Origin of the sequence: Mycetohabitans sp. B3, assembly GCF_021498065.1 — a bacterium.
GTDB lineage: Bacteria > Pseudomonadota > Gammaproteobacteria > Burkholderiales > Burkholderiaceae > Mycetohabitans.
Genome location: NZ_JAHLKN010000026.1, coordinates 346029 through 402858, shown reverse-complemented (window position 1 = coordinate 402858; position 56830 = coordinate 346029). Strand labels below are relative to the sequence as shown.

The following is a 56830-nucleotide window of genomic DNA, read 5'->3' as shown; positions in this document are numbered from 1 at the left end:
ACGACAAGGATGGCAGCCTGATCGAAGCCAGACGGATAGAAAGTAGAAGCGGCATGAGCGATATGATGTGGAACAAAGGCTAACTTGCTGCCAAATTGACGATCTAAAAGCGCATCAATTGCACCAGGAACTTGTTTGAGCTTGGCAAGAAAAATTTCCTCTCCTTCCGCACTTCCCCAATCACCTGGTAGGCTGAGCGAATCGAGCTTGAACTCGCGCTTTCTGAGGGCGGGATCAAACGAGTAGGCGACCCCATCCAAATCAGTGGCTTTCAATCCTGCATGGGAAAGGCAAAACTGTATGCTGTTTTTTGGTAGCTCAGCTGGGCCACTGACACAAGCTTCTTTCGCATGCTTGATCCGTGTGAATCGCTCTTCTTCGGCCGCCGCTACGATTTTACCGTCGATGACAATCGAAGCAGAGGATTCATGATAGGCGGAGTTGATGCCAAGGATTTTCATATCAATATTGTTCAGTCAAGGAGTGACAAAAAATAACTTCGCTTATCACGTAAGCAGATCAACCGCGCCGGTGCTTTGGCTCAGTCATCTTTCTCAATTAGGCTTTTGGGGCGCATGTCGGTCCAATGCGTGTTGACATAATCAAGACAAGCTTGGCGTGTATCGGGTCCGTGCACCACTTGCCAGCCCGCAGGCACCTCAGAAAAATTCGGCCACAATGAGTGCTGATTCTCAGAGTTAACCAGCACCACGAAGCTTCCATTTTGGTCATCAAAGGGATTAGTCATACATGAACTCCTTTACTTCCGCCGGTTGATAAGGTGACAGTGCCTAAAAAGAAGGAAAATGAATTCTGACTGCATTGCATACACGCTCAAAACACTCAGATGTTAAAACATTCGGCTTTACAGCATACGGTAAACGCACGTAACTACACCTGAGGAGGGCGACGGATACCTGCCTCAATATGACTTTATAAATAGTTACCGTAGCGAAACTGACGAATACGGATCAAGCTTGCATGTAAAACGTCAACGTAACGGTGACTTGGATGCTACGTGCAGTGTAAACGCCTCGCAATATCTAAATTAAATCCAGCGCCGAAGGGGGAGGAGGAGCGCAGGCAGGATGGATAAGTGTAGCAGGAGGTACTTCGTCATTTCCATTCACTCCAGACTTTACTTTCGTGAAACCAAACCTTTTGTTGAGATGCACTTGTCCTGCTAGCGAATCATCTCATGGCTTCATAAACAGCCGATATGTACAAGGTTTAACGATACCCAGTACCACCGTCATAAAGTGATTCAACTATAGAGGAGCTATTCGAAAAAGCCAAGCGCGCAGACCTAATTAAAACCGACAAATTTCGAACTGATATGCGCAAAGTTGCAATTTATTTGATGTAATGCTGAAATAAATGTTATTTATATTCATTATTGTAAATAATCGCTGCTCATCAAACAGTGATGACATGCGAGAGCGCTGCATTCGAGGGCTAATGTGCGATCAATTGATTCTTCTGGTTGTTGCGCACACAACTTGCATGCGATGCTTAAACGTGCATGAAATGCTAGAATGCGCGTTGCCCGATTATCTTTGATAGACGTGAAAACGGCAAGCACCATGACTCAAAATGTAAGCGCTGCGCACTTTTAACGACGGTAACCACTTATATTTGTTTTTCGACGACACCGTCGACCTGGCGCTCCGCCCACTATTTACGAGCGTTGACCCTGGCCCACAACCGTTTCCTTTCAAACGGGATAGTTCCGGCATGATGTTGATACGACGACCAGGAGGTCATGCCGCGCATGTCGGTCACCCATGCAAGCGTTGCCCTGAAGTCAACGACATGCGGGTATCGCGTGCATTGGTGGTACATCGCCGTGCCGCTACACTCAACGTATCCTGAATCGTGGAGTCGCATGATGCAATTTCTTGCTCTGTCGCGCTTGCGTACGGATCGTTATTCGGATGAGGACTTTGCACCGTTGCTCGAGGACGAGGCCCAGCGTGCCCGCACGCTGTACATCGAGGGCTCAGTGCGCCAGATCTGGTACCGCGGCGACAAGCGTGGGGCCTGCTCGATTCTCGAAGCCGATTCTGAGTCAGCGGCCCGCGCGATGATCGAGTCGTTGCCGTTGGTTAAGGCCGGGATGCTAGAACTCGAGCATCTAGTACCGCTACTGCCGTATCGCGGATTTGGTCCGCGCTGAGCATGAGGGACAGTCGAATGGACGACCCGAAGCTCAAGTCGAACAGTGCGCGCACCGCGATGGGCGCGCACGAGCGCGTATCAGCAGCGGCCTCGCCGGTGCAAGGCACTACGATCCATACCGACGCGCAAGGATTGGTGGTGGGTGAAACGAGCGTTTCGTCGGCCGGCTTTGAGGTTCCGGTCTATTTTGCAAAGCCCGGTTCGGGCGGCGGCTCGCACCCGGTGCTGCTGGTTGTGTCGGAAGTATTCGGTGTGCATGCGCACATCGCGGACGTATGCCGGCGCTTTGCTAAGCTGGGCTATCTGGCGCTCGCACCGGACCTGTTTGCGCGCCGTGGCGATGCTTCAGCGTACCAGACACTGCCTGAATTGATGCGCGAGGTGGTGTCCCGGACTGCCGATACACAGGTGATCGCCGACCTCGACGCAGTCGCAGCGCATGCCGGTGTGCTGGGTGGGGACGTCGGCCGGCTCGGCGTCACGGGTTTTTGCTGGGGTGGCCGCATCACATGGCTCTACGCGGCGCATAACGCGAGCGTCAAGACGGGCGTGGCATGGTACGGTCGGCTCGATGGCGATGTGACGGGCTGCACGCCCGCCCATCCGGTTAGCGTAGCGTCCCGGCTGTACGCGCCCGTGCTGGGCCTGTATGGCGGACAGGACCCGATCGTGCCGGCGGCACATCTGAGCGCGATGCGCGCCGGACTTGAGCAGGGGAGTCCCGCCGCCAGGTCATCGCGTATTGATGTCTATCCGCACGCCGGACATGCGTTTTTTGCCGACTATCGGGCGAGCTACCAACCCGCCGACGCTGCACATGCATGGAATGAGTGCTTGACGTGGTTGCGTTTGCACGGCGTTGCGTGATGTGTTTGGTAAGCTCGGGTTCTGCATGATCGCACGCGGACGGCTGACCTTGTCCGTTCATCGTGTCAGCGCTGTCGTTACGTCGTTCCACGCCAGTTCGCCCGGGCACACGGGCCCAATTATGCGGCCCGTTCGGGTATCGCAGACTGCGCGAGACGTTGGCCGGGGCACGGCGACGTGCTGCCGGCCAGTCGTGCCGATGCGGGCCTATCAAACAGATGTGACGGGCCGGTCCAGCGTAGCGGCCATCGGTGAAAACCCGTGTTCGCGCAACTATCTCAATGACGCGGCAACGGATCGCGAGGATCTGAAGGGCAGCGTTGCCGTCGATTTCCTCGCATGCCGGGTGCGCCTGTTGCGCCATCCACTGCGGCTGGCACGATGAAAACCACTAGCCCTAGCGCTTCTCACGGTACCGCTGGATGACTAAGATGTGCGTCAAACCCCACCGGCATCACGCCGGCCGTCATCGATGAGAGAATGACCTTGTCCACCCCGACGAACACGTTCGGCCAGCCGGTTGGGCGGCCTCTTGCCGATTGGTCTGCGCGCGCTTACCCGCGGCGCGTCACACTGCATGGACGCTATTGCCGGCTTGAACCGTTGCAGCCTGACCGGCATGCGTCAATGCTGCACGCCGCGTACGCAAAGGCGACCGACGGCCGGGACTGGACGTATCTGGCGGTCGGACCGTTCGATGACGAGGTCAGTTATCGGCGCTACGCCGAAAGTGCCGCGGCGAGCACGGATCCGTTGCATTTTGCGGTGATCAATCTAACAAGCGGCCGGGCGGTTGGCACGCTCGCCTTGATGCGCATCGATCCGGCCAACGGCTTCCTGTCGATGCTGACACTCTGAGTAACCAAGCCGGAGAAGGTCGGCGACCTATTGGCTGGGCGGATTCAGACGGCGGATATTACGCCGGACGACGTCATGGTTGACGTGTACTAGAAAGCGTTGATATGGCAGCTAAACAGGCCCAACGCGAGGGTATTGATTTCATTACACGCAGCAATGAACTCGTGGCCGCTCGATATGAGACGCTGTCTAATAATGGACTCATCGTCCAATGGAAAAGGGCCCACACTCACGTGCGAGCCCTTGCCTTGATTTCCTTGGTAGGCCGTACTGGATTCGAACCAGTGACCAACGGATTAAAAGTCCGCTGCTCTACCAGCTGAGCTAACGACCCAAAGAGCCAGAAATTATATCGACAAAAAACCGATTGGTCAAGCGAACGATTCACGGCGAGCCGCCGACCGGTACTCTCCTTATCGGATCTGCGCCAACCGGCTTTGTGCCGCCTGCGCGGCATTCGATCCGCTGTATCGCGCAAGCACTTGTCCCAGTGTTCGCTTCGCGGCTGTCTTCTGCCCTTGCTCCAATTGGTTGTTCGCGATAGCGAGCAATGCCTCCGGCGCGCGCGGGTGCGTGGGGTACTTTGTCACGACACCCTGCAACACTGTCGTCGACGCCTTGTAGTCTCGCTGTGCGTACAACGCATTGCCGAGCCAGTATTGTGCCGTCGGCTGATAGGGGCTGTTTAGATACTTCGACACGAACGCCTTAAATCCCGACGTTGCGCCCTTGAAGTCACCGTTCTTGAACAGTTGCAGCGCTGCGTTGAACGCGTCCGTTTCGCCTGGCTGTACCTCGCCCTGGACGCCATCGATCGTCTGTTGCTGAGGTTCGAACTTCTTCAGTCGGGCATCCAGGTCGGTGTAGTAGTCACGCTGTTGCTTTTGCAGCGCGGCGACTTGATTGGCCAAGTCCTCGTTCTGTCCGCGCAACGTTGCTACCTGCTGGTTCAGCTGGTCAAGGCGGTTCGATTGATCGAGTATCGTGCGCTGCGCCGCGCTCATCTGGTTTGCCAACGAGTCGGCTTTCGCGCGCAGGTCCAGCACCGCCTGCCGTGCCTCGTTATCGTCGAACAGACCGGCGTGCGCAGGCGGCGCGGCAAGCGCGGCGCCTGTCGCAGCCACAGCTGCAGCAACGCGCAGCCTACTGAAACGGACTTTCATGCGTCAGTCACCACTGGTTATTGATAGACGAGATCGGCGCGGCGATTCTGCGCCCACGAGGCTTCGTCGTGGCCCGTCGCAGCCGGTTTTTCCTTACCCAGGCTCACTGCTTCCATCTGACTGTCGTTTACCCCGAGCAGTGCCAGCGCGCGGCGTACCGACTCGGCACGCTTTTGGCCCAATGCCAGGTTATATTCGCTGGTACCGCGCTCGTCGGTGTTGCCTTGGATCAGCACGTGGCGTTGCGGATGGCCCTTCAGGTATTGCGCGTGGGCTTGCAGCAGTGGCTGATATTCATTGTTGACGGCGTAGCTGTCGAAATCGAAGTAGATGCTGCGTTTGGCAAGCGGGCTGTTCGGGTTGTTAAGCTCGTCAACATTGACTTGCTGCACGTCGGTCGACTGCGGTTGCGTGCCCACGGCGCCTGCCTTGGCGTTGGCGCCTTCATCAAGCTTGACACCGGAGTGGCATGCCGCCAATGCGCCCACCATCAGCGCTGCAAAAACGATACGCAATTTGGACATCATTTGAAGCTCTCCTTATGGTTATTGCATGAAAGGGCCCCAGGACGGCTCACGCACGCCGCCGCCCGGGATCGACAACACCTGCCGTATGCTGCCGTCGGTCGAAACCGCGGCCAGCACTTGGCGGCCATTGACATGCGTCGCGTAGAGCAGGTATTGGCCGTTCGCCGCGAAACTCGGTGATTCGTCGTGCGTCGTGTCGGTGAGCGCCGTCGCGGATCCTGTCGACAGGTCCTGCAGATACAGCTTGAATGCACCGCCAACGCGCGAAATATACGCAAGTTCTTTGCCGTTCGGCGAGACGCGCGCACTGGTGTTGTAGCTGCCGTTGAACGTCACACGCTGCGCGGCGCTCACCGATTCGCCTTGTACGGGCATCTTGTAGATTTGAGGCGGGCCGCTGCGGTCGCTGGTGAAGTAGATTGACTGCCCATCCGGTGAGAAGGCCGGCTCGGTATCGATCGAGTTGCCGCGGGTAAGGCGGCGCAAGCCGGAGCCATCGGCGTTGACAATAAAGATCTGCGTATTGCCGGTCAGCGACAGCGCTACCGCGAGCTTCGTGCCGTCCGGCGACCACGCCGGTGCACTGTTGTTGCCCTTTTGGTCAGATACCATCATGCGCCGGCCGGTTGGCAAGTCGTGAATGTACACGATCGGTTTCTTTCTTTCGAAGGATACGTAGGCGAGCTTCGTGCCGTCCGGAGACCACGTTGGAGAGATGATCGGCTCCGGACTCGTCAGCGCGATATGCTCGTTCTGGCCGTCCGAGTCGGAGATCTTGAGTTGATAACGTCCGCCGTGCCGCGTCACATATGACAGCCGCGTGGCGAACATCCCGTGCGAGCCAAGTAGCTTTTGATAGATGTAGTCGGCGGCCTTGTGCGCGCTCATACGCAGCCCGCTTTCCGGGCTTACAAGTGAGAGCCCGCCCAGGCTTTGTTGCTTGACCGTGTCGTACAGACGGAATCGTACTTCGTACTGGCCGTTCGCGAGCCGCGTGACGCTGCCGCCGACGAACGCGCTTGCCCCCTTGGCCTTCCAACCGCCGAGATCGACTGAGTCGGATTCGGACACCGGCGCGCTACCCGCGTCGATGTTGCTGAACTTGCCGCTGCGGGCCAGGTCGGCCCGCACGATCGCCGCGACCTGCTGCGGTGAATTGGCCCCGTTTGCAAAATTTGCCACCGCAATCGGGAACTGGGTCGAACCGACACCTGTGACGAGCACCGTCAGGTCGGCGCGCGCCGATGTGCCGGCGGTGACGAGCAATGACGCAACTAGCGTTTTCAGCCCCAGTTTTTTAATCAAACTCATGGCTTTTCCTACTTTCCCTGACTACATTATTGGCGATTTTGCAACCCAGAACAGACCGTGAAACGGGGCGATCGTTCCCTTAGCGCAATCGCACCGCGGTGCTTTACGAGCGTGCATGGAGATGTGCCTCGGTCAACGACTAATCATCTGCCGGCAGGCCGCATCCGAATATTGAAGCTTGCCGGTGCCTTGCCATGGGTATCCAGCGGCATCGGATCGGAGCGTTGGACCGCACGCAGCGCCGCGTCGTCCCACTGCACGTTACCACTGCTGCGTGCGATGCGCGCGTCGAGCAGCGCACCGTCGGGTGCGCAGCGTACGGCAATCAGCGTGTCTAGCCCTTCAGTGGGCCCGGACCAGATGACATTGGGCCGCACACGGCGCTGCACCTTGTCCGCATAGCCAGCTGACGTTGCGGTTCCGCCGCTTCCCGTGCCTGTGCCGCTCTTGGCCAGTCCGTTACCCCCGGGCGCATCACCGGCCAGGCCCTGCAACTGCGCCAGCCGTGCCCGGCGCGCTTGGTTGAGCTTCTGGCGCGCGGCCTGCTCGGCCGCCTGCTTGGCCTTGGCCGCTTGTTGCTCCTGCTGTTTTTTCGCCTGGGCAAGCTTTTCCTGCTGCTCCTTTTCCTGCTGCGCCTTCAACGCTTCTTGCTTTTTCAGCGCCTCTTGCCGTTGCTGCGCCGCGAGCTGCTGCTCGCGCAATTTTTCTGCTTCTTGCTGCTTCAGTTTCTCGGCCGCTGCTTTTTGCGCGGCGAGTTGCTGGCGGCGCGCCTCGGCTTGCCTGTGCACGCGCTCCTGTTCGGCCACTTGCGCCTGGCGCTCCGCCTCTTGTTGCTTGCGCCGCTTCTCCTGTTGCAACGCGATGTCCGCCTCCTCGCGCTGTGCTGGCGGTGGCGCGAGCTGCGCTGGCGTCGGCGCAGGGGCAGGGGGGGGCGAGGCCGGCGTGCTCGGCACCTGCGTCCAGATTTCTGCTTCAGCGCCGGCAGGGGGGCTGTTTTGCCATTTCATCCCGTGGTACAGAAAGAGTGCGAGCAGCACGTGCATCAACGCGGCGAGCGCGAGTGCGCGCAGCGTGCCACGTTCCCGCGGCGGGTCAAACGGATATCCTGTTTTCGGCTTCATTTCGGCTTGACGAGCAGCCCGACGCGTTTCACGCCGTTTGCTTTCAGCTGCGACATGACGTTCATCACGATCTCGTACTTGACCGCTTTGTCCGCGCCGATCACGACCGGCTGGTCGGGGTGGGCCTGCGCCCGGTCGGCGACAAAGTGGTCCAGGTCTGCCAGCGTCATCGGCAATTCCTGCGTGGTGCCCGACGCGTCGTTCTTGTATTTAACACTCATGGCGCCGTCAGGCTTGATATTGACGATAACGGGTGGCGTCTGTTCCTGCGGAGCAGCATTGCCGACCGTGGGCAAGTTGATGATCGACGGCGCGACAAGCGGAGCGGTCACCATGAAAATGACGAGTAGCACGAGCATCACGTCGATGTACGGAACGACGTTGATGTCGGACATCGCGCGGCGCGAACGGCCACCGCGCAGACTGGAGCGGATCGGAGTGCCGGCCATCGGGTTCCCCGTCAGTGAGCCTGCCGTTGCAGGATGTTCGAAAATTCTTCGATGAAGGTCTCGAAGCGGATCGACAGGCGGTCGATGTCGTGTGCGTAGCGATTATAGGCGACCACCGCCGGGATGGCCGCAAACAGGCCGATGGCGGTGGCGACCAACGCCTCCGCGATGCCAGGGGCGACGCTAGCCAGCGTCGCCTGCTGCACGTTCGCAAGCCCGCGAAACGCGTTCATAATGCCCCAGACAGTGCCGAACAGGCCGATGTACGGGCTCACCGAGCCGACCGACGCAAGAAACGCTAGGTTGGCCTCGAGCGCGTCCATTTCGCGCTGGAACGCGGCGCGCATCGCGCGACGCGCACCATCCAGAATCGCACCGGGTTCGGCGACGCGTTTTTCCTTGGCTTTCAGGAACTCACGCATGCCTGACTCGAAGATCCGCTCGAGGGCGCCAATCGTATGACGATTGGTCGCCGCGCTCTGGTATAGCGTCTGTAGGTCGCCACCCGACCAGAAATCGCGCTCGAACCATTCAGTCTGCGCGCGGGCGCGACGGATCGAGAACCATTTGCGGAAGATGAAAGTCCAGGACATCAGCGACAGCAACAGCAGCAGTGCCATGACGGCTTGCGCCAGCAGGCTTGCGTTCAATACGAGCGAAATGATCGAAAGGTCTTGTGCGTTATTCATGGTGATTCACTGGGTGGAGCGGATCGGCTCACGTTCTGTGCAGTGTCAACGTATGTCAGCGTGCGAGCGTTGACAGCTGCGCATCGCGCGGGCCGCTCAGCAGCGCTTGGCGTACGGTGTCAGGCAATGGCACGGGCCGGATTGTCGTGCGTTGGACGCAGGCCACGCGGATCGTGCCGGTGGATAGCACTTTGCCGTCGCAACTTGCCTGTTGGTAAAAATCAACCGAGGCGGGGCCGAGCCGCTCGATACGACTCTCGATAATTAGCACGTCGTCCAGGCGCGCCGGGGCCCGGTAGTCGACGGCAGTGCTGCGCACGACGAACATGACCTGCTGGGTGTCGGCCAGCTGCCGCTGGTCGATGCCGCCTGCACGCAGCCACTCGGTGCGGGCCCGTTCGAAGAACTTGAGGTAATTGGCGTAGAAGACAATGCCGCCGGCGTCGGTGTCTTCAAAATATACGCGTACCGGCCATATAAAGCCGGGCCGGGCTGCCGGTTCAGGCGAGATCCTATTCATCCGCGGGATTCTACCGGAACGCGTGTGACAGTCCCGAACGATGAACGGTGTCGCGCTGCGTATAAGCAGCCGCGACGTCGCAATGACGGAAAAAAATGAACGGGCGTTTTTAATGCCACGCTCAGTTGCCTATTCAGCCCCCTTCCAATACACTAACGCGCCTAACCCTGCGTAACTGGCGATAGCGACTTTTAAGTCGGAGGTGGAGCAACCACCGTGAAGCGCGGGGTGCATTCTTGCCGTTCGCCTGGGCAGCCGTGATCCGGTCGCAGTCGTTGCGTCACCCGGGCTGTCCTGTCCTTGCGTCATCGGAAGTCTCCTTCCGCTAAGCCGTTCCAGGACCGTATTCCTGCCGTGGGCGCGACAGTGCACCGATTCGGTCAACCGTTTGAACATTGAAGGGAACTGACGCATGTTTGACAAAGCCGAGCAAACCATTGCGAACGTCGATCCGCAAGTCTGGCAGGCGATTCAGAACGAGAACCGCCGGCAAGAAGACCATATCGAGTTGATCGCGTCGGAAAACTATACGAGCCCGGCGGTGATGGCGGCCCAAGGCTCCCAACTGACCAACAAGTACGCCGAAGGGTATCCCGGCAAGCGGTACTACGGCGGCTGCGAATATGTCGATGTGGTCGAGCAGTTGGCGATCGAGCGGGTCAAGCAGCTGTTTGGCGCGGAGGCGGCGAATGTACAACCCAATTCGGGTTCGCAGGCCAATCAGGGGGTGTTCTTCGCGGTCCTCAAGCCGGGCGATACGATCATGGGCATGAGCCTCGCGCATGGCGGCCACCTGACGCACGGCTCGCCGGTCAACCTGTCCGGCAAGTGGTTCAATGTCGTCAGCTACGGGCTGAACGAGAACGAGGACATCGACTACGATGCAGCCGAGCAGCTCGCGCAGCAGCACAAGCCGAAGCTGCTGGTCGCGGGCGCGTCGGCGTTCTCGCTGCGCATCGACTTCGAGCGCCTGGCACGGATCGCGAAGTCGGTCGGTGCCTATTTCATGGTGGACATGGCGCACTATGCGGGGTTGATTGCCGCCGGCGTCTATCCGAACCCTGTGCCGCATGCCGACTTCGTGACGACAACCACGCACAAGAGCTTGCGTGGTCCGCGTGGCGGCGTGATTCTGATGAAGGCCGAGCACGAAAAGGCGGTCAATTCAGCGATTTTTCCGGGCATTCAGGGCGGTCCGTTGATGCACGTGATCGCGGCGAAGGCCGTCGCGTTCAAGGAAGCGCTGGCGCCGGAGTTCAAGTCCTACCAGCAGCAGGTCGTGGACAACGCGCGCGCGCTCGCCGAAACGCTGGTCAGGCGCGGCTTGCGGATCGTATCCGGCCGCACCGAGAGCCATGTGATGTTGGTCGATCTGCGTGCGAAACAGATCACGGGCAAGGCTGCGGAGGCCGCGTTGGGCGCCGCGCACATCACCGTGAACAAGAATGCGATCCCGAATGATCCGGAAAAGCCGTTCGTGACTAGCGGCATCCGGCTCGGCTCGCCGGCGATGACCACGCGTGGTTTCGGTCCCGAGCAGGCCGAGCAGGTCGGCAACCTGATTGCCGATGTGCTGGACAATCCAGAAGATGCGGCAACCATTGAGCGGGTGCGTGGCCAAGTCGCCGAACTCACGCGCCGGTTCCCGGTGTACAAGTAAGCTGCGGGACGAATCGCCATGCGCTGCCCGTTTTGCCGGCACGACGACACCCAGGTGGTGGATTCGCGCGTGTCGGAGGACGGCGCAGCGATCCGCCGCCGCCGCCGCTGCCCGGCTTGCGACAAGCGCTTCACGACATACGAGCGGGTCGAACTCGCGCTGCCAACGGTCGTCAAGAAGGATGGCACGCGAGTCGAATTCGACCGCCGCAAGATTCTGTCCAGTATGCAACTTGCGTTGCGCAAGCGGCCCGTGGCCGCCGAGGCGATCGACGAGGCGGTGGCGCGTGTCGAGTACCAGTTACTGGCATCCGGCGAGCGCGAGGTGCGCAGCGAACGGCTCGGCGAACTGGTGATGGACGAGTTGCGCAAGCTCGACAAGATCGCCTATGTACGTTTCGCATCGGTGTACAAGCGTTTTGAGGACGTGTCCGAGTTCAAGAATCTAATCGATGAGTTCGGTCGATCCGCAGCCGGCACGTCCGGCTCCGCGTCGCGCAAGCGGCAGTCATAGGCGCCTCTGACGGCGTCATCGCGTTTCCCATCCTATATCGCTGTTCCACCATTAAGCCGCATGGCGTGTAGTTCGACGTGCTGCGGCTAAAGATCCGCGACGCGAAGCGGGCGCAAGCGCCTGGCCCGGCGCCGCTGGCCATTCGGTCAATTGTTGCGCGCCGCGCGCCGTCCTACAGTGTTCGTCAATGGCAACGCATCGAGCGTTGTGTGTCACGGGCATCCAGGAGGCGTGACGGTGGAACGATATCGAGCCGCGCGGCGGCGCGGATTCATGCTGGCCGAGATCTGTACAGTCATGGCAATTTCATTGGCGTTGGCAGCATGGGTGATTCCGTCGCTCCACGAATGGCATTCGCGAGAGCAGATTCGGGCGACGGCGCGTGCACTGGCGCGCACGTTGTCGTTGGCCCGTAGCGAGGCCGTGGCGCGTCAGGCACCGGTGACGGTCTGCCGCTCGGATGGCGCGGGTCAGTGCATCTTACCTGGCCGACCGTGCGCCACGGGCGCGCTGGACTGGTCCTGCGGCTGGCTGGTGCAGACCCGGCAGCCTGGCGTCGGCGCGTGGCCGATCCTGCTACACACACAACCGGCTGTGAGCGATGTGACGATCACCGGCAGTACGACGGAAATGAGATTTTTGCCGCCCGCCGGCTTATCCGCTGGCAGCTTTCGCGGCTTTGCGGTGCGCGCAGCGCGCGCGTCACCGCGTATTGCGGCGTTGCATGTTCGTCTTGCGGCCGGTGGCCGTGCGTTGATCCATGCTGATGCGTATCGCAGATGAGTTTCGCGCGTGGCTTGTCGAGCCGGCTGCGCACGATCGGTGTGGTCCCGCCCACGGTCCGGGCGCCATGGCGCGCGTTACGTGTGTCGCGGCCGGGCGTAGCGGGGGCCACGATGATCGAAGCCGCGATAGCCACTGCATTGGCCGCGGTGGCCATCGTTGGCGCGGGCGCGGCGTGGCAGGCGATGGTGCGTTCGGATCAAGCTTTGTCGAATCGTATGCGAGCGGCGTTAATCGCGGACGCCGCGCTCGAGTTGATGCGCGCCGGACACCCGCAATCCGTGGCGCTCGCGCACGCGAGTCGGGATGCGTCACGCCAACTGCTCGACGGTACCGTGACGGTGGAACGCGATCCGGACGGGGCCGACCTGCTGATACTCGAATGGTCGGAACCGGCCGCCGGCGCGTCGCAGCGGGCAGCGGCGTGCCGCGGGACGATCGTGCCGCCCGACGGATATGTGCGCCGCTGCCTATCGCTGGGCTTCCTCGCATGATCAGCGTGCCACGCAGGCGTGCTGGGGGGCATACGCTGGTGGAATGGCTCCTTTCATCGACCATTGGTTTGATGCTCACGCTCTTGCTGGCCGGGTCGTATGGCACGCTTAGCGGGACGGCCGGTCGGGTTGACGAAACCCGCCGGGCCGTAGCCGCCGCTCAACAGGCGCTGGAGATCATTGCGGCGCATGCAAGACTTGCCGGAATGCCGCAGGCTTTCCCACAGACATCGCGCGCCTCAACGGCCCCAACGTCGACGCGGGCGGCTGAAGCCCCCGATTCGCTCGCTGCGGATGAGACGACGCGAGACCCGCCGATCTTCGGTTGTGAGCGCGGCATACCCGAACGCGAGCAAGCTGGGCGATGCCGCGCGGTCATGCACGACTCGGATGGCGTGGTTTTTCGGTATGCGGCCGACCCGGTGGCGACCTGGCCATCGAAAGACAACTGGCCCACCGATTGCCTGGGCCAGAACGTGACAGGCGACACGATTGCGGTGCGTTTCTACGTTCAGGAGCGTACACTCGACCAACCGGAGCTTTATTGCCGGGGCAATGGCCACGACATGACGGCACAGCCGTTGGTCGATGGCATCGAGCAGCTGCGTTTGTCCTATTGGCTCGCCGGCGCCCACGCCGCGGTTCGCGCGTCGTCGTTATCCGAGCCGGACTGGCGTCGTATCGTAGCCATCGATGTCTGCATCGTGTCGCGCGGACCGGTGGCGACGCGTCCGACGACCTACCTTGATTGCGACGGCAAACGGGTGATGCCGGCCGATCGACGGATCCGTACCGCCTGGATGCGCCGCGTGGCGATTCGCAACACCGTTGCGGGCGGCGCGTGATGATGCGCGCGTTGCTCAGGCAGCGTGGCAGCGCGCTGCCGCTCGTGTTGATATTCGCTGTCGCGTTGACCGCGCTGCTCGAATCATCATTGGACGCGGTGCGCTCAACGGCGCGCATGGAGCGTGGACTCATCGCGCATATCGAAGCATTTCATGCGGCGGATTCGGCGCTGCGATGGTGCGAACGTTACGTGACGCATGCGTTCGACATCGGTGCACCGGTTCATGGTGTCACACCGAGCCCACAGGCCATGCCCGCATGGCATCAGCGTGCGCTATTCAACGGGGAAGCCGGTAGCGCGATACAGCCGGTGCGTCGCTGGCGTGCCGGCGGGCGGGCGCCGCAGTGCCTGATCGAGGGGGTGAATGTCTCAGAGTCTGGCGCGACCGCTTATCTGCTGACCGCGCGCGGCTTCGCGGTCGAGGAGGAGAGCGAGATATGGTTGCAGGCGATCATGTGGGTTGGCGACACGCAGCGGACGGTGCGTACCGGATGGCGGTTCGTGGCCCGCAGGCCGTTTTGAGCGCGGTACGGTGCCGGGGCATGACGCTGGTCGAACTGGCAATGGCATTGGCGCTCGTTGCTATCCTCGCAACCTATGCGTTGCCAACGTATCGTGAGCAAATGCGCCGCAGTATGCGGGTAGCCGCCGTCAGCGCCGTTTATCGCGCTGCTCACTATGTCGAGATCCAACTCGTACAGCGGACGCAGGCGCTCGGTGGAACTGGCATCGTCACGGATCCCATTGTACTTCCGGCAGAGTTCGGGCGCGTACCGCCGGGTGCGCGCGCCGCCTATGCGCTACGGGTTACCGGTGCGACGCGGGCCAATGGCGGGTACTCCGTGGTGGCTGAGCCGCTGCACGACGGCCCGATGGCCGACGATCACCTGTGCGGTGCGTTCAAGCTCGACGCCACGGGACAGCGAAGCAATTCCGGCGCAGCTGGGGCTGCGGGCGGATCCGCTAGTCCGTCGGACCCGGCGCGTATCCTCCCGCGATGGCACGAGCAGACGTATTGCTGGACTCGATGATGCGCGCGCCGCGCCGGCGCGTGCCGTCGAACCATCACGTGCACCCGGCGGCAGCCGTAGTGCACGCGTGTTCGCATCCTTTCTTAATGCGCACCATAATTGCATTTAAATCACGTGCGATCGATTGCTAGCGGAGCGCGCAGCGCGACAGATTCAATGTCTTGCGCGCTCGCTGCTGGGGACGGTTCTGCTGTATTCTCGTCATTTTCTGTCTCAACTTCTTCCTCATCAAGTGCCACGCCTTTTTCCATCGAGGCAGAGTCTTGCCGTAAAAACAGATCTTTGCTAGAGCTTTCTTTGGCCGTTGGTGCCCAATTTTTATCCATCCATTTTTCCACACACTGCGTCAGGTTCATCTGTGGATTCTGGCGCCCCTTTGACGCTAATTGCATCGCATGAAAAGGATTAATTGGGGTAGATTTAGCCGCTGCAGTCAACGAAGTAGAGGGTGCTGGTGCCGTATCATTGGGCGCCTTATTGGTCGCCTTCTCGCGCAGCACTTCCCCAATCACCTTTTTTGCCGCGCTGCCACTTGTCTTACCCGATGCTTTGCGCGCCTTTTCGGAAAGATCCGCACCCGCTGCGGCCGGTCCACCTACTTTAAGAACAATAGAGGCAGCTTTGGCGGCGGGATGGGGAACCATGCCGAGGGCCGTTGCCACAGCGGTTGTCGCCGTTAAACCGGCTGCGGCTGCAGCCGCATCATGCGTAGCACGACCTTTAATCGCTTCTGCGACTTGCTCGATACCTTCTGGTGTTGTGGTGACGCTTGCGAGTGCCGCACTGGCGGCGCCCCGCGCTGTCTTGTACGCGCCTTGAGCCGTATCTGCTATCACAGCGCCAGTAATTTGAGTCGCCTCTTGCGGTGTAATCGAGGCATTTCCGCGCGTAATATTGACGGCGCCTTGCACCGTCCTAGCATCATCGGCTAGATCCTGGAATGCTGTTTGCGCATTCTGCACTGACTGAGAGGGTTGCGTGATCAACGTCCGACATTTGTCCACCAAACCCACACGCTTATCATATTGATGAGTAATACCTTCGACGATAGGATTTGCTCCTTCTGCTGGCGCGATGCGTCGGCTTATATCACCAAGGCGTTGGTTACCGGTTTGCAAGATAGAATTAGGGACTTTCGGTGAATTTGTCGTTTGAACTGTCTCTGTTTCGTTAGCATTGTTGTCCCTTTTGGATAGACGGTCGATGAGCACGCCTCCCACGAAACCGCCGCCATATTTAGCTGCTTGAGTTGCTATTGTCCTCAGCATTCTACCTCCTATTTAAAAGCTGCATATAGGTTAAGCATGCCGGCCTAAAGCCCGCCCAAATAAATTGCCAATTCTGTTGCGCGGCCTGGTTAATTCATGGCCATCGCCAGCGGATACCGCTTTAGCCGCGTGGTGCGCCATTGCGGCAAATCTCCATCTAGATCGCTACGCAACTCGTTTGCAGCATTAACAGCGCGCCGTGGCACCGTGGCCTATCGTCGCTCGTCGACCAACTCCATAACGCCGACCCTACGCTGGCGTCTGGCTGCCAATCTTCGGCTAACATCGCATCATGTGATGCAATTGTTACGCTGGCAAGTTTCTATACAAGCGTCACATTACTATAGAACAGGGAGCGGCGTTCATCCAAGGTTTTATTGGTCGCTTCAGGCGCCAACATGGAAGCAGCACAGGCAAAGGTTGTGCTCCACCACGTTTGCGAGCGTGCGCTGCAATAGGTGATCAAGGCACGATGAAGTAAAAAACCTGAAGTTGCCAAGATTCGGGGCGTTTGGATTGACCTCCCCCGTACCGGCGCAGGCCGCATGAGAAGTTAATTCTTCGGATCAGTTTAGTTAAGTTATACAAAGCCTTGCTCCGATAAAGTCATTATTACGTAGAATGGCTCAATGCGCTCTTAGACGACGATTTTTGTGGCATTCGTAGCTCAAAGGTTGAATTTTTAGAGCGGTTTCTATTGCATTTTTTTGTGCATTGTCAAGTATGAATTGAATTAAATAGCATGGCATAACGTAGTAAATAATAACCAGGCCGTGCCGTCATTTGTTTCGCTAAGCGCGCGGCCAGACTGAATCAGGATGGTCGAGTGAGACGACACCAATAGTCTGCACGCCAGCGCGTAGCCGTGCTTAGCGCGTGGCGTGTGGGGCGTCCCTTTTGGGGTTGTGCGAGGCGTGCGGCATCAGCGCGTGACGCTGCATTGATGGAAGCACACCTATACTGGCATGTCGGCCGACGCGATTAAGCAACGGGATGTGCTTGAGATGACGGTGGCGCAAAAGCATGCGCTGGTGCGCTGGACACGCACGCAACGCCTAAGCGACATCACCCACGCGACGCGGGTCAATGGCGGTTACTCCGTGGTGGCCGAGCTGCTGCACGACGGCCCGATGGCCGACGATCACCTGTACGCTACATTCAGGCTCGATGCTACGGGAGAGCGGAGCAATTCCGGCGCCCGGGGTCGCGGGCGGACCCGCCAGTCCGCTGGACCCGATGAGGTGCATACTGCGCCGGCGCAAGGTGTCGCTACGACGTTCCAGTGCATCAACGAGCGGCAGTCGCGCGTGGTGCGAACACCCTAAGTGCTCCTGTGGGCGTCGCGCGGGCGTGTGGCCGGGCTGATGTCCTTCGCTACGGCGGCCGCCGTGCGGCGTTGCGGACGTACCGCCTTCCATAGCTTGTAGCCCTGCCACGCGGCGGCACCCAACACGGTCCATTTCAGCAACGGTTTGGCGTTGCGTACTACCACGCGACGCACAGGGCCGGCGAACGCGGCCGACGCGATCGAACCGAGAACCGGATGCTGGTTCAGCAATGCACCGATGACTGGGAGCCGGTGCAATGAGCGGAACCGACTAATGCCGGGCATTAGCCACCTGATCCAACTGAGCTTTGCGGCGCCTTGGCGCAGTTCCTGACCGGCTCCAGCGATGTCTAGCCGGTCGAGATCGGCGCGCGCCAGCAATAGCTCCTTGCGGATCGCCCGCACCTTGGGGTCACCCGACCCGCGCACAGAAGCCGGCTGGGCGAGACGGCCGTTAGAATGGCGATTGTTCATGGCGATGGCTTACGGAAAATAGCGCGGTCCTTGTCGAATTCGGCCAGCGTTTCCTCGAAGATCAAAGGCGCGCGACGCACACCCGAACGCGCCTTCTGTACGCAGGCGAAGGCCGCGATAACGTACAGCACGGTCAGTATAGCTAACGCCTGCCATCGATACGTTTCCCAGAACGCCGCGGCGATTAGGACGGTCAGCGTGATTAGCCCCATTGTCGCGAACATCATGGCTGCGAGCCCAGCGAACAATACGCCGAGCAGCCGCTCCTTTTCTTCCGCGAGTTCGATACCGATCAACTCTAGGCGCGTTTGAAGCAGGGAAAAAACCGATCCGATTAGGCGTCGCAGCGGGCCATGAATCGGCGGTGGCGGTTGAGTGTCGTTGCTCATCAGCAGATCGCGCAGGGCGCGGCAGGCGGAACGTTCAATCAGCCACCGCGTCGCGCGCACGCGAGACGCGGTAACACCCAGTGCTGGCAGGTACAACGCGAACGCGTCGTCGCACCAGGCACTACTTACGGTTGATCAGCAGCCCGATCAATACACCGACACCGGCGGCGATGCCGATCGACGTCCATGGATGGTCGTGGACATAATCATCCGTGGCACGAGCCGCCTTCTTGCCTTTTTCAACGACCACAACTTGGACATCGGCTGCTTTTTCCTTTGCTTGCTTCAGACGCGCAAGCGCTTTTTCGCGCAATTCGGTCGCACGTTCGCCGGTCGTGCTCGCTGCTTGCTTGAGCAGGTCTTCGGCGTCCGACAGGACGGTTTTGATATCCGACATTAAATTCTCCTTGTTAACTTCCGTCATGACTGCTCCCGCGACAAACTTGTCATCACCCGTATCGTAACGGAACTGTGCAGCCATGGCGAGCGTACTGGTCGCCCTTGTCAGGAAGGGAAGGACCTGCCCACCATACTAAGCCGTCCGGCCTATGTCAATGTCGGACAAAAGATTAATTTCTGCCGCATTGCATAGCGCGCACGACCACCTGAATCCGTCGAATTACGGCGCACATCGGACGCTGGACGGGACAAAAGCAAATGTCAATGTCAAACGTATCGTCGTGCCGTTAAAACACTCGCGTGGCCGCACTTTAGAGGGAAGCAGGATTCGGACCCGCCAGTGTCGGTAACGAATCAAGCGGGGTTTTCGACTGCCGCCTGTGCCGCAGGCGCTTCCTTGCGCACACTAACTTCAACTGCGAAGCGCTCGACATCGAGATTGATTCGTTGCCGTCGGAGCGGGTGAGGCGTGCGCTGCGGCAGATCATCTACTAAGCACGGCGGTCCGGAAGCGATTCGGCGTGACAACGGGCCCGGCTACCTAAGGGCACCGGAGCATGCGGTACGAATGGCTGTCGCCGTACCACTGGAAAGACCTAGACCGAGTACAGCGTTTCGCGACCGACTGGAGGTGGACGGACCATCACGACCACCCGAACATGGCCCTGGGTGGCACCAGTACAGCAGTTGGCTATGGTTGCTTAGTTTTTGCTTCTGCACCTCGGGGAAGACGGGAGATTACCCCATCATTAACATCGGCGATAGTCGAACGCAGAACTTTGGCATCTTCAAAGTCAGTCAATGCGCAGATTGCCACTGGAAAGACGCCGCTTGCTTCGTTCGGGTTGATCTGATTGGCAAGCGCTACATACATTATGACGAATTACAACGTGCGCATCGAATCTTACTGGGTTGAGAACGGCTGAAAATTCAGTAGACAGCGATCGAGCTCGGATGCCGTTGAAAGGGACGATGTAAGTGCGGGTTGTGCAGAAGGGGGAATAAAGTTCAGGCTGCGGCTGATGATCGAAAGAAATATGCGGATCGCGTTAAAGTGCACCCATCTGAGTCGAAGACTGTAACACGAGTGCCCTTTATAGTGGCTCGTCGCTACTTGATCAAGCTGGAAGTGTTGGCTAAGAACCACACCATCGAATTGTCTGTTTGTACAACCTAATTTCGATGGATATGCTGTTATGCGCTGTCTGGTCGTTTTAGTGCTTGCATGTTGCAACATATCAAGGAGGTACACGGAATAGATTAAAGATCAAATTTAATCGATAGAATGGAGTTTTCGATCTAAGCGGGACTTTTAGTTAGCCATCTAAAGAGGAAAAATCATGAGACTGCTTGCTCTGCTGCTAACTGGTGTATTGACTTGGCTTTCCCCTATCTCAGCAATTGCTAAAACCCCCGTATCGACTGACATCACATCGGTGGAAAAATCAGTATGGGTGCGCTGGTTACCCAACGCACTGCCTGCTGCTGGTTATATCACATTGAAAAACAGTTCCGATCAGCCACTTGATGTCACCAAAATTAAGAGTCCAGACTACCAAACAATTACAATCTATCAAACGGTAGTGGACGCGGAATCTAGTAAAATGGTTAAATTGGATAAATTTACAATACCGGCAAAAGGACAATTTGAACTCGTTCCTGGTAAATATCATTTAATGTTTGAAAAACCCACTCATTTAATTACACCTGGGGACAGTGCTAGGGTTATTTTCTTTCTTTCAGATGGTAAAGTTTTTAAAGTAAAGATGCCAGTACGTACGTCGCCGGAACTTAATTAAAAAGGGTGTGTACATATTTGCACAATCAGTCATGAATGATGCAATATGTTTCTATAAGGAGGCGCACACTTAAAGGTATTGTGCGCCTCCCGCAAGTCTGCTGGCCCAGTACCAGGGCGCGCAAGGCGGCGTGTCAATGACACGCTCGAATGCGGTGTCCCACTCACTCACCGGCAAGTCGATGCCTCCTTTGCGAAATGACGGCCCTGCTTTTTAGACGGGTGGGCTAAATCCCGAAACCTTGTTAAGACGACGGGCATATTCCCCTGGCGGATCTTATATTAGTCATAGGGCGCACCATGAAGGCCGACCGGTGGGGACAGAAGACTTCGATGACACGTCACCGTCTTGTTGTCGATATCATCGACGCAGGCCAGCACGATCCGCGCTCGCAATGTCACCGCCTACGCCACATCTTGCGGCGCATCGTCAGCGCCGTGAGTGGCTTGTGCTCCGCTTCGCACAACACGAGTTCCGCCTTTGGTCTTTCACTCATCGCCGCTTCTTCGTGTCCCTGGCATACGCCGGCGCGCTCCCGACACCTCCATGTTGCCGAACTTCGCGCCCCACGTGTAGAGCGATTCGTCACTGAACCTGTGCTTTCTTGCACAGCGCTTTGACCGGCATACCGGCCTCGGCTGTCTTCAGCAACCTGACGAGGTGCCTTTCGTAAGGCGCTTTTTCATGTTTGTCTTCCTCTTTGAAAACGGACTTTACTTGACCTCGACCAGCCCTGTTCGCCGAGGGCAGAGCGCTCCGGCGGGATTGAGGCAGAGGCAACGATTTTGGTACTGACCGCGCTGTCGCGCTGCGTGGGAATGTTGTTTGCGTTTCTCAGAGAACGTGCTTCGGGAGGGATCATGGAACCGCGTCAGGATCAAAATCTTAAGTGCCCCGGTAATCCCGATCGGTGGGTCCATTCCGCCTGCATACTTTGTTCTAACGGCTGCGGTCTAGAAATCGCTGTCAAGGACGAGCGCATCGTAGGCGTTCGCGGGAGGCTAGACCATCCGGTGAATTTCGGACATCTTGGCCCTAAAGGTGAGAATGCCTGGGTGGCGAATGAAAGTCCCCGACGTGGACGTCAACCGATGATCCGGCGCGTCAAAGGGGCGCCTCTGGAACCGGTGGGTTGGGGCGAAGCTTTGGACTTCTTTGTGCAAAAGTTTCAGGACGCATGGAAACAGGGCCACGGTAACCTTGCCTGCTACAACTCCGGACAACTGACTCTCGAGGAATTCTATACCCTGGGCAAGCTTTGGCGAGGCGGCCTGCAGTCGTCGAACATCGATGGCAACACGCGGCTGTGCACAGCGACTTCGGCCACCGGGCTGATGGCTAATTTCGGCTCTGATGGTCCCGTTGCATCCTATGTCGACATCGACGATGCAGAACTTTTATGCCTCTATGGGCACAATGTTGCCGAGGCACAAACGGTGCTGTGGGAGCGGATGCTAGCGGCAAAACAACGCAACCAGGGCCGTATTATTGTAGTGGACCCGCGCAAGAATCCGACCGTACGCCAGGGAGCAGACCTGCATTTGCAAATCCGAATTGGCACTAACGTGGCGCTGATGAACGGGCTAATTCATCTGCTGATTCGGAACGCCGCGGTCGATCTCGATTTCGTGCGCGAGCACACGGTCGGTTTCGAGCTGATGCAGTCGGTCGTGGCCGACTATCCGCCGGAACGCGTGGCCGACATCTGCGGTATCGAGATTGCCGCGCTCGAGACGGCGGCGCAATGGATAGGTAGTACCGATCGCATGGTTTCTACCGTGCTGCAGGGGTTTTATCAGGCTGTGGAGGCGACCGCGTCCTCTTCATTGGTCAATAGCGTGCATCTGCTGCGCGGCGCCATCGGCAAGCGCGGCGCGGGCCCCTTGTTAATGGCGGGACAACCCTCGGCCATGTCGAATCGGGAAGCTGGGGCGGACGGCTCCTACCCTGGCTATCGCAATCCCCACAACCTTACCCATATGCGGGAGTTGGCCGAACTCTGGAATATCGACCCCGCTACGTTCCAACCTGAGGTACCGAAAGACATCATCACGATGCTCGAAACCGCCGAGCGTGGGGAAATCGAATTCCTGTGGGTGATCGGCACCAACCCGGTTGTCAGTTTGCCCGACCAGAACCGTACGCGGCGCATTCTGGAGCAGTTGTTCGTGGTCGTGCAAGACCCCTTTGTCGACGCTGAAACGGTTGCTTTGGCCGACATTTATTTTCCGGTGGCCATGTGGGGCGAAAAGACCGGATGCGTGACAAATGCTGACCGCACCGTCAATCTGCTATGCAAGGCCGTCGAACCGCCGGGACAGGCACGCACCGACCTCGAGATTTTTGTCGAGGTCGCGCGCCGCCTTGGGTTCAAGGACCGGGACGGTGAACCGCTAATCCGCTACCGGGAACCACCAGAGGCGTTTGACGAGTGGCGACGCGTGTCAAAGGGTCGGCCGTGTGACTATTCAGGCATGACCTACGAGCTGCTGCTGAAAAAGGGGGGCGTACGCTGGCCCTGCAACGAGCAACACCCGGAGGGCAGTGAGCGACTATACGAAGATCTGCATTTCTGGACTGGGATCGACGAATGCGAAAGCTACGGCGCCGATTTCCTGACTGGCAACAAACACACACGCGAGGAATACGAGGCCATCGATCCCAAAGGCCGCGCCTTTCTGCGGCCAGCACAGTGGCGCCGGCCGCCCAATCCGCCAAGCGAGGCATACCCCTTCGTCCTATCGACCGGGCGTGTCGTCTACCATTTCCACACGCGAACCAAGACAGGACGCTCGGAAGCGCTGCATCGGCGTGTGCCAAATGCCTATGTTGAAATCCATCCCGACGACGCGCAACGGCTGGGTGTTCGTCTTGGAGACTGGGTGGAGGTATCGTCGATGCGCGGGCGATGGGAAGGGCCGGCGATGGTCGTCGACACGGTGCGGCCCGGGGAGTTGTTTATCCCTTTCCATTTCGGTAAAGGCCATCAGGCGGCCAATCAGCACACTACTTATGCTCGCGATCCTGTCAGTCAACAGCCGCAGTTCAAGTCGTCCCCAGTTCAGTTGAAGCGGCTAAGCTTTGCAGAACCGGAGCCTTGGCTGGTCGAGCGTCAGAATGACTTGCAGGGTAGGGATGTGAAGCCGTATGCTGCTAGAGATAGCGTATAAGCCGTCCGCGACCAATACGCGGCCAGCCACTTTTGTTGTAAATTTTGTTCTATCAGTGCTTGATTCTATTGGTCGGAGCGATAGGATTCGAACCTACGACCCTCTGATCCCAAATCAGATGCGCTACCAGGCTGCGCTACGCTCCGCCGAATTGATGATTATAGTCGAATGGTTGATGCGGCGTCAATTTTTTGAGTGCCCCGTGTCGATATACGGTGTACTGCACCCACACCTGCACCCGTACCCACGCACGTAGCGGATGCGTTAGTACGCCGGACATGCGCGCGTCGCCGCCGCCGTGCATCCTGTCGAACTGCACTCGGAGCCGCCTTCGCGGCTGAATTCGGTGCAACAGTCGATTCTGTACACGGACCATAGCAGCGACAATGGACTTAATTCTCTGGCGTCACGCCGATGCCGAAAACCTTTCTGAACGCGAAACTGGCCGGGCGCCCAGTGACTTGGGCGCGCCGATTGACCGTCCGCGGACGCAAGCAAGCCGAGTAAATCGCCAAGTGGGCTGGTTTCCTGGCTACCCGGCGAGGCTGCCGTGCTCAGCAGCCCAGCCAATCGAACGGTGCAAACGGCACAGTCATTGACCGACCGTTTTCGCATACTACGCGAACTCGCGCCCGGTGTGGACGTTGCCGCACTGCTGATATCCGGTAAGGAAGCGAACTGGCGCATCAAAAAAGCTGGACCTGGTGATTGGCCAACCGCCGCCGTGACGAACAAGCGCAGGCCGTGCTGCATGCCGTCGTGAATCCGGACCTTGTGTGATTCGTGCCGATTGCGTATGTTGTCACCAAATCATCCTGTTTGCCATCCACACGTCACCGCTGGTTCTACATTGCACGCAACCTTTCTGTAATTTTGACAGGACACGCCAATGCGAGAGTTGCCGAATCCTACCTTGCCGCTTGCGTCCATTCCCCTCGATTCACGCAGGAGTCTTCCTCAGTCGCAAGAAACGGTTGCTGGACAACATCATCTCGGCGTGGCCTGGGCACGGACGGAAGAAGAGCTTCGCGAGGCACAACGGCTGCGTTACCGCGTCTTCGCAGAAGAAATGGGAGCGCAACTCAAAGGCTCCAAAGGCCAGGACGTCGACGAATTCGACGCGTACTGCGACCACCTATTGGTGCGCGACCTGGGCACGCTGCAGGTCGTCGGAACCTATCGTGTGCTGCCACCCTATCAGGCGGCACGCATTGGCAAGTTGTATGCAGAAAGTGAATTCGACATTTCGCGCCTCACGCATCTGCGCGCCAAGATGGTCGAAGTCGGGCGCTCGTGCGTGCACTCGGACTATCGTAGCGGTTCAGTCATCATGTCGCTATGGGCGGGACTGGCTGAATACATGCTGCAAAACGGCTATGAGACGATGCTTGGCTGTGCGAGCGTCCCGATGGTGGACGGCGGGCATTACGCGGCCAACTTGTTCATGTCGCTGTGCAAGGCATCGATGACCGCGCCGGAATATCGGGCCTTCCCCCATACCCCGCTACCGACGGACGAACTCGCCACTGGTTCTACGGTATTCCCGCCGCCGCTGATCAAAGGTTATTTACGCCTGGGCGCGAGGATCTGCGGCGCACCCGCATGGGATCCGGATTTCAACGTCGCGGATTTCCTCACGCTGTTTCGTTTCGCCGATATCAACAAGCGCTACGGGCGCCACTTCCTGGGCGAAATTAAACAGAGCTAATTCGCGGGATTAAGGCGGGACCGTGGTGGCAAGCATGATGGCCGACGTTCGGGAGACGGCAACATCCCGAACTGACAGTACCGTCGTGTCTGCTTGTTTATAGCGGACAATTTACCAGGACTATTGGCTAGGTGGCGCTTGATGTCTGCACGGTTTTGACTGAGTGCGTATGATTGACGTCAACAGGTTGTCGATACCGGGGGAAACATGCTGTTTGCATTTTGTCTCGTTGCGCCCGTTGCGGTCGGCGTATTGATCGCCTTTGCGATGCGGGTGGATCCGAAGACCGGGCATCTGCGTTGAGCCCAACGTTGGATGCTTGATGCCGCATGCAGCACGGCCTGCCAGTCAGCGCCGTACGACGCGGCGCCTGCGCTTGCCGCTATTGCGGTGGCAAATAGCGGGCCGGGTCGATCGACTTGCCATCGTATCGCAGCTCGAAGTGTAGTGCGGCCCGGTTGCTGTCGCTGTCACCCATTTCGGCAATGGTCTGTCCTTGCGTGACGTTCTGGCCTTCCTTGACTAGCAGTGCGCGGTTGTGTGCATAAGCGGTCAGGAAATTGGCATTGTGCTTGACGATCAGCAAGTTGCCGTAACCGCGCAGACCATTGCCGGCATAGACGACGGTTCCGGTCGCGGCGGCGACCACGGGCGTGCCGGGCGCATTCGCGATGTCAACGCCTTTGGAATCTACGCCGTTGAAACGGCGTACCACGTCGCCTCGGGCGGGCCAGATCAAGTTGATTGTCGTAGCGGGTGTCAACGAAGGCTTGACCTTAGCCGCAGCAGTGGTGTTCGGCGCGGCCGCCACGCCGCGTGATGGTGCTGGACGAGTCGGCGGCGCGACGCGCAGGACCTGGCCGACTGCGATCACGTTCGGATTAGGTAGATTATTCCACCGCGCGATCGCAGCGACGCTTTGGCCGTGACGTTGGGCGATCCGCGAAAGCGTGTCACCCCGTACGACGCGATAAAAGCCAGAACCGACCGGGGCGGAACCGCACGCGGACAGCAACAATGCAATACCGCAGCATACCGTCACATACTGCACCGAACCGAGGGCGCGCACGCGTTTGAACATCGCGCTGCAACCATCGGCAAAACCACTTTTTATTTTCTGCATCGAAACTCGCGGCGCCCGCAAGGCGTTGGCCGGGCCATGCGGGCGGAGCATAAAACGATTCATTTTACGTCATTCGTCAAGCGCTATGTGGATTCGCACCACCGCGCTTTCATTTGCCCCGGGCGCAAGCCAGCGCAACCCAAGTCCGTTGTGAATGGCATCTGGCAAACCGAGCCAGGGTTCGATGCAATAAAAATCGGAATCGGGTTTTTCGGTCCACGTTGTGACGGCATACCACGGGATCGAGCCGGGGCGCTCGAGCGCTAGCGTGATCGTGCGGCCCAGTGACGGCGTGTGCAGCTTGACCTGCGCTCCACTTGACAGCGGGTCCAGCGCATGGAAACGGTCAACGATACGCGTGTCGTCGAGACGATACGCGTGTGCCGCGTCAGCCGCCTGGGCAATTGCACCATCATCGCGTTGGTACAGCATCTGCGTCGGCGGCAACGTGAGCCGGGATTCGCCCCGCAGCGTGTGAGGCAGCGAGAAATAGAAGTGATGGCCTGCATAGTACGGCAGCGGCGTGTCGCCGATGTTTGTCGTCGTGAGGGTCGCGTCAAGGGTGTGGCCGTCGACGAGATGATAGATCGCATCGAACCGAAAGCTGAATGGATAGCCGGTGTGGGTGGCATCGCTGTCCGTCAGCGTCATATCGATGCGGGCGTTAGCCACGTCGATTGTCGACTCGAACGGCAGATATCGGGCGAATCCGTGCATCGGCAATGCCCGTACAACGCCGGCGCTATCGCGCCATCGACCGATCGTGCCCTCGACGCGATGCCGGCCGAGGAAGGGGAACAGCAGCGGATTGCCGCCGCGCACTCGGGCGGGCTCGTTCCAATTCGCGTTGTCCGGCCATCCAATGACGTCGTGGTGACCCACGCGCCAGCGCAACAGACGACCGCCTGATTGCGGCGCGACCAGCAAGCTGGCGCACTCGCGTTTGAGTTCAATGACATCCTGGTTCTGGAAATGCATCTTGTGATCGAAATAGAAAAGTGGGGCGCCCTCCTGCCGACGGGCGAGTTTTCCATGACATCGGTGTGCCGCCGGATGTCGGCTATGCGGGTTCTCTCGGGTTGCTCGGCGGCAAATCGCTGTCAATAATGACTCAGACAATACCGTATCGGAGAGGAGACGACCATGGACTTGGCAACGGCGATGGGATGTGCGCTTTTTGGCATGTTTACCGGCGGCACGCTCCTCTTTTTCTATAAGCTGGCCAAATAACTGGTCTGCTGCCTTTGTGTTGCCACTGTCGCGGTCCGTGCCGCGGCAAGTTGGGCTCGGCCGGCATTGTTAAAGCCGGCCGGGGCCTTTTCCGAGCGGCTTTTGCGCGCGCGCCAATACGCGAACAGCCACGCTCAGTAGCAAGACCGCGACGATGGCGACCGTCAGCGCGCCATTGCGCTGTGATGCGTTCGCGTGTTCCTGAGCCGCCTGCTGGCTCGCGAACACCGACGCCAGTTGGCCCCAATCCTGTGCCGACACGCTAGCCAATGGCAGTAGCGCTATCGTCATAGCACTGTCTGAAATCACATCGCGCCACTACAGCACAGGCGTGTTGTGCGAGGTCGGTGGCCAGGGTGTGCGACCTGCCGAACGGACAAGCCTATGCCGTCATGCCAAAAAAGAGCCCGCGCGCCGGCCAGCGTGCTAGGCGGCTCCGGCTGTGGCGCCCCCTGTCGACGTCAAATCCATTGCGCGGCACCGTGGCCGTATGCGTGCATGGTGGCGCTCGCCATTCCCGGCGCGCGTTCGACCAGGCTGTCGGACACTTGCCATCGGCAGCCCGAAAACTTGGCTGGATGCCCCCGGGCGGGCTTCACCTCGCCCGTTCATTGCGCGATCCGCGCTGATGCTGTCATTACATGGAGGACTTTCTTTCGTGAGCCTTGTGTTTCTGATCTTTCTGAGTGTTTTGCAGGGTGTGACTGAGTTGTTCCCGGTCAGCAGCCTCGGGCATACGCTGCTTGTGCCGGCACTGTTCGACATGCACATCGACAAGCATGCGCCGCAGCTGTTGCCCTTTTTGGTAGCGCTGCATTTGGGCACTGCCTTTGCGCTGCTGTGGTATTTTCGCAGGCGGTGGATCGCGATCATCCAAGGCTTGCTCGGCTCGCTGGGCGGCCGCCGTACCGAGGACGGACATTTGGCCTGGGCGTTGCTGATCGGCACAATTCCGGCAAGCGTCGTCGGTGTTCTGCTGGAAAAGCGGATCGAACAGGTCTTTCACGACTTGCGTATCGTGGCATTGGCGCTGGTGATCAACGGTATTTTGCTGTGGATCGGCGACCGGTTGCAGCGCGCGCGCGCGGCGCGTGCACCCGAGGATCTAACGTTCAAGCAGGCCGCGCTGGTTGGCATCGCGCAGATCGGTGCGCTGATTCCGGGTTTTTCGCGCAGCGGCTTGACAATGATCGCCGGTGTGGGTGCTGGCATGCCCGCGGAAAAGTCGGCGGAGTTCGCGTTCCTGCTCGGTACGCCGATTATTTTTGGAGCGGGCCTGCTCGAGGTGCCTAAACTGTTTCACGCGCCGGCGCAACTGGCGGACGCAATGCTAGGCGGCGTGCTGACCGGCATCGCCGCGTATCTGAGCGTGCGTTTTCTGATGCGTTATTTTGAAGGCCGCGGGCGGTTGGCTTCATTTGGACTCTATTGCATGATCGCCGGCTTGGCGTGTCTTGCCTGGTTCTTCTTCAATCCCCAGTCGGTGGCGTAAGCGTTACGCTGTCGCGTATTGTGAGCCGGCAAGCGGAGCCGGCTCCGTTGTTCAGTTATAATGGAACGCCTGTTTGTCGATCGCTCAGTTGGATTAGCACATCGGTCTTCTAAGCCGATGGTCGAGTCCCGATGGAGCCGCGAACGGGCGATGCGCAGTACAATCATGAACCCCTTGACCGCCCTTAGCTCAGTTGGATAGAGCAACGGCCTTCTAAGCCGTAGGCCGCAGGTTCGAATCCTGCAGGGCGGGCCAATAAAATCCAATATTTAAACGGCAGCGACAGTTCAGCCTATTGCGCTGTGGGACGCGACGTGGCCCGCGGAATAACGGAAAACGTGAACGACTACTCGATGAAGCGCTGAACGGATCCCGCTACGGTACGTCCGTGGCGCTGCTGTCTGCCACGGCTGCACGCAATCTCGCCATTGCCTTCGAGCGCTATAACGAAAAGCATCCGCATAGCGCGTTGAAATATCGCTCGCTACACGAGTTCCAACGCACGCCAATCCTCGTTGTCGAGCGCTTCTTCGCCGATCGTGGTGCGTACGCCGAGGATGACCGGCAGCGATAAGAATAGCCCAGGTGTCGCAGTGCTCTGGATCCATACGGTCTATGCGCTGCGCTTGTTAGCTGGGGCGTGCTCTGCAACGTAGGTGGTCGCACCCGCTGTACTCGCCGCACAACGCTAGGCCTTTCGTGACGCGCATCGCCCAAGGCAATCGTTGTTGCTGAAGTTGCCATTACAATCGACGCCAGTAGGTTAACACTTGCACGGCGAAGTACCCTGCTTAACAGGCACCGCCCATTTTGCTGTGGCGGAGTATCGTTATTTTAATTTTCTTACTAATGAAGTTTATAAAGATGCCTATTTCGCGCGCAGCGCTGGCATGCACGCTCGTGTTATCCGCATGCGGTGGCGACGATTCCGTTATACGCAATTCTTCCACCAAAACATATGAGCAGGTCGACCATGAGCCTGGGCATGTCCATCTGCTCATGCGCGGTCCCCACCATACGGCACTGAAATTGCCACAGCGGCTGGGCGGTGAGGGGCTGACCGCTGGGGACGAGGGCCACCTGAGACAAGATCCAATAGACGTGGTAAAAGACCACGCTTATTGGAAGGCCATTTATGGCACGACCTTTTATGGGCTGAGAGCGCTTTGGATAAGTGGGGTGCTGTCGGATATGCTGCAAGGTGCTTTCGATGAGCCGCCGCAACGCGCAAGCGCATCTTCACCGCCGCCGTCGGATGGCGTCTCCAAATGGGAGGCTTGCCCATACGGCGGCTCGATGCACCTAACTCGCAGGGAAGCGGCCGGGCCGGAACGCGCGGTAACGATACATGCGGCTTACGTGCAGTGCCGAGTAAGCGATTTCACATTGGGTACCGAAGTCGAGTTGACCGGCGAAGCATCGATTTCCGTGAAGGAGAAGGCTACGCTCCAGAGCGCTGTCGCCACCATGGGAGGAAACGGTGGCGCACTGTGCGTAAGTGACATGCATACGTCGATGGCCATCCACGGTGGTGTCTCAATCAGGCAGACTAACAGCTTAAACAGCGTTCCCCCGATTCGCTTTCTTAATACGCAGCCCGGCTTTAACATTTCGCAGACGTCGTCAGATGGCAATAAAAGCACAATCGGTTTGCAAGACGTCAGCGTGACGCGTCGAGCACTCGGCAGCGACGGGTCGGAACAGCTATGGCTGAAGGGCGCGTTGACGTTGCAACGCGACGTGTCGGTAGCTGCTGGCCTCATGCCGGAAAAACTGGACATTCATGTGGATACTCCTCTAAACCCCCTCTTGATATCGGCACGTGGGATAGATGCCGGTTCATTGATCGCGATAACAAAACAGGACAATAAAGCAACTTTGGCCGACTGGACCGACTCAAGCGATCTCGTCATCCATGCGGACACGCCCATTAATACCTCGCTTCGCGAGCTATTGAACCTGTTTCATAATTAAGCAAAAACGGACCGAAGTGGCGTGGGTAGGCAATGGCGTGCCGCTGGTCTGATGGCACGGTGGGGTTGCTGTAGCCTGTATGCTATTGCTCCCCCACCGCGCCTCAACCGGCAGGCCGCCGGTGAGGCAATAGGGTATGCTACTGTTCGTCGGCCGGCTTACCGGGGACAACCTCAGAAAGGTCGTCCTTGCGCACTTCAGCTTCGCGCACAGTTGTGCCTTGATCGTTGGTTTCGGATACGTCGGTGGTAAACGTATCGGAGTCGTTTTCGCCCGATGTTTGTTGCTGTTCGGGGGAATTGGAGCGGTTTGTCATTCAGTCCTCCTTGCTTGAGCAGGTGTAGTGCTATGACTTCTTAGCAACTCGTGTTCCACGAGGGCACAGTGGCCTATCAAACCGGCGTTTATGTGCCGTCTCGCGCGTTATTTTTCATCCCAAGTTCCGCTCCGGTGTGTCGCTTCCGTCGCCACCGTCGACTGGCGCTGTCGGGTTCTCCGCCAACGTCAGGTCACTGCTCTCATTCCATGGCCTGCGCACCGACGCGCGTCGTCCTCCGACATCTTGAAATAACTACTCGCATACTCGGGAATGCGTGCAACTTTACTCGGCGGGAACTCCGACGTGATCGTGTACAGCGCTTTTTCAAAAGACTTTTGGTGTGACACCGTGGATCATTAGAAAGCTTAGCGCCTCGCGCACGCCAGGGTCGCCAGTCACGCTGACCAATCGATCGTAAGTGGTCTTGGCACGTGCTTCCGCCGCGATATGGGATCGAAGGTTGATGGCCTCGGCGAGCTTTCTTTTTGCGCGCCCTGGACCCAGCGTGCTGGCCGCTCGCTCGCGCTCGATGTCCATCAGCGTCCGCTTCTACTAGCGCGGCAAGCATTGGTCAAGACGCTCAAACACCATGTTGCATGCACCCACTGTCATAAAGCTGTAAAATTGAAATTTTTTCATTGTTTGATGGCCAGTTAGGCTGTGCTGTTCGCCTGCTTCTTCCCGTTACTCTTTCCTATTACTAGACAAAAAAGAAATGCAAAAACAAGGAGCTTTATCCGGGCTACTATGGGTTGTCGGCATTGGTTTCTTTATGCAAACACTTGACGCCACGATCCTAAATACCGCGTTGCCAACGATGGCCAGCAATTTCAATAAAAATCCACTGCAAATGCAGTCGATTGTGCTTGCCTACTCATTGACGGTGGTGATGCTGATTCCAGCCTCTGGCTGGTTAGCAGATCGCTTTGGAACACGGTCCGTATTTTTGGCGGCCATTGCATTATTCACAATAGGTTCCATCGGTTGTGCAACATCGCGCTCGTTGAACGAGCTGGTGATTGCGCGGGTGGTGCAAGGGCTGGGCGGCGGTGTGTTATTGCCGGCGGGGCGGCTAGCCATTATGCGAACGTTTCCCCCCAGCCAGTATGTACAAGCGTTGGGCTTCGTGGCAATACCCGGACTCGTTGGGGCGGTCTTGGGGCCAACGCTTGGGGGCTGGATCGTATCGGTTACCTCCTGGCGCTGGATCTTTGTGATGAATGTGCCGATTGGTATAGCGATTTTGATGACAAGCCGGCTTGTTATGAGTAATATAAAATTGCCGGTGCAACGTTTTGATCTAAAAGGTTATTTTCTGTTTGCAACATGCGTGTTGGCAATTTCGTTGTCGCTCAATGGGTTAACCGATTATAACCTGTCCAGCACCATCCTATTGACGTTAATCGGTGTCAGCTTGGCGACGTTCGCTGCCTATGGATTGCATGCAGTACGCATGGATTATCCGCTTTTTCCACTGAGTTTATTCCATGTACGCACATACCGTGTGGGCCTAGTGGGGAATTTGGTCACGCGCATTGGGGGCGATGCGATGCCTTATTTAATCCCGTTGCTATTACAAATCGGCCTCGGTTATTCGCCGTATGAAGCAGGGATGATGATGTTACCCGTCGCAGCGGCGGCCATGGGAGCAAAACGATTTATTGCCCCTCTCGTGACTCGCTACGGCTATCGTCGTATCTTGGCGAGCAACAGCCTGTTAGTAGGCGCAATAATAGCCAGCTTTTCTTTGGTTTCGACAGCGCAACCAGCTGGGTTACGAGTGATTCAACTGCTTGCTTTTGGCGCATTGTATTCAATACAAACCACTGCAATGAACGCGCTGACGCTAAAGGACCTTGCCGGGCCTGGTGCGAGCAGTGGTAATGCGCTGTTTTCGACTACTCAAATGCTGGCTATGAGCTTAAGTGTGACTGTCGCAAGTGTTTTATTGGTCTTTTTCCAATCGCTGTTTACGACCGATATGGACGCGGACTTACTGCCTATATTTCGTGCCACTTTTATTTGCATCGGGTTGGTTACCGCAGCCTCGGTTTGGGTATTTTGGCAACTTTCGCCTGATGCAATCTGCAAAGAGGATCAATGTAGTGTAACAGGTAAGCATAGTGAGAAAAGCCTAACGATATGATGCATCGACGTATGTTTGCAGGCGTGACTCGCGCTACTGGCTCGCCCGATGTTGTCGCGCCGCGTCCGTGGCTAGGCTCGCATCTGTAATGGCGACGATGACTTGATGCTGTTTAGCGTCAGCGTACCAGCGCTTGGATCGGGAATCCCGGCTACAGGCGCACGAGCGCGCTTGATTGATCTTAAACACGCGCGCAAGCTTGATATGGCGCTTATTCACATATTTTGTTTGCAACAATGTGGACAACCTTTGGATACGCAAGCTAAGTCGTTGTTGCCAAAGCCGAAACTGAGCTTGCTACCGCGTGACGCAGCGACGCACGGTTCCAGCGCGCCCGCCCGCGCAGGGATTTGTGCGTTGCGTGCGCGAAACGATGTCGAGCGATGCTGCGGCCAAACGCGCACCGTTTCAGAAAACCGTGTGACGCAGCCTTAAGTTTGGGAATGCGCGTCGTGGCTGGTGCGGCGCCGCATCCGGCGCGTTGGGTTCTCGCGTCCCGGCCACTTCGCCATCGTGCCATGCACGACACAGGTCGATCTGCCGCGTCGCCTGCATCAGCGTTTCAATTAGCTTGCCGCGCAGGTCGCGGTAGCGTTTCGGTGCGCTTTTCATCAGATAAGTCGCCAACTTGTCGTGGCTTGATGCCAAGTCGGCGCGGGGCGCATGGGGGTCGACGAGTTCACCCTTTTGCACCGAGATGAACTGGTCGATTACAACGGCCAGTTGCCGCTCGTGTGCGTTCGTCAACGGCAGTTGGCGCTTCAGCTTACGGCATTGCGCCCGTACGGCCAATGCGTCGCGATACAGGCGCTGATCATATTCCAGATCCTTGTCCAACCCAACCAGGATTTCCTTCAACGCGAGGTTGCGCGGCATGTCGGCCGGATGGTTTTCGACGCAGATATCTTCGACGTGCGTGACGGTCGCATCCAGCGGGGCGAATATTGCCTTGAATTTGTGTTCGCGCGACGTGTTGTCGTCGGCGTCCACGGTGCTGAGCCTGACGTCCTCAATGGCGTGCCCTTCCGGAGATGGGGCAGGAATGCCGCTCAACTTGCTTACTACGTTCTGATAGGTCTGTATTTTGGCCTGCAGCTTCCTGCGCAAATAAATGGCCTGGGTGTTCAGCATGCCTTCCAGCAAGTCAATCTGGGCCGCTTGTGCTTCTCGTGTCGGTTGGGCGAGCCATGTTTTCAAGCTGCTTCGGGTCAGATACTGGCGTGAGTCGTTCCAAGCTTGCTTGGCGGCGCGCGTCGCGCTGTACGGTGAGTTCAGCTTGGCACTGTGAGCCAGGAATGATGACGCTGCCTTCAGCCGTCCCAATGAGTCTTGCGCTGCACGTCGGGCCGTGTTCGCAATAAATTGCTGGGTGGACGGTTTGGCGCCACGCGCATCAGAATCGCCGGTGTAGACATATTTGTCGTCGTAGCGTTTGCCGAGCTGGTCTGCGACCTGGCTCAGAAATGTTTGACGTTGGTCTTCGCGTTGATATATCTGTTTGTAGAATGCTGATTGCAGCAGCAAGCCGTCCAACGGCGTTGCAGTGCTGCTGCCCCAATTGAGCACGTCCATGGATTCCAGAAACGTACGATTCAATTCTGGGTCATCGTCGGTGTAGTAGGTTTGGTAGCGCCGTTGTCTACGGTAGTCGAAGAGCGCGCGCTGCGATGATGCGCTCATCATGAGCAGCCCGCTTATTGTCACGGCCAAGAGGCCCCCGGCGACGGCGGGATGGGCTACCGCAGCGCCTGCCGTACCGGCGGCGATGGCGCCCGCCACACCGGCCTTAGCCAACGTGCTCGCGGCGTAGACAGCGCTGCCAGCGAGGAAACTGTTGTTCCATCGCGCATAGCTTGTAAAGAACTGATCCCGCTGTTCCAACTTCAGTGATTGAAATCGCGCGTAGCGGTGCAGCAATTCGGCGTCTTCAGGACTTAGGTGGTGCCCGTTTTGGCGCAATTGATCGATCAGGGCATCGATATGTGCGTCTTTCAAGCGCGTGTCGGTGGCGGCCTTGGCGGCGCGGAACGCATTGAGCTGCTGGCGCGAACGATGAACCTTGTATGCGCCACTGGCGAGCGCCGTGGCGCCGACAAGCGGCTCCAGACCCAGCGTCGCGAGGCCTGCGACGTGATCCAATGCCGCCGCGGCAGGACTGTCTGCTGCGCACAGCGCAGCCTTGGCGGCAATGCCGACTGAGGCCTTGGCCAGCACGGTGCTACCGGAAGCGATCGAGCATGCCCCTAATGCGGCATCGGCACGGTTTTGCTGCCGCGTGAATGCCATCACCTGGCGCTTGACTTCCATAACGGCGCGCAAGCATGTCATCATCGATTGCGCATCGGTGAACAGTCGGACCGAAGCCGCTTGTGTGGGATGGTTGCGATCTCGCGTTGAGCCGGCAACGCCGGCGAGCCGCTCAAGACAGGCGACCTCTTGTTCGAGTTGCTGGATCGAGCGTTTTAGTTCTTTGTGGTGCTTGGCGGCATGCGCCATTTCTTGAATGCCTGACTTGATCTCCATGATCGCCAGCAAGGCCAACGTGCCGTCGGCAGCGATTTTCTCGTTCCGGCTGAAAATTTCCTCGGAAATGCCGGCTCGCTTGATGGTGTCCAGTGGATCCGCTTCAATTAATTCGGAAGACTGATCAAGGCAGTCGGAAGTGGTCTGCGTGTAACCTTTAAAGAGTTGAATCGGGGTAGCCATCGTGGCATATACGCCGCGCATGGCGGTACCTAAGCCCACCCGCGTGATGGCGCGTGGCAGGCGGACCTCGCGTTGCGACGCATCTGCAACGGATCTTTCCGACGAAACGGTCCGCCGTTCTGACGGGGACCGCGTGATGCGGGCGATCAGGTTCCTGCAATGCCAAGCAAGGTCGTGTATCTCGGCCAAGCTCAGCGCGGATGAGGTGCTATCGGGCGTGGGCGGGGTTTGCGCTGAAGGTCTGTCCACCGCTGACACAGGCACTGAACGCACGTTCCCGTCATGGGGCAGGCTTTCCAATTGAGCCATTGCGCGGCTGCGTGCCTCAACCTGTTTTTTCCATGCGTGAGGCAGACCTTCAATCTGGCCGTGGTGATACACATGGCTGGACGGCGCCGGCTGCAGCCGCGGTGGGGCGCCGACCAGTTGCGCCAGGCGTTCACCGAAATCCATTGTTAGGTCTACATCATGATTGCGTGGATGAAGTGACGAGCTCAACATCATATCGGGTACTCTCTGGTAGTGCTGACGTTGTCACTCTAGGACGCTTTGCAACGCGTTACCATGAACGCGCGCGAAGCCCCGTTGCCAGGGGCGTACACTGCGGGAAGTTCCCGAAATACAGTATTGACGTGGCTGCAAGCAATGTAGTCGCGGCTTTGATCATTGGGGAAGGCGCGTGCGTAATCGCTTTTCGAGAAACCTGACAAGTGCCCAACAGGTGGCGAGCACCTGCCGCTGCCAATGTGGTGGATAGACGACGTTCAGCGGCAATGGATCTTGCGCAAACGGCTCCGGCATGGTGACGAGCTGACCATGGCCCAACGCCGGCGCCACGATGAAGCGGGGTAGCGGCGCGATGTCGAGCCCGGCAACGGCCGCATCGCGGACGACGTCCCCCTGTTGGCGCACCAGCGCGCCTTGAATCTCGACTGTGCGTTGCACGCCGGCGATCCGCAATTCCCAGCCGGTGCGCCCAGCAAGTTGCGGCTGGTCTTGTCCCCGCACGGACAGGACGGGTCGCTGCAAATCCGCCAGGATGGACGGCTATATGCCGGCTTGTTCGACGGCGACGCCAGCGAGCACTTCATGCTGCCAGCGCAGCGCTATGCGTATCTGCATGTCGTGTGCGACACGTCGATAGCGGCTAAGCCACGCCACAATGGCGTGGCTCAGCTATATGACGACTATTGGTAAAACTGATTGCCGGTAGACGGCTGACTGACACCCGAAGGGTCAAAGCCGCTATTGCCGGACGCATGGAAGGGGTCTGCGGACTCGGTGGAGTTCGTCGACGCGTCCTTGCTGTTGCTGCTCCCTGGATGGGTGACCGTGCTGGAGTTGTCGTTGGACGCCGGACTGTTGATCGTGCCCGAGCCACCGCTAGTGACCGGCGCTTTGCCATCGTGCTGGGAATGATCCGCAGCCGAGTGCCCATGATGCGGTGAGCATGGACATTCGCAGTCGCCATCCGTTGACGGGGCCGGGGAGCGATGCCTGCATGTTGTGTCGTCGTCATCGAACGAATTGTCGTCGTCGCTATGCGAATTCTGCAGCAGGGCCAGCAATTGTTCGATGAGTTTTTGCAAGAAATCGGAGTCGTCCGATGACGTGCCGTTCGTCGGACACGATATGGAATCGCTTTGCTCCGCGCGCTTATGGTGCGCAGCGTCCGGGGCGGTGCCGTACGTGTAGCTCGGGCTATCCGGGTTGAACGCCGAATAGGGCGAATCCGATTGAGTGATGGAAATGGTAATGGTCATGTTGCGCTCCTTGTTGGGCAGCGCGCCGTTATTTTGGAAAACCGCTGCCAGTCTGGCTGGCCATGGTCTCAAGCGGCGCGTTTGGGGGCCGTTGTAAGATCACCTGATACGGGGTGAGCCCAGCCCTGGGCCTGGGTCGTCTGCAACGGCCACTGTGCCCCGTGGGACATAGGACGCGGATTGCGCCGGACAACATCGCGCAATCGATGGCGGGCGCCGGCGGCACCTCTGCGCATTATTGGCTGTCGTCCAGTTCTTTATGCTGGTTTAATACGTTGTAGTTAGTCATAACGTGTCTTGCGTATTTCGCTTCATCGCCCACTCCAACGTATTCTTCGAGCCCCTTCTTCAGTGCCTTTTCGTTGGCCATCGGATTGTTGCGATCACCGCCGCTTTCGATGATGTGGGACTTGAGTTCGAAGGCTCCCGCGATTACGTTGTCGTGCGGGTTGCTCATATCCAGGTCCTTCGCGTCCTTGCCAGTCAATTTTTTAATGTTCTCTTTGTCCTGCTGCGTCAGCGTCGGCAACACGTCCTTTTCCCAGCGCCGCTGGCCGATCTGCATCAGGCTCAGATCCGGCGTACCGTCGCTGTTTTTCGACCATTCCTTCGGATTACCGCGCGATTCGGCCCACATCTGCCCACCGATCAGGTTGCCATCTAGCCCCGTCAGCCGCGCGGCCAGGTTGATGTCATTTTCCCACCGGTCGATCTTCGGATTCTTCCCTGGCGTATAGGCCTTGCCTGGCGTTGTCGGACCGTCCAGCGCTGGCTGGTCCTTGCCGGACCGGCTGTTCGCTTGGGTCGAGTCGGTAGCGTCGCTGTCGGATGAAGTGCCGTGGGTCTTGCCGGATGAGCCGCTCGTGCCGTCCTCCGGCGCGTCGCAATGGTGATGGTGACATCCGCCGCCGCCGTGATGCCGGCCAATGGCGCCACCCGAGTCCGGGCCATCGCCGGTATTGCCCTCGTTACCGTTGCCGTTAAACTGCATCAATAACTGGATCAGTTGATTGAGCAAATCGTCGGTGTTCGACCACTGCCTGTCCGATGACGTCGAGGTTTGCCCGTCTCCTGCTCGTTTGTGATGGATTCCCGACGTGTCGTTGTCGTAAAGCCCGGGCCATTGGGGCCAGTTGGAAGACGGCGAATCGGTTTGGATAATCGTGATCGTGGTTGTCATGCAAGGCCTCGTCCGAAATGAACAGATGTATCGTTATTTCATAGGTATTTGGCTGGTTGGATAAGCTGGACGCGAACACGAGGTGCCACAAGCGAACCCGATGGCCCGAACCGGGTCGGGCGTGGCCGATGATTCTCGTCGGGACGAAGAGACGGACGGTGGCCACTCACCACGGCATTCGCTAACCAGGTGTAGAGAAAATGATGAGAATGTTCTGTCGCCGATAAACCGGACGGGGCGATTCGAGCGGCGTCCCCGGTGGGGCGGGGGCCGGGCAGGTCAGTTGGCAGGCGCGCGCCGGTGCGACGCGCGCTGTGTTCATTAGACGTTACGCGTGCGGGAGGGGTGCATTGAACGGCGCGTCATCGCAGGTTGGCGCGGACGGGCTCATACAGGCTCGGTCCGAACTTCGGTCCCCGTTTCAGCGCTGGCTAGCGCTCCGGCCCCGGCTTGCACAGCAGCCGGGGATGCGGTCTCTGCGCCCGGCGCAGGCGCCGGATCGCTATCCGCATCGTCGGCGGCCGTGTGCGTATCCATGCCGGCGCCAGGCAGCTTCGCTTTGCGCGAGGTATCGACCGCGAGCGCCGGCGCCGAGACGGAGCCCGCCGGCGCCGCCACGCAGCCTGCTGGCGTTGCGACAGAACCCGCCGGCGTCACCACGGAGCCTGCTGACGTCGCGACAGAACCCGCCGGCGCCGCCACAGGACCCGTCGGTGCCGCGATAGAACTCGCCGGTGCCACGGCGCTTGCCTTGGGCTCGGCCGGCTTGGCATCTGTACCCTTGCGCGGCTTTTTGGCCAACGGGATCAGGCCGAAGGCGCGCGCCGCTTCGGCGATCTGCTGCGGGGAGAAGAGTTCGTCGGGCGTGATGCCGAATGTGCGGATGTGGCTCTCGATCGTCTGCATGGCTTGCGCACGATCGTCGCGACGCTGTTGCGCGCGCGCGACAATATCGCGCAGTTCATCGGCCTCGTCGCTCGAAATTGTGAATGCCGTTTGTTTTTGTTGCAATTCGGTGAAGCGATGGAATTCCTGGTCTGTCAAGAGTTTGGCCATGAAGATATGCAGTTTGAAGCAGGGAGAATGCATGCATCGGGCGAGGCGCAAGCTGGACTGGCGCGGGATCGCACTCGATGCGGGGGCCGTATTCTACCTGCGTTACTCGCCCTTGCCGAACGCGTGGTGCGGCGGGACATGCTCGCCGCCATGTCGCGCTGCCCACCAGGTACGAAGCCGGTCCATGTAGAGGTAAACCACCGGCGTGGTATAAAGCGTTAGCAACTGACTGACAATCAATCCGCCGACGATCGAGATGCCCAGCGGCGCGCGCATCTCGTGTCCTTCGCCGTGGCCGAAGGCAAGCGGCAACGCGCCGAGTAGCGCGGCGCAGGTGGTCATCATGATCGGCCTAAAGCGCAGCAGGCAGGCTTGGCGGATCGCCTCGCGCGAGCCCAGGCCGGTGCGCGCGGCGTCAATCGCGAAGTCCACCATCATGATTGCATTCTTCTTGACGATGCCAATTAGCAGGATCACGCCGATCAGCGCAATGAGGCTGAACTCGGTATCGAACAGCAGCAACGCCAGTAGCGCGCCGACGCCGGCCGACGGCAACGTGGACAGGATCGTCAGCGGATGGATATAGCTCTCGTACAGAATGCCCAGCACGATGTAGACCGCGGCGAGCGCCGCGAGAATCAATAGCAACTGGTTCGACAACGCTTGCTGGAACGCCTGCGCCGTGCCAGAGAAACTGCCGTGAAGGGTGCCGGGCATGCCGATGTCGGCCATGGTCTGGTAGATTGCGGCGGTCGCATCCGACAGTGATTTTCCCACCGGCAGATTGAATGAGATCGTCGTCGCAACGAATTGGTTCTGGTGGCTGACCGCTAGCGGCGTATTGCCTGGGCCGAAGCGCGCGATGGCTGACAACGGGATCATCGTTTCCTTGGCGGTGGATACCGCGGCGCCGGACGATGAGCTGGACTTGCCGCTAGAGGCGATCGAATTAATCGCTTGATTGCGCGCTGAATCGAGCGCGACGCTCGCTGCACGGCTGGCGGCATTGGCCGCCGTCGTGCCGGCCGTCTTCGTCGCGTCCAACGCGCTGGTAACGGTCCCGGCCGTCGCGTTGGTGCTCGCGGTGCCCGATGCGCTGCCGCCAGATTGGCTAATAAAGATGTCCTTCAGGATCTCGGGGCTCTGCCAATAGCGGGGCGCTACTTCCATCACGACGTGATACTGGTTCAGCGCATTGTAGATCGTCGACACCTGCCGCTGGCCGAAGGCGTCATACAGCGTATTGTCAATCTGCGAAGGCGTGATGCCGTAGCGTGCAGCGCTCGGCCGATCGATGATCACATTTGCCTCCAGGCCGCCTTGCTGCTGGTTCGAATTCACATCGGCAAGCTCGGGCCGCTTTTGCAGCGCCTCGGTTAGGATCGCCGCCCATTTGTACAGTTCCGCGGTCGAATCGCCGAGCAGCGTGAATTGATACTGCGCGTTCGATTGTCTTCCGCCCACGTGGATATCCTGCACCGCTTGCAGGAACGTTCTAGCGCCCGCGACCTCGGCCAGCGGCGCGCGCAGTTGCTCGATGACCTGGTCCGCGGACACCCCGCGCTCGGCGAGCGGCTTCAGCGAGATGAACATGAAACCCGCGTTGGTCTGACGTCCGCCGGTAAAGCCGACGGTGGAGTCCACAGCCGGGTTGCGCTTGACGATGTCCATCATCTGCGAGAACTTCACCTGCATCGACTGGAACGACGTGCTCTGGTCCGCCTGGATTCCGCCGACGAGTCGGCCGGTGTCCTGTTGCGGAAAGAAGCCCTTCGGCACAATCGTGTACAGGTACACGTTCAAGCCAATGGTGGCGACCAGCACGGCCAGCACCAGCAACGCATGATCCAGCGCCCAGCCGAGCGAGCACTCATAGCCGCGCTGCAGGCGCGCGAAGCCGGCTTCGAGCCAGCGTGCGAGCCGGCCTTCGCCGCGGGGGCGGGTGGTTGGCGCGAGTAGTTTGGAGCACATCATCGGCGTGAGCGTCAGCGACACGAGCAGCGACACGAAGATCGCCAGCGACAGCGTGACAGCAAACTCACGAAACAGACGACCGACGATGCCGCCCATCAACAAGATCGGCAGGAATACCGCGACCAGCGATACGCTGATCGACAATACCGTGAAGCCGACTTCGCGCGCGCCCACGATGGCTGCGCGCATGCGCGGCATGCCGGCCTCGATGTGCCGCGAGACGTTCTCGAGCACGACGATCGCATCGTCGACGACGAAGCCGGTGGCGATCGTCAGCGCCATCAGCGACAAGTTGTCGATCGAATAGTCGAGCAGGTACATGCCGGCAAACGTACCGATGATCGACACGGGCACCGCAACGCTGGGAATCAGCGTCGCACGCCAGTTGCGCAAGAACAGGAACACGACCATCACCACCAGGATCACCGCGATCAACAACGTGCGCTCGGTGTCCCGCAGTGAAGCACGGATCGTCATCGTGCGGTCGGCGGTCGGCGTCACATCGATCGCCGCGGGCAGCGCCGCGCGTAGCTGGGGCAGCCTCGCTTTGACGCGGTCGACTGTCTCGATGATATTGGCGCCAGGCTGCCGGTACAGGATCACGAGCACCGCGCGTTCGCCGTTCATCATGCCCATGGTGCGCAGGTCTTCGACCGAATCGACGACCTGCGCGACGTCGGAAAGCCGCACCGCGGAGCCGTTGCGGTAAGCAATCACCAGGTCACGGTATTGATCAGCGCGCCGCGCCTGGTCGTTCGTGTACAGCTGCAAGTGTCGGTGGCCGGCCTCGATCGCACCTTTCGGGCTGTTTGCATTGGCCGACGCGAGCGCGGCGCGGATGTTTTCCAGTCCGATCCCGTAGTGGAACAGCACGGTCGGATTGACCTCGACGCGCACGGCCGGATTGGCCGCGCCACTGACGTTGACTTCGCCGACTCCGTCGATTTGCGACAGCGCCTGTTGCAGCACGGTCGATGCCGCGTCATACATCTGTCCGGCCGTCATCGTTTTCGACGTCAGCGCGAGGACGAGGATCGGCGCGTCGGCCGGGTTGACCTTGTGGTAGGTTGGATTTTGTCGCAGGTTGGCCGGCAGGTCCGCCCGCGCGGCGTTGATCGCGGCCTGCACGTCGCGAGCCGCCCCGTCAATGTCGCGGTTCAACCCAAATTGCAGCACGATCCGCGTATTGCCGATGCCGCTCATCGACGTCATCTCGGTGACGTCCGCAATGGCGCCCAGGTGTCGCTCGAGCGGGCTGGCCACGCTGGTGGCGACGGTCTCCGGGCTGGCGCCAGGCAGCGTTGCCAGCACCGAGATAGTCGGAAAGTCCACCTGCGGCAATGGCGACACCGGCAGCTTCACGAAAGCGAACAGCCCGGCCAGTGCGATGCCGACGGCCAGCAACGTGGTGGCGACGGGGCGCGCGATGAAAGGGCGGGAAAGGTTCATTGTCTGCTGCCTTCGCCGCTGGCATCGTGCGACAAGCGTTCGCGCAGCGCCGAAGCGAGCCGGTCGAAGCCAAGGTAAATCACCGGCGTCGTGAACAGCGTCAGCAGCTGGCTGACGACCAGCCCACCGGCGATCGCGATGCCTAGCGGATGACGCAATTCGTGACCGGAGCCCGTGCCCAGCATCAGCGGCAACGCACCGAGCAGCGCCGCCATCGTTGTCATCAGGATCGGCCGCAAGCGCAGCAGGCAGGCCTGGTAGATCGCGTCGCGAGGGGACTTGCCTTGCTCCCGCTGCGCTTCGAGCGCGAAGTCAATCATCATAATCGCGTTCTTCTTGACGATGCCGATGAGCAGCACAATGCCGATGATGCCGATGATATCCAGGTCATGTCCGGTGATGATCAATGCGAGCAGTGCGCCGACGCCAGCGGAAGGCAGCGTCGATAAGATCGTGATCGGATGAACAAAGCTCTCATATAGCACGCCAAGGACGATGTACATCGTGACGATCGCGGCCAGGATCAGGAATACCTGGTTGGACAGCGATGCTTGGAACGCCAGTGCCGCGCCCTGGTAGCGGATCTGGAATGAGGGCGGCAGGCCGATGTCGTCCTTCGCTTGTTCGATGGCCTTCACCGCCGCGCCGAGCGATTCGCCTGGCGCGAGGTTGAACGAGATGGTGGTGGTCGGGAACTGGCCCAAGTGCGAGATCAGCAGCGGCGCGTTTTGCTGATGGAAGGTCGCGATGGACGACAGCGGGACCTGGGCGCCAGCCGCGGTGGCCGATGGCAGATAGATCGCGCCCAGCGCGTCCGCCGGGGACTCGTGCAACTTCGGGTCTGCTTCCAGGATCACGCGATACTGGTTCGATTGGGTGAAGATGGTCGAGATGATGCGCTGCCCAAACGCGTCATACAGCGCGTTGTTGACCGTCGCCGGCGTGATGCCGAAGCGGGCGGCGGTACTGCGATCGATCTCGATATACGTCGAGAGCCCATTTTGCTGTAAGTCGCTGGTGACATCGACCAACTCCGGCGCCTGCTTGAGCCGCGCGACGAGCTTCGGCACCCAGTCGGCGAACGCTTGAGCATTCGCGTCGGTCAGCATGAATTGGTATTGCGTCGCGCTGACCGTCGAGTCAATCGTCAGGTCCTGCACCGGCTGCATGTACAGCGAGATGCTGGGTACCTGCGCGACGCGCTGCTGCAATGAGCGGATGATCTGCTGCGCGTCGCGGCTGCGTTCGTCGAACGGCTTCAAATTGATCAACAGACGGCCGCTATTTAGCGTGATATTGGTGCCGTCCACGCCGATGAACGACGACAGGCTCTGGACGTCCGGGTCCTTCAGGATTTCGGTAGCGAGCGCTTGCTGGTGCTCGGCCATGGCCGCGTACGACACACTTTGCGAGGCCTGTGTGATGCCCTGGATGATGCCGGTGTCCTGCGTCGGGAAAAAGCCCTTTGGCGTCACGATGTAAAGCACAATCGTGAGCACTAGCGTGAGCAGCGCGACGAGCAGCGTGAGCGGCTGGTGCTCGAGCACCCGCGAGAGCATTTTTCCGTAGGCGGCGATCACCGCGTCGAAGAACGCACGGGCCCTGGCCTCGAAGCGGCCGCTTTCCTTCGGCGGACTGTGTCGGAGCAGCTTGGCGCACATCATCGGCACGAGCGTGAGCGATACCACCGCCGAGAACACGATCGTCACGGCAAGTGTGATCGCAAACTCGTGGAACAGCCGGCCGACGACGTCACTCATGAACAGCAGCGGGATCAGCACCGCGATCAACGACACAGTCAGCGAGATGATGGTGAAACCGATTTGCTTGGAGCCCTTGAGCGCGGCTTGCAACGGCGTGTCGCCGTCCTCGACATAGCGCGCAATGTTCTCGATCATCACGATCGCGTCGTCGACGACGAAGCCGGTGGCGATGGTCAGCGCCATCAAGGACAGATTGTTCAGCGAAAATCCGTACAGGTACATCACCGTCAGCGTGCCAATCAGCGACAGCGGCACGGACAGGCTGGGAATCACGGTCGCCTGCCAACTGCCGAGGAATAGGTATATCACCAGCACCACCAGCACGACCGCCGCTGCCAGCTCGAACTGCACGTCGCGCACCGACGCGCGGATCGTCGTGGTGCGATCGGTCAACACGCGGGTCTCGACCGAAGCGGGCAGGCTTTGCTGCAACTGCGGCAGCAGCGCCTTGATGTTGTCAACTACCTGGATGACGTTGGCGCCCGGCTGCCGCTGCACATTGAGGATGATCGCCGGTTCGGTATCGACCCACGCGCCCAGCTTCGTGTTTTCCGGGCCGGAGACGATCTGTGCGACGTCGGTTAGCTTCACCGGGCGGCCGTTCTTATAGGCGATTACCGCACTGTGATACGCATTGGTATCGGTCAACTGGTCGTTCGCATTAATTGTGTATGCCCGCGTCGGACCATCAAAATTGCCTTTTGGCGTGTTGACGTTCAGGTTCGAAATCGTGGTGCGCAGATCGTCCAGGTTCAGGCCGTACGCTGCGAGCGCGCGCGGATTGGCTTGGATGCGGATCGCGGGCCGCTGTCCACTGCTCAGGCTCACCAGCCCCACGCCGCCCACTTGCGAGATTTTCTGCGCGAGCCGGGTATCGACCAGGTCCTGCACGTCGGTCAACGGTAGCGTCTCGGAGGTGATCGCCAGCGTGAGAATGGGGGCGTCGGCTGGATTGACCTTGGCGTAGATCGGCGGCGCTGGCAGGTCGGACGGCAGCAGGTTGCCTGCTGCGTTGATGGCCGCTTGCACTTCCTGCTCCGCGATGTCCAACGGCAAGTCCAGCGAAAACTGCAGTGTGATCACCGATGCGCCCGCCGAGCTTTGCGACGACATCTGGTTTAGCCCCGGCATCTGACCGAACTGGCGCTCCAGCGGCGCGGTCACCGACGAGGTCATTACCTCGGGGCTGGCACCCGGATAGAAGGTCTGCACTTGAATCGTTGGATAGTCGACTTCCGGCAGCGCGGATAGCGGCAGAAACCGCAGCGACACGAGGCCGACCAACATGATGGCGGCCATCAGCAGTGCTGTGCCGACCGGGCGGAGAATAAAGAGGCGAGATGGATTCATGCGTCGAATAGTCCGGGAGCGCGGCGCCGGGGCAGACCCCAGCCGGAATCAAGGCTGCGGTTAGCGCGTGTGGCCGTGCACGGCCGACGCGTGACGTGCGTCACGCGCCGCTTGGCCTGCCGACGCGGCCGAGCTGCCACTGGCGGTCGCGGCCGGAATCGTGATTTTGGCGCCTTCCCGTAACCGGTCTGAGCCCTCGATGACGACACGCTCTCCCACCGCCAGGCCGGAGACGATGCTGGTGCGCTCGCCATCGACCGCACCCGTTTTCACTGGGCGCACGGTGACGGTGTTGTCGGCTTTGACCACGTAGACAAATGTTCCCATCGAGCCATTGAGTACCGCGGAAGTCGGTACGAGGGTCGCGTTGCGGATCGTGTCGACGAGTAGCCGCACGTTGACGAACTGATTCGGGAACAATGCCTGCCTCGCGTTCTGGAATACCGCGCGCAGTTTCACGGTGCCGGTGGTCGTATCGATCTGGTTGTCGATGGTGTGCAACTCGCCGGTTTCCAACGGCCGGCTGTTGGTGCGGTCGTAGACGGTCGCGGACATCTTGGCACCCGCGGTCCATTGCTTAAGAATGGCTTGTAGGTTGTCCTCGGACGTGGTGAACACGACGCTCATGGGCTGCATCTGCGTGATCACGACAATGCCGTTTGTATCGCTGGTGGTCACGTAGTTGCCCGGATCCACCTGACGCAGTCCTACTCGGCCTGTCACCGGTGCGGTAATCCGCGCGTAGGTCAGGTCCAGCTTGTACGTATCGATCGTCGCCTGGTCCGACTTCACTTGGCCGCGGTACTGCTCGACGAGCGAGGCCTGCGTGTTGACCTGCTGGCGCGAGATCGAATCCTGCTTGAGCAACGCCTGGTACGCGTTCAGGTCCGACACCGCCTGTCGTAGCAGCGCTTGGTCCTTCGCCAGTTGCCCTTCGGCGTTGCGCAGTGAAATCTCGTAGGGGCGTGGATCGATTTGTGCTAGTACATCGCCGCGCTTGACGAGTTGGCCTTCCTGGAAATTAACCGACATCAGCGTGCCGTTCAACTGCGTGCGCACGGTCACCGTCGCGAGCGGTGTCACGGTGCCCAGCGCATTGATCACGATCGGCATCTGGCCATGGACTACGGTCGCGACTTTGACCGGCTGTGGCATGTTCGCGAACGCGCCGCCGCCGCGCTGCGCGCCAGGCGGCCTGCCGGCACTGCCCGTGGCTGCGCCGCTGGCGTGGGCGCCTGGCGTGCCGCGCATGGCATCACGTTGCCACGGATGCCACCAAAGCAGCACGACGACGACCGCGACGAGCCCCGTAGCCAGTTGCAACGCGCGCGTGCGGGTGCGGCGCGCCACGGCGCGCGGCGCATCGGATGATCGAGCTTGTTGTTGTTCGTCTTTCTGCATGGTCGAGCAAATCGTTGGGATGTGATGGCGGGGAAGGGCTGCGACGACGAGCCGACGTGGTCCGTGCCTGGTTTATCAGTACATCATCGTGCGGTTGAGTGAGCGAGCTGTACGCGTGTGCCCAGGCAGCAGGCTGTATTGTGCAGCGCTTGCTGACCGTATCATGTCAAGAATTTGAAACTGCACGAAATCCTACGTGCGTCAACCGTGTCAGTCCAGTGCCCTTTTTTTCGGAACGTTACACCACACCCGTCGTCGCCTGCGGCAACCGCGACGGGCGTGCGGCGTTGCAGCGAGGCGGCATGTTGGGCTGCCGCATCCGAGGTCGCGCCGGGGCGATGGGCGCGAACGCAGTGGCTGGGCGCCTGCTCTCAGGGGAATTGGCTTGGCTTAGCCAGCTTTGACTCAGCCAGCCTAAGTTAGGAAGATACCCGACTTGGGTACTGCGGTGTGGGCGGCGCGGCCACGGTGCTGGTTGACGCGCCATGGCGCGGTGTCCTCGAGCCTAGGCGCCCACCCAGGGCAAGCCGCGGAAACACCAGCCGCCGACCGTTTTGCGGTGTCCTTGAGCGTCTTTGTCGCCCTCAAAACCTTCCAGAATATCGTAGGCGCGCATGAAGCCTGCGTTCGCCGCTGCCACTGCAGCCAGCTTCGAGCGCGCGGCGCTGCGGCATAGCAGCAGGATCGGCGTATGCGGCATCGCGACTTGGGATAGCTGCTCGACGAACTCGGTGTTGGGGACGCCGCCTGGGTATCGCGTCCACTCGATGTGTATGTACTGGCCGTTCCCGACGACCGGGCGGCCGACCCAGTCCAGTTCCGCGCGAGTGCGTATGTCAATCAACCGGGCCCCCGGCTCCAGCGCTAACAGCTCGAATGCCTCGCCTGGCGCCAGCGCGCCGGCATACTGCAACTGGTGTTGCGCGCGACGCTGCTCGGCTGCTGCGTAAATTGCGTCCTGGGAAGTCATCACGGTGTCCAAAGTGCAATACCTTTATTTTAGCGTCGTCGTAGAATGACCCGCCTAGGCAGCGACAGGGTGCGCGACGTTGGTGTGTTATCGTCATTTTGCCCCTAATAGGGGCATGTTCGTCGCTACTCATCGAAATTGCACCAAATTTGTGCGCGATGCGCTGCGACGAGGGCGGGCGATACGCTGATCGTAGGTCGCGGTAGTGCGTAAGCACCGTAATTGGGCGTGTCCAGTGTCCTTGCGTTATAAATTGGCATGAAGTGTGCTCTAATCAGGCCCGATCCCGTTGCATGACCGGGAGGCCGGAATCGGGGGGCGATATCGTCCCCATTGTTCACCAGGAGAAAGGAATGACTAAAACCGTGGCCGACGTCACCAAACTCGTCGAGGACGAGGACGTCAAGTTCGTCGATTTTCGTTTCACCGACACCCGCGGCAAAGAGCAACACGTGACGGTGCCGGTGTCGGCGTTCGACGAGGACAAGTTTGAAGCCGGCCACGCGTTCGATGGTTCCTCAATTGCCGGCTGGAAGGGAATCGAAACGTCGGATATGCTGCTGCTGCCGGATCCGAACACTGCGTATATCGACCCGTTCTACGAGGAACCGACGTTGGTCCTCACCTGCGACGTGATCGAGCCATCGGACGGCAAAGGCTATGAGCGCGACCCGCGTTCGCTCGCCAAGCGCGCCGAGGCGTACCTGAAGAGCACGGGCTTGGGGGACACCGCGTTTTTTGGCCCGGAGCCCGAGTTCTTCATTTTTGATTCGGTGCAGTGGAACATCGATATGTCGGGCTGCTTCGTCAAGATTGGTTCCGAAGAGGCCGCCTGGTCGTCGGGCAGGGAGTTCGAACACGGCAACAGCGGTCACCGTCCGGGCGTCAAGGGCGGCTATTTCCCGGTTGCCCCGGTCGATTCGTTTCAGGACATGCGCTCGGAGATGTGCCTGTTGCTCGAGCAACTGGGCGTGCCGGTCGAAGTGCATCACCACGAGGTCGCCGGTTCCGGCCAGAACGAAATCGGCACGAAATTCTCGACACTAGTGCAACGCGCTGACTGGACGCAGATTTTAAAGTACGTCGTGCAGAACGTGGCCCATACGTACGGCAAGAGTGCGACGTTCATGCCTAAGCCGGTAGTGGGCGACAACGGTTCCGGCATGCACGTGCACCAATCGATCTGGAAGGATGGTCAAAACCTGTTCGCAGGCAACGGCTATGCGGGCCTGTCCGAGTTCGCGCTGTTTTACATCGGTGGCATCATTAGGCACGCCCGTGCGTTGAACGCGATCACGAACCCGACCACGAACTCGTATAAGCGGCTGGTGCCGCACTTCGAAGCGCCTGTCAAGCTCGCCTATTCGGCGCGTAACCGTTCCGCGTCGATCCGGATTCCACACGTGTCGAACCCGAAGGCGCGCCGGATCGAGACGCGTTTCCCGGATCCGATGGCCAACCCGTATCTGTGCTTCTCGGCGCTGCTGATGGCCGGTCTGGATGGCGTGCAAAACAAGATCCACCCGGGCGAGGCCGCGGACAAGAACCTGTACGATCTACCGCCGGAAGAGGACGCAAAGATCCCGACCGTCTGCGAGAATTTGGACACGGCGCTGGACGCGCTCGATGCCGATCGCGAGTTCCTCACGCGCGGCGGCGTGTTCACGGATTCGATGCTGGATGCGTACATCGAACTCAAGACGCAGGAGCTGCAACGCTTCCGTCAAACCACGCACCCGATCGAGTTCGAGATGTACTACTCACTCTGAGCGATGGGGCGCGCTGTCCGGTAGGCGGTGCGGTGCGCCCATTGCGCGTTACCGCCCGCGCCCACTATTGGACTCGCAAGCTCCAGGCGCTTGGGCACACCGTCAAGCTGATGGCTCCCCAATTCGTGAAACCATACGTGAAGACGAACAAGCACGATGCGGCTGACGCCGGAGCCATCTGCGAAGCGGGCACGTTTGGCGAATTGATCCACCGCCTTGCTAAGCCGATGCTCCCACGCACTTGTTTTTTGGCACTAATTTGCCGGTGCAACAAAAGATAATGCGGCACACAGTGGCATATTCGCCTCCTTCACCAACATGCCGTTCCGCCTTATTTTTGGATCAAAAAGCGCTCGCGATTCTTTCCAATCCATGACGGTGCCCGACCTCTACCGCTCCAGGTCTCACCCGTTTTGGGATTTTGGTATTTCGGCTCCGGCTGCGTCGCGCGTGCAGCGCCGCGAGCTTGACGCCTACGTCCAAATAAATCTTCGGCCGTGATCCCCAATTCGGTGATCTTCTCACGCATCTGTGCAACCACCGTTTCCAATTCCTGCGCCCGTAAGGCTTCTGCTTCCGCTTCAAGCTTTTCAATTTGAGCGCGCAACTCTTGGTATGTGGACATGTTCATTCCCTATGTTAAGTTAAAAATATCCTGGACGGATGCGAACTGGTTCAACTCACTTGTATGCCTGTGCCAACGTCTCAGACTGACGAAGCGCTGGCATGGCCTCTATGTAAAAGGCTGATTGCAGACTAACCGCTTGGGCCACGATAGTTATCACGTTCGATGATCAAATACCGCTTTGCTTTTTGGCCTTCTTACCCTGCGTATGCGCATAAATAATGCCAGCTGTTCTTTACGACGACCGGCGGCCCCACAAGATCCTCTATTGTACCTTAATGCGCCGACGGCCGAGCCGACCACTGGATTAAAAATGAGTAGTTTATGGTTTTCGCCGGCGGCGCGGCGCAGAAATGCAACAAATCACCTGCGGGTGTTTTCAATTGGCGCGATGCAAGACGAGTGCCGTCATCACCTTTAAGAAGAGGCCTAAGCTCGGATTGTCGCTGCTCGCCCAACTGTTCATAAAGCCTTATAAATAACTGGGTATTGTTCGTTGACGCATGGATAACCTGTTACTCGGCGCTGGACACCTCTGAACCCAATCGTCGAGTGGGCCACGGTTATCCCCATTTCAGCGCTCCGGCAGTCGCGCGGCATAATCCATGTCGGAAGTCCGAATGGGTTTGAAGGAGCGGCGTTCGAATAGGTGATTGAGCGTTTCCATGAGCGTCGTACCCTGCTCGTTAGCAAGCAGGGTACGACGTAGGCAAAGCTGTTTGTCCGAGTTGGCTGGACGTTGGCCCGGGGCTTCACTCATCACGCGCCGCGACGCGCCAAACGCCGTTATTATGTCGCAGGACTATGACGACAGCATGATGGAGACGGTTTATCTGTTGCGTTCGCCAGCCAACGTCGCTTACCTCGAGCGTTCGATTGCACAGTGGCGTAAGGGCATGGCAAAAGAATGCAAACTGGTCGAAGACGCTGAATGAGCGTGCGCCGCGTGCTTTTTACGCTCGATATATGGGACGATTACATCTACTGGCAGGGGCAAGATCGCCAAGCCTTCAAGCGCATCAACCAGCTCATTCGCGAGGCACAGTGCACGCCTTTCAACGGCATCGGCAAGCCCGAACCGCTGAAGGTGAACCTTTCGGGCTTTGGGTCCTGCCGCATCGACGACACTCATTGCCTGGTGTACGAGGCGGACGATGTCTAGCTCAGCATCCTCTCCTGGCGTTACCACTATTAGGCGTGACGGCGTGCCGCGGCGCGTGTTCGACAATGCATCGTCAGGCGCGGCTGCGTGTTGCGCCCGACAGCGTCAAACGGCTGACGGCGCGGGTAAAAGAACTGACGGCTACCCAACAGTGCCTCCAGCGTTATTCACGAGCCGCCGTATGCGGAACTGCACGTACGGTGGTGTGAGACAGCGACGGGGATAACCCTACTCGGTTGGACCGGCCCGATGGTATTGAAGAACCTAACCAAATTGAAACAAAACCAATCCGATACGCTGGACGATTCAGCGCTGTGCTGCTCTGGGCTACTGCCCGGGCTCGATGCGCTGCCGACGGTCGTGCTGGTGCTGGACAAGCGGACACTGCGCGTGGCGTATGCGAATCCATCGGCCGAGTCGATGCTCGAGATGTCGCGCCGGCAACTGGAGCACACCACGTGGCCGGATCTGTTCTCCAATGGCGACGAGTTGGTGACGACCATCGCAGCGATTGCCGACAACCGGTTCCAGGCGACGCACCTGGATGCCACACTGGAGCGCCAGCTGCGCGAGCCGTTGCGTGTGCACGTGATCGTGGGCTACCTCGAGGCAGCATCGGATTACGTATTGCTAGAGCTGTTCGCCAACGACCAGCAATTGCGCAGCGATCGAGAGGAGCGCATCCATGACCTGACGTCGGTCAACAAGCAGTTGATTCGCAATCTGGCGCACGAGATCAAGAATCCGCTTGGCGGCATTCGCGGCGCGGCGCAGTTGCTTGAGTTCGAGTTGGGCGAGCGCGAGGTGCGCTACGACCTGCACGAATACACGCAGGTCATCATCAAGGAGGCCGACCGGTTGCAGACGCTGGTAGACCGGCTGCTCGAACCGCACCGCCATCCACACATCGTCGGCGACGTGAACATCCACGAGGTCTGCGAACGGGTACGCACAGTGATCCTGGCCGAGTTTCCCCGAGGGCTGACGATCGAGCGCGACTATGATGTGAGCGTGCCGGAGTTTCGCGGCGACAAGGAGCAACTGATCCAGACGTTGCTGAATATCGTGCGCAATGCGACGCAGGCGCTCAAGGAGCGCATCTCGCAAGGTGACGCGCATATCGAGTTGCGTACGCGCATCGCGCGCAAGGTGACGATCGCCAAGCGGTTGTGCAAGCTGGCATTGGACTTGCGTGTAATCGACAATGGCTCCGGCATACCGGAGGAGATCCGTGACCGAATCTTCTATCCGCTGGTGTCGGGACGGGAAGAGGGCAGCGGGCTCGGGCTCACGCTTGCGCAGACCTTTGTGCAGCAGCACGAAGGGTTGATCGAAGTGGAAAGCCGTCCCGGTCATACCGAATTTCAGATCCTATTGCCGCTGACTCGATGATCGGCGCGCAGGCGACAGGTGCGCGCACGCAGATATTGAAGAAAAACGCCCAATAAATTTATGAAGCCAATTTGGATAGTTGACGACGATCAGTCGATACGCTGGGTGCTCGAGAAGGCACTGGCGCGCGAGAACTTCGCCACCCGTAGCTTTACCAGCGTGCGCGACGCGCTGGCCGCATTTGCGCAGGACCAGCCACAAGTGCTGGTATCGGATATCCGAATGCCGGGCGGTTCGGGGCTCGAACTGCTCAATGCGGTGCGCGAGCAGTGGCCGGAGGTGCCGGTGATCATCATGACAGCATTCTCGGACTTGGACAGCGCCGTCGCAGCCTTCCAGGGCGGGGCGTTCGAGTATCTGGCCAAGCCGTTCGACGTCGATAAGGCGGTCGAGTTGATCCGCCGCGCCGTTGATGAGAGCATGCGCGGCGAACAAGGCTACGATGACCGGCTCGCCGAGGCACCGGAGATGCTCGGGCAGGCCCCGGCGATGCAGGACCTGTTCCGCGCGATCGGCCGGTTGTCCCATTCCGTGGCGACGGTGCTGATTACTGGCGAGTCCGGGACCGGCAAGGAACTGGTGGCTCGTGCGCTGCATCGGCACAGCCCGCGCGCTAATGGACCGTTCATCGCATTGAACATGGCGGCGATTCCCAAAGATCTGCTTGAATCAGAGCTATTCGGGCACGAGCGTGGGGCGTTTACTGGCGCGCAGGCGATGCGGCAGGGCCGCTTCGAGCAAGCCGAGAACGGCACACTGTTCTTGGACGAAATCGGGGATATGCCGTTCGATCTGCAGACGCGACTGTTGCGTGTGCTCTCGGACGGGCAGTTCTACCGCGTCGGCGGCCACAGTCCTTTGCGGGCGAACGTGCGGGTGATCGCGGCGACGCATCAGAATCTGGACACGCGGGTGCGGCAGAGATTGTTTCGTGAGGATCTCTATCACCGGCTCAACGTGATCCGGCTGCGGCTGCCGCCGTTGCGGGAACGCAGCGAGGACATTTTGCTGCTCACGCGACATTTCCTGCAAAAGAGCGCGCGCGAGCTGGGTGTCGAGCCCAAGCGCGTCACCGATGCAACGCTGGCGTACCTGGCGTCGCTGCCGTTTCCTGGCAACGTGCGCCAACTGGAGAATCTGTGCAACTGGCTGACCGTGATGCCGCCCGCGCAGACCATCGAGATCAAGGATTTGCCACCGGAACTGGTCACAGAGCGACAATCGTCGACGCACGCCGTGGCCAATGAAGGGCTGCTGATCGGCAAGGCTGTCGGCGCCGCCGGCGCAGCAGCGGCGTCCCCGTTCGGCGATGCCCGTGCCGCAGCACTGGCGCGCAGCGGCGTGACGCCGCTGGCCGGTCCTGGCAGTGGCGCGTGCACGCCGGTATTGCCCCAGATCAGTGCATGGGAGGTCGGCTTGCGCACCGAAGTGGCGCGACTGCTGCGCGAGAACTCGCCCGAGGTGATGGACGGGCTGGCGCGCCGCTTCGAAGCCGCGGTGATCCGCGAGGCGCTAGATTTCACGCGCGGCCGCAAGGTCGAAGCCGCCGAGCGGCTTGGCATCGGACGCAATACGATCACCCGCAAGATCCAGGAGCTGCAACTGGAATCATGACGGCGCGATCGGGGCGCTGCCCGCTTAGCGCTCCAGCGTCGCGATTACCGGCGCATGGTCCGATGGCTGGTCCCAGCGACGCGGAGTCTTGTCGATCTCGCACGCGCTGCAGCACTGCGCGAGCGACGGTGACAGCAGGATGTGATCGATGCGTAATCCTGCGTTGCGGCGAAAGGCCAGCATCCGGTAGTCCCACCACGAGAACGACTTGTCAGGCTGCTCGAAGCAGCGAAAGGCATCGACGAGCCCGAGTTCGACGAGCGACCGGAAGGCATGGCGCTCCGCGGGTGACACGAGGTTCTGTCCTTCCCACGCTTGTGGGTCGTGCACGTCGCGATCTTCCGGCGCGATATTATAATCGCCCATTAGCGCGAACTGCGGGTGTGCACGCATTTCGGCGGCGACCCATTCACGCAGCGCGGCCAGCCATGACAGCTTGTACGCGAATTTGTCGGAGCCCGGCGCCTGCCCATTGGGAAAGTAAGCGCTGACCACGCGCACGCCGTCGATGGTCGCGGCAATCAAGCGTTGCTGCAGGTCGTCAAAGCCGGGAATGTTCCGTATGACGACCGCTTCGTCGACCGGCAAACCGTCGCGTACGAGGATTGCGACGCCGTTATAGGTTTTTTGTCCGGAAAACCAGCTGCGGTAGCCGGCCGCTTCAAGTGCCGCGCGCGGATACTTGTCGTCGGGCAGCTTCAGTTCCTGCAAGCACAATACGTCGACACGGCTCATGGCGAGCCAGTCGATGACGTGTTGCAAGCGGACTTTTAATGAATTGATGTTCCACGTGGCGATTTTCATGTTTGAGTGAGTGCCGCGACAGG

Annotated in this window: 51 protein-coding genes, 3 tRNA genes, 5 pseudogenes and 1 riboswitch (1 of these 60 running past the window's edge); of the genes and pseudogenes, 26 read left to right on the top strand and 33 right to left on the bottom strand. The window is 59.5% G+C overall.

Translation table 11 applies throughout. The features are described 5' to 3' along the window. Together KQH55_RS08410 and KQH55_RS08405 are read right to left on the bottom strand one after the other, a co-directional pair. A protein-coding gene (locus KQH55_RS08410) for a carbamoyltransferase C-terminal domain-containing protein (RefSeq protein WP_235090586.1) crosses the window boundary here: on the bottom strand, positions 1-461 show its 5' portion. 1231 nt of this gene lie to the left of the window's left edge; the window shows 461 of its 1692 coding nt (coding positions 1-461); its start codon is at positions 459-461; its stop codon lies off the left edge, out of view. A gap of 80 nt (positions 462-541) precedes the next feature. Beyond that, positions 542-748, bottom strand: coding sequence for an MbtH family protein (locus KQH55_RS08405; protein ID WP_076786556.1), 207 nt, complete (start codon positions 746-748; stop codon positions 542-544). A gap of 1140 nt (positions 749-1888) precedes the next feature. Here KQH55_RS08405 and KQH55_RS08400 point away from each other — a divergent pair. From KQH55_RS08400 to KQH55_RS08390, 3 genes are all read left to right on the top strand, one after another. Then, entirely contained in the window at positions 1889-2176 is a 288-nt protein-coding gene (locus KQH55_RS08400; RefSeq protein WP_076797231.1) for a muconolactone Delta-isomerase family protein, read from the top strand. 17 nt (positions 2177-2193) lie between these two features. Next, complete coding sequence (locus tag KQH55_RS08395; protein ID WP_076795732.1) at positions 2194-3045, top strand: dienelactone hydrolase family protein; 852 nt, start codon at positions 2194-2196, stop codon at positions 3043-3045. A gap of 480 nt (positions 3046-3525) precedes the next feature. Further along, positions 3526-3903, top strand: coding sequence for a GNAT family N-acetyltransferase (locus KQH55_RS08390; protein ID WP_373566374.1), 378 nt, complete (start codon positions 3526-3528; stop codon positions 3901-3903). A gap of 258 nt (positions 3904-4161) precedes the next feature. On the opposite strand, the gene KQH55_RS08385 is transcribed toward KQH55_RS08390, so the two are convergent. From KQH55_RS08385 to ybgC, 8 genes are all read right to left on the bottom strand, one after another. Next, positions 4162-4237 (bottom strand) — tRNA-Lys (locus KQH55_RS08385). A gap of 79 nt (positions 4238-4316) precedes the next feature. After that, positions 4317-5066 carry a tol-pal system protein YbgF gene (gene ybgF / locus KQH55_RS08380; RefSeq protein WP_235090585.1) on the bottom strand — a complete coding sequence of 250 codons (750 nt, stop codon included), beginning with the start codon at positions 5064-5066 and terminating at the stop codon, positions 4317-4319. A 17-nt stretch (positions 5067-5083) separates the two neighbouring features. Then, positions 5084-5593 carry a peptidoglycan-associated lipoprotein Pal gene (gene pal / locus KQH55_RS08375; RefSeq protein ID WP_076786566.1) on the bottom strand — a complete coding sequence of 170 codons (510 nt, stop codon included), beginning with the start codon at positions 5591-5593 and terminating at the stop codon, positions 5084-5086. 18 nt (positions 5594-5611) lie between these two features. Then, a complete protein-coding gene (gene tolB, locus KQH55_RS08370; protein WP_235090584.1) occupies positions 5612-6904 on the bottom strand; it encodes a Tol-Pal system beta propeller repeat protein TolB in 1293 nt (430 codons plus the stop codon). 143 nt (positions 6905-7047) lie between these two features. After that, positions 7048-8025 (bottom strand): cell envelope integrity protein TolA, encoded by a 978-nt coding sequence (gene tolA / locus KQH55_RS08365; protein WP_235090583.1) that lies wholly within the window; start codon positions 8023-8025, stop codon positions 7048-7050. Next, a complete protein-coding gene (gene tolR, locus KQH55_RS08360) occupies positions 8022-8474 on the bottom strand; it encodes a protein TolR (RefSeq protein ID WP_076786571.1) in 453 nt (150 codons plus the stop codon). Before tolR ends, tolA begins: the two co-directional genes overlap by 4 nt. A gap of 11 nt (positions 8475-8485) precedes the next feature. Beyond that, positions 8486-9163, bottom strand: coding sequence for a protein TolQ (gene tolQ, locus KQH55_RS08355; protein ID WP_076786573.1), 678 nt, complete (start codon positions 9161-9163; stop codon positions 8486-8488). Between the two features lie 55 nt (positions 9164-9218). Continuing rightward, a complete protein-coding gene (gene ybgC, locus KQH55_RS08350; RefSeq protein WP_076795719.1) occupies positions 9219-9692 on the bottom strand; it encodes a tol-pal system-associated acyl-CoA thioesterase in 474 nt (157 codons plus the stop codon). A 152-nt stretch (positions 9693-9844) separates the two neighbouring features. Next, positions 9845-9943: riboswitch (ZMP/ZTP riboswitch) on the top strand. A 152-nt stretch (positions 9944-10095) separates the two neighbouring features. Between ybgC and glyA the strand changes: the two genes are divergently transcribed. The 7 genes from glyA (at position 10096) to KQH55_RS08315 (ending at position 15011) form a co-directional block, all read left to right on the top strand. Beyond that, positions 10096-11343 carry a serine hydroxymethyltransferase gene (glyA, locus tag KQH55_RS08345; RefSeq protein ID WP_076786576.1) on the top strand — a complete coding sequence of 416 codons (1248 nt, stop codon included), beginning with the start codon at positions 10096-10098 and terminating at the stop codon, positions 11341-11343. Positions 11344-11361: 18 nt separating this feature from the next. Then, entirely contained in the window at positions 11362-11856 is a 495-nt protein-coding gene (gene nrdR, locus KQH55_RS08340; protein ID WP_076786578.1) for a transcriptional regulator NrdR, read from the top strand. 237 nt (positions 11857-12093) lie between these two features. Further along, entirely contained in the window at positions 12094-12639 is a 546-nt protein-coding gene (locus KQH55_RS08335) for a GspH/FimT family pseudopilin (RefSeq protein ID WP_139337379.1), read from the top strand. Next, positions 12636-13133, top strand: a complete 498-nt coding sequence (locus KQH55_RS08330) for a hypothetical protein (protein WP_076786580.1) — start codon at positions 12636-12638, stop codon at positions 13131-13133. Before KQH55_RS08335 ends, KQH55_RS08330 begins: the two co-directional genes overlap by 4 nt. Positions 13134-13204: 71 nt before the next feature. Beyond that, entirely contained in the window at positions 13205-13978 is a 774-nt protein-coding gene (locus KQH55_RS08325; protein WP_235090582.1) for a PilW family protein, read from the top strand. Between the two features lie 2 nt (positions 13979-13980). Next, on the top strand, positions 13981-14502 hold the full coding sequence (locus KQH55_RS08320) for a hypothetical protein (protein WP_170872414.1): 522 nt from the start codon (positions 13981-13983) through the stop codon (positions 14500-14502). Then, positions 14418-15011, top strand: a complete 594-nt coding sequence (locus KQH55_RS08315) for a type IV pilin protein (protein WP_306666076.1) — start codon at positions 14418-14420, stop codon at positions 15009-15011. The genes KQH55_RS08320 and KQH55_RS08315 overlap by 85 nt, the downstream gene beginning before the upstream one ends. A 110-nt stretch (positions 15012-15121) precedes the next feature. Here the strand turns inward: KQH55_RS08315 and KQH55_RS08310 are convergent, their stop codons facing one another. Beyond that, the gene (locus KQH55_RS08310) at positions 15122-16279 is read right to left on the bottom strand and encodes a hypothetical protein (RefSeq protein ID WP_139337378.1); all 1158 of its coding nucleotides are present in this window, start codon (positions 16277-16279) and stop codon (positions 15122-15124) included. A 965-nt stretch (positions 16280-17244) separates the two neighbouring features. On the opposite strand from KQH55_RS08310, the gene KQH55_RS08305 reads away from it, so the two are divergent. Next, positions 17245-17604, top strand: a complete 360-nt coding sequence (locus tag KQH55_RS08305) for a hypothetical protein (protein ID WP_076795703.1) — start codon at positions 17245-17247, stop codon at positions 17602-17604. On the opposite strand, the gene KQH55_RS08300 is transcribed toward KQH55_RS08305, so the two are convergent. The 3 genes from KQH55_RS08300 to KQH55_RS08290 all read right to left on the bottom strand — a co-directional run bounded on the left by KQH55_RS08300 (position 17601) and on the right by KQH55_RS08290 (position 18893). Beyond that, complete coding sequence (locus KQH55_RS08300; RefSeq protein WP_076795700.1) at positions 17601-18080, bottom strand: DUF3318 domain-containing protein; 480 nt, start codon at positions 18078-18080, stop codon at positions 17601-17603. The genes KQH55_RS08305 and KQH55_RS08300 overlap by 4 nt on opposite strands. Next, on the bottom strand, positions 18077-18469 hold the full coding sequence (locus KQH55_RS08295; protein ID WP_076787796.1) for a phage holin family protein: 393 nt from the start codon (positions 18467-18469) through the stop codon (positions 18077-18079). The genes KQH55_RS08300 and KQH55_RS08295 overlap by 4 nt, the downstream gene beginning before the upstream one ends. A gap of 121 nt (positions 18470-18590) precedes the next feature. Next, entirely contained in the window at positions 18591-18893 is a 303-nt protein-coding gene (locus KQH55_RS08290) for a YqjD family protein (protein WP_076797229.1), read from the bottom strand. A 1315-nt stretch (positions 18894-20208) separates the two neighbouring features. Between KQH55_RS08290 and KQH55_RS08285 the strand changes: the two genes are divergently transcribed. Beyond that, positions 20209-20667 (top strand): copper chaperone PCu(A)C, encoded by a 459-nt coding sequence (locus KQH55_RS08285; protein WP_235090581.1) that lies wholly within the window; start codon positions 20209-20211, stop codon positions 20665-20667. Positions 20668-21191: 524 nt separating this feature from the next. Here KQH55_RS08285 and KQH55_RS08280 read toward each other — a convergent pair. Continuing rightward, a pseudogene (locus tag KQH55_RS08280) lies at positions 21192-21294 on the bottom strand (transposase); the annotation flags it as partial. Positions 21295-21527: 233 nt separating this feature from the next. Here KQH55_RS08280 and KQH55_RS08275 point away from each other — a divergent pair. Then, the gene (locus KQH55_RS08275; protein ID WP_076795691.1) at positions 21528-23837 is read left to right on the top strand and encodes a molybdopterin oxidoreductase family protein; all 2310 of its coding nucleotides are present in this window, start codon (positions 21528-21530) and stop codon (positions 23835-23837) included. Between the two features lie 69 nt (positions 23838-23906). On the opposite strand, the gene KQH55_RS08270 is transcribed toward KQH55_RS08275, so the two are convergent. Beyond that, positions 23907-23983 (bottom strand) — tRNA-Pro (locus tag KQH55_RS08270). A 743-nt stretch (positions 23984-24726) separates the two neighbouring features. On the opposite strand from KQH55_RS08270, the gene KQH55_RS08260 reads away from it, so the two are divergent. Beyond that, positions 24727-25545, top strand: coding sequence for a GNAT family N-acetyltransferase (locus KQH55_RS08260; RefSeq protein WP_076795686.1), 819 nt, complete (start codon positions 24727-24729; stop codon positions 25543-25545). 382 nt (positions 25546-25927) lie between these two features. Here the strand turns inward: KQH55_RS08260 and KQH55_RS08255 are convergent, their stop codons facing one another. From KQH55_RS08255 to KQH55_RS08245, 3 genes are all read right to left on the bottom strand, one after another. Beyond that, the gene (locus KQH55_RS08255; RefSeq protein ID WP_076797228.1) at positions 25928-26626 is read right to left on the bottom strand and encodes a peptidoglycan DD-metalloendopeptidase family protein; all 699 of its coding nucleotides are present in this window, start codon (positions 26624-26626) and stop codon (positions 25928-25930) included. A 111-nt stretch (positions 26627-26737) separates the two neighbouring features. Further along, positions 26738-27646, bottom strand: a complete 909-nt coding sequence (locus KQH55_RS08250; RefSeq protein WP_076795684.1) for an aldose epimerase — start codon at positions 27644-27646, stop codon at positions 26738-26740. A gap of 321 nt (positions 27647-27967) precedes the next feature. Next, on the bottom strand, positions 27968-28189 hold the full coding sequence (locus KQH55_RS08245; protein WP_076786607.1) for a hypothetical protein: 222 nt from the start codon (positions 28187-28189) through the stop codon (positions 27968-27970). Positions 28190-28556: 367 nt separating this feature from the next. On the opposite strand from KQH55_RS08245, the gene KQH55_RS08240 reads away from it, so the two are divergent. The 3 genes from KQH55_RS08240 (at position 28557) to KQH55_RS08230 (ending at position 29964) form a co-directional block, all read left to right on the top strand. Then, positions 28557-29390, top strand: coding sequence for an undecaprenyl-diphosphate phosphatase (locus KQH55_RS08240; protein ID WP_076797227.1), 834 nt, complete (start codon positions 28557-28559; stop codon positions 29388-29390). A 178-nt stretch (positions 29391-29568) separates the two neighbouring features. Next, positions 29569-29645: transfer RNA gene (locus tag KQH55_RS08235), tRNA-Arg, on the top strand. 40 nt (positions 29646-29685) lie between these two features. After that, on the top strand, positions 29686-29964 hold the full coding sequence (locus KQH55_RS08230) for an integrase core domain-containing protein (protein ID WP_235090580.1): 279 nt from the start codon (positions 29686-29688) through the stop codon (positions 29962-29964). Here the strand turns inward: KQH55_RS08230 and KQH55_RS08225 are convergent. Continuing rightward, positions 29893-30103 (bottom strand): annotated as a pseudogene (locus KQH55_RS08225) (MFS transporter); the annotation flags it as partial. The gene KQH55_RS08230 and the pseudogene KQH55_RS08225 sit on opposite strands and share 72 nt — an antisense overlap. A 136-nt stretch (positions 30104-30239) precedes the next feature. On the opposite strand from KQH55_RS08225, the gene KQH55_RS08220 reads away from it, so the two are divergent. Beyond that, positions 30240-31364 (top strand): hypothetical protein, encoded by a 1125-nt coding sequence (locus KQH55_RS08220; protein WP_076795679.1) that lies wholly within the window; start codon positions 30240-30242, stop codon positions 31362-31364. Positions 31365-31503: 139 nt separating this feature from the next. On the opposite strand, the gene KQH55_RS08215 is transcribed toward KQH55_RS08220, so the two are convergent. Continuing rightward, entirely contained in the window at positions 31504-31680 is a 177-nt protein-coding gene (locus tag KQH55_RS08215; protein WP_170872413.1) for a hypothetical protein, read from the bottom strand. Between the two features lie 327 nt (positions 31681-32007). Beyond that, positions 32008-32220 carry a manganese catalase family protein gene (locus KQH55_RS16885; protein ID WP_076786613.1) on the bottom strand — a complete coding sequence of 71 codons (213 nt, stop codon included), beginning with the start codon at positions 32218-32220 and terminating at the stop codon, positions 32008-32010. A gap of 178 nt (positions 32221-32398) precedes the next feature. Between KQH55_RS16885 and mdtD the strand changes: the two genes are divergently transcribed. Beyond that, the gene (mdtD, locus tag KQH55_RS08205) at positions 32399-33829 is read left to right on the top strand and encodes a multidrug transporter subunit MdtD (protein WP_235090579.1); all 1431 of its coding nucleotides are present in this window, start codon (positions 32399-32401) and stop codon (positions 33827-33829) included. 408 nt (positions 33830-34237) lie between these two features. On the opposite strand, the gene KQH55_RS08200 is transcribed toward mdtD, so the two are convergent. Both KQH55_RS08200 and KQH55_RS08195 read right to left on the bottom strand, forming a co-directional pair. Continuing rightward, positions 34238-36535, bottom strand: a complete 2298-nt coding sequence (locus KQH55_RS08200) for a hypothetical protein (protein WP_235090578.1) — start codon at positions 36533-36535, stop codon at positions 34238-34240. A gap of 663 nt (positions 36536-37198) precedes the next feature. Then, positions 37199-37480: a hypothetical protein gene (locus KQH55_RS08195; protein ID WP_235090577.1), complete on the bottom strand. Its 282-nt coding sequence runs from the start codon at positions 37478-37480 to the stop codon at positions 37199-37201. Positions 37481-37516: 36 nt separating this feature from the next. Here KQH55_RS08195 and KQH55_RS08190 point away from each other — a divergent pair. Continuing rightward, a pseudogene (locus KQH55_RS08190) lies at positions 37517-37660 on the top strand (quercetin 2,3-dioxygenase); the annotation flags it as partial. 62 nt (positions 37661-37722) lie between these two features. Here the strand turns inward: KQH55_RS08190 and KQH55_RS08185 are convergent. The 7 genes and pseudogenes from KQH55_RS08185 to KQH55_RS08155 form a co-directional block, all read right to left on the bottom strand. Then, positions 37723-38298, bottom strand: a complete 576-nt coding sequence (locus KQH55_RS08185) for a hypothetical protein (RefSeq protein WP_139337373.1) — start codon at positions 38296-38298, stop codon at positions 37723-37725. A 235-nt stretch (positions 38299-38533) separates the two neighbouring features. Next, positions 38534-39478 carry a lytic transglycosylase domain-containing protein gene (locus KQH55_RS08180; RefSeq protein WP_076795664.1) on the bottom strand — a complete coding sequence of 315 codons (945 nt, stop codon included), beginning with the start codon at positions 39476-39478 and terminating at the stop codon, positions 38534-38536. Between the two features lie 783 nt (positions 39479-40261). Further along, positions 40262-40534, bottom strand: a pseudogene (locus tag KQH55_RS08175) (hypothetical protein); the annotation flags it as partial. A gap of 102 nt (positions 40535-40636) precedes the next feature. After that, positions 40637-43957 (bottom strand): efflux RND transporter permease subunit, encoded by a 3321-nt coding sequence (locus tag KQH55_RS08170; RefSeq protein ID WP_076795661.1) that lies wholly within the window; start codon positions 43955-43957, stop codon positions 40637-40639. Then, on the bottom strand, positions 43954-47070 hold the full coding sequence (locus tag KQH55_RS08165; protein WP_235090576.1) for an MdtB/MuxB family multidrug efflux RND transporter permease subunit: 3117 nt from the start codon (positions 47068-47070) through the stop codon (positions 43954-43956). The genes KQH55_RS08170 and KQH55_RS08165 overlap by 4 nt, the downstream gene beginning before the upstream one ends. A gap of 60 nt (positions 47071-47130) precedes the next feature. Further along, the gene (locus KQH55_RS08160; RefSeq protein WP_076795655.1) at positions 47131-48471 is read right to left on the bottom strand and encodes an MdtA/MuxA family multidrug efflux RND transporter periplasmic adaptor subunit; all 1341 of its coding nucleotides are present in this window, start codon (positions 48469-48471) and stop codon (positions 47131-47133) included. 505 nt (positions 48472-48976) lie between these two features. Then, positions 48977-49441, bottom strand: coding sequence for a sulfurtransferase (locus KQH55_RS08155; RefSeq protein WP_076795652.1), 465 nt, complete (start codon positions 49439-49441; stop codon positions 48977-48979). Positions 49442-49794: 353 nt separating this feature from the next. On the opposite strand from KQH55_RS08155, the gene glnA reads away from it, so the two are divergent. Beyond that, positions 49795-51210: a type I glutamate--ammonia ligase gene (gene glnA / locus KQH55_RS08150; RefSeq protein ID WP_076786634.1), complete on the top strand. Its 1416-nt coding sequence runs from the start codon at positions 49795-49797 to the stop codon at positions 51208-51210. Between the two features lie 59 nt (positions 51211-51269). Further along, positions 51270-51404: pseudogene (locus KQH55_RS08145) on the top strand (IS110 family transposase); the annotation flags it as partial. A gap of 137 nt (positions 51405-51541) precedes the next feature. On the opposite strand, the gene KQH55_RS08140 reads toward KQH55_RS08145, so the two are convergent. Beyond that, positions 51542-51835, bottom strand: coding sequence for an H-NS family nucleoid-associated regulatory protein (locus KQH55_RS08140; RefSeq protein ID WP_076787803.1), 294 nt, complete (start codon positions 51833-51835; stop codon positions 51542-51544). Between the two features lie 719 nt (positions 51836-52554). Between KQH55_RS08140 and KQH55_RS08135 the strand changes: the two genes are divergently transcribed. From KQH55_RS08135 to ntrC, 4 genes are all read left to right on the top strand, one after another. Continuing rightward, on the top strand, positions 52555-52770 hold the full coding sequence (locus KQH55_RS08135; RefSeq protein ID WP_235090575.1) for a type II toxin-antitoxin system Phd/YefM family antitoxin: 216 nt from the start codon (positions 52555-52557) through the stop codon (positions 52768-52770). Next, positions 52767-52997: a Txe/YoeB family addiction module toxin gene (locus KQH55_RS08130; protein ID WP_235090574.1), complete on the top strand. Its 231-nt coding sequence runs from the start codon at positions 52767-52769 to the stop codon at positions 52995-52997. The genes KQH55_RS08135 and KQH55_RS08130 overlap by 4 nt, the downstream gene beginning before the upstream one ends. A gap of 249 nt (positions 52998-53246) precedes the next feature. Beyond that, positions 53247-54389, top strand: coding sequence for a nitrogen regulation protein NR(II) (glnL, locus tag KQH55_RS08125; RefSeq protein WP_235090573.1), 1143 nt, complete (start codon positions 53247-53249; stop codon positions 54387-54389). A gap of 60 nt (positions 54390-54449) precedes the next feature. Further along, a complete protein-coding gene (ntrC, locus tag KQH55_RS08120; protein ID WP_076795639.1) occupies positions 54450-56003 on the top strand; it encodes a nitrogen regulation protein NR(I) in 1554 nt (517 codons plus the stop codon). A 24-nt stretch (positions 56004-56027) separates the two neighbouring features. Here the strand turns inward: ntrC and xth are convergent, their stop codons facing one another. Continuing rightward, positions 56028-56807, bottom strand: coding sequence for an exodeoxyribonuclease III (xth, locus tag KQH55_RS08115; RefSeq protein WP_076795637.1), 780 nt, complete (start codon positions 56805-56807; stop codon positions 56028-56030). Between the last annotated feature and the right edge of the window lie 23 nt (positions 56808-56830).

Coding starts and splice junctions, on each gene's coding strand:
- KQH55_RS08405 (WP_076786556.1), bottom strand. CDS start 748: ATGACTAATCCCTTTGATGACCAAAATGGAAGCTTCGTGGTGCTGGTT.
- KQH55_RS08400 (WP_076797231.1), top strand. CDS start 1,889: ATGCAATTTCTTGCTCTGTCGCGCTTGCGTACGGATCGTTATTCGGAT.
- KQH55_RS08395 (WP_076795732.1), top strand. CDS start 2,194: ATGGACGACCCGAAGCTCAAGTCGAACAGTGCGCGCACCGCGATGGGC.
- KQH55_RS08390 (WP_373566374.1), top strand. CDS start 3,526: ATGACCTTGTCCACCCCGACGAACACGTTCGGCCAGCCGGTTGGGCGG.
- ybgF (WP_235090585.1), bottom strand. CDS start 5,066: ATGAAAGTCCGTTTCAGTAGGCTGCGCGTTGCTGCAGCTGTGGCTGCG.
- pal (WP_076786566.1), bottom strand. CDS start 5,593: ATGATGTCCAAATTGCGTATCGTTTTTGCAGCGCTGATGGTGGGCGCA.
- tolB (WP_235090584.1), bottom strand. CDS start 6,904: ATGAGTTTGATTAAAAAACTGGGGCTGAAAACGCTAGTTGCGTCATTG.
- tolA (WP_235090583.1), bottom strand. CDS start 8,025: ATGAAGCCGAAAACAGGATATCCGTTTGACCCGCCGCGGGAACGTGGC.
- tolR (WP_076786571.1), bottom strand. CDS start 8,474: ATGGCCGGCACTCCGATCCGCTCCAGTCTGCGCGGTGGCCGTTCGCGC.
- tolQ (WP_076786573.1), bottom strand. CDS start 9,163: ATGAATAACGCACAAGACCTTTCGATCATTTCGCTCGTATTGAACGCA.
- glyA (WP_076786576.1), top strand. CDS start 10,096: ATGTTTGACAAAGCCGAGCAAACCATTGCGAACGTCGATCCGCAAGTC.
- nrdR (WP_076786578.1), top strand. CDS start 11,362: ATGCGCTGCCCGTTTTGCCGGCACGACGACACCCAGGTGGTGGATTCG.
- KQH55_RS08330 (WP_076786580.1), top strand. CDS start 12,636: ATGAGTTTCGCGCGTGGCTTGTCGAGCCGGCTGCGCACGATCGGTGTG.
- KQH55_RS08325 (WP_235090582.1), top strand. CDS start 13,205: ATGCTCACGCTCTTGCTGGCCGGGTCGTATGGCACGCTTAGCGGGACG.
- KQH55_RS08320 (WP_170872414.1), top strand. CDS start 13,981: ATGCGCGCGTTGCTCAGGCAGCGTGGCAGCGCGCTGCCGCTCGTGTTG.
- KQH55_RS08315 (WP_306666076.1), top strand. CDS start 14,418: ATGGTTGCAGGCGATCATGTGGGTTGGCGACACGCAGCGGACGGTGCG.
- KQH55_RS08310 (WP_139337378.1), bottom strand. CDS start 16,279: ATGCTGAGGACAATAGCAACTCAAGCAGCTAAATATGGCGGCGGTTTC.
- KQH55_RS08305 (WP_076795703.1), top strand. CDS start 17,245: ATGTCGGCCGACGCGATTAAGCAACGGGATGTGCTTGAGATGACGGTG.
- KQH55_RS08300 (WP_076795700.1), bottom strand. CDS start 18,080: ATGAACAATCGCCATTCTAACGGCCGTCTCGCCCAGCCGGCTTCTGTG.
- KQH55_RS08295 (WP_076787796.1), bottom strand. CDS start 18,469: ATGAGCAACGACACTCAACCGCCACCGCCGATTCATGGCCCGCTGCGA.
- KQH55_RS08290 (WP_076797229.1), bottom strand. CDS start 18,893: ATGACGGAAGTTAACAAGGAGAATTTAATGTCGGATATCAAAACCGTC.
- KQH55_RS08285 (WP_235090581.1), top strand. CDS start 20,209: ATGAGACTGCTTGCTCTGCTGCTAACTGGTGTATTGACTTGGCTTTCC.
- KQH55_RS08275 (WP_076795691.1), top strand. CDS start 21,528: ATGGAACCGCGTCAGGATCAAAATCTTAAGTGCCCCGGTAATCCCGAT.
- KQH55_RS08260 (WP_076795686.1), top strand. CDS start 24,727: ATGCGAGAGTTGCCGAATCCTACCTTGCCGCTTGCGTCCATTCCCCTC.
- KQH55_RS08255 (WP_076797228.1), bottom strand. CDS start 26,626: ATGTTCAAACGCGTGCGCGCCCTCGGTTCGGTGCAGTATGTGACGGTA.
- KQH55_RS08250 (WP_076795684.1), bottom strand. CDS start 27,646: ATGCATTTCCAGAACCAGGATGTCATTGAACTCAAACGCGAGTGCGCC.
- KQH55_RS08245 (WP_076786607.1), bottom strand. CDS start 28,189: ATGACGATAGCGCTACTGCCATTGGCTAGCGTGTCGGCACAGGATTGG.
- KQH55_RS08220 (WP_076795679.1), top strand. CDS start 30,240: ATGAAGTTTATAAAGATGCCTATTTCGCGCGCAGCGCTGGCATGCACG.
- KQH55_RS08215 (WP_170872413.1), bottom strand. CDS start 31,680: ATGACAAACCGCTCCAATTCCCCCGAACAGCAACAAACATCGGGCGAA.
- KQH55_RS16885 (WP_076786613.1), bottom strand. CDS start 32,220: ATGGACATCGAGCGCGAGCGAGCGGCCAGCACGCTGGGTCCAGGGCGC.
- mdtD (WP_235090579.1), top strand. CDS start 32,399: ATGCAAAAACAAGGAGCTTTATCCGGGCTACTATGGGTTGTCGGCATT.
- KQH55_RS08200 (WP_235090578.1), bottom strand. CDS start 36,535: ATGGCTACCCCGATTCAACTCTTTAAAGGTTACACGCAGACCACTTCC.
- KQH55_RS08185 (WP_139337373.1), bottom strand. CDS start 38,298: ATGACCATTACCATTTCCATCACTCAATCGGATTCGCCCTATTCGGCG.
- KQH55_RS08180 (WP_076795664.1), bottom strand. CDS start 39,478: ATGACAACCACGATCACGATTATCCAAACCGATTCGCCGTCTTCCAAC.
- KQH55_RS08170 (WP_076795661.1), bottom strand. CDS start 43,957: ATGAACCTTTCCCGCCCTTTCATCGCGCGCCCCGTCGCCACCACGTTG.
- KQH55_RS08165 (WP_235090576.1), bottom strand. CDS start 47,070: ATGAATCCATCTCGCCTCTTTATTCTCCGCCCGGTCGGCACAGCACTG.
- KQH55_RS08160 (WP_076795655.1), bottom strand. CDS start 48,471: ATGCAGAAAGACGAACAACAACAAGCTCGATCATCCGATGCGCCGCGC.
- KQH55_RS08155 (WP_076795652.1), bottom strand. CDS start 49,441: ATGACTTCCCAGGACGCAATTTACGCAGCAGCCGAGCAGCGTCGCGCG.
- glnA (WP_076786634.1), top strand. CDS start 49,795: ATGACTAAAACCGTGGCCGACGTCACCAAACTCGTCGAGGACGAGGAC.
- KQH55_RS08140 (WP_076787803.1), bottom strand. CDS start 51,835: ATGTCCACATACCAAGAGTTGCGCGCTCAAATTGAAAAGCTTGAAGCG.
- KQH55_RS08130 (WP_235090574.1), top strand. CDS start 52,767: ATGAGCGTGCGCCGCGTGCTTTTTACGCTCGATATATGGGACGATTAC.
- glnL (WP_235090573.1), top strand. CDS start 53,247: ATGGTATTGAAGAACCTAACCAAATTGAAACAAAACCAATCCGATACG.
- ntrC (WP_076795639.1), top strand. CDS start 54,450: ATGAAGCCAATTTGGATAGTTGACGACGATCAGTCGATACGCTGGGTG.
- xth (WP_076795637.1), bottom strand. CDS start 56,807: ATGAAAATCGCCACGTGGAACATCAATTCATTAAAAGTCCGCTTGCAA.